The sequence below is a fragment of the Kitasatospora sp. NPDC015121 genome (assembly GCF_055562955.1).
The window spans coordinates 252,161-301,746 of record NZ_JBVHEH010000012.1 but is presented as its reverse complement, the minus strand read 5'-3'; the positions used below and the strand labels follow the sequence as shown (position 1 = coordinate 301,746).

Annotated in this window: 39 protein-coding genes and 1 rRNA gene (1 of these 40 cut by a window edge); 26 read left to right on the top strand and 14 right to left on the bottom strand. The window is 74.5% G+C overall.

Features of this window, described 5'->3' with window-relative positions:
* Positions 1 to 87 (top strand): 5S ribosomal RNA (rrf, locus tag ACZ3J7_RS20115); the annotation flags it as partial.
* A 74-nt stretch (positions 88 to 161) separates the two neighbouring features.
* Here the strand turns inward: rrf and ACZ3J7_RS20110 are convergent.
* From ACZ3J7_RS20110 to ACZ3J7_RS20085, 6 genes are all read right to left on the bottom strand, one after another.
* The gene (locus tag ACZ3J7_RS20110) at positions 162 to 566 is read right to left on the bottom strand and encodes a hypothetical protein (protein ID WP_465622789.1); all 405 of its coding nucleotides are present in this window, start codon (positions 564 to 566) and stop codon (positions 162 to 164) included.
* Between the two features lie 33 nt (positions 567 to 599).
* Positions 600 to 1,913: a DUF58 domain-containing protein gene (locus tag ACZ3J7_RS20105; protein ID WP_465622787.1), complete on the bottom strand. Its 1,314-nt coding sequence runs from the start codon at positions 1,911 to 1,913 to the stop codon at positions 600 to 602.
* 74 nt (positions 1,914 to 1,987) lie between these two features.
* A complete protein-coding gene (locus tag ACZ3J7_RS20100; RefSeq protein WP_465622785.1) occupies positions 1,988 to 2,992 on the bottom strand; it encodes an AAA family ATPase in 1,005 nt (334 codons plus the stop codon).
* Positions 2,971 to 4,212, bottom strand: a complete 1,242-nt coding sequence (locus tag ACZ3J7_RS20095) for a DUF4350 domain-containing protein (protein ID WP_465622784.1) — start codon at positions 4,210 to 4,212, stop codon at positions 2,971 to 2,973. Before ACZ3J7_RS20095 ends, ACZ3J7_RS20100 begins: the two co-directional genes overlap by 22 nt.
* A complete protein-coding gene (locus tag ACZ3J7_RS20090) occupies positions 4,209 to 4,886 on the bottom strand; it encodes a DUF4129 domain-containing protein (protein WP_465622782.1) in 678 nt (225 codons plus the stop codon). The genes ACZ3J7_RS20095 and ACZ3J7_RS20090 overlap by 4 nt, the downstream gene beginning before the upstream one ends.
* Before the next feature lie 5 nt (positions 4,887 to 4,891).
* Positions 4,892 to 5,944: a glycerophosphoryl diester phosphodiesterase membrane domain-containing protein gene (locus ACZ3J7_RS20085; protein ID WP_465622781.1), complete on the bottom strand. Its 1,053-nt coding sequence runs from the start codon at positions 5,942 to 5,944 to the stop codon at positions 4,892 to 4,894.
* A 227-nt stretch (positions 5,945 to 6,171) separates the two neighbouring features.
* On the opposite strand from ACZ3J7_RS20085, the gene mtrA reads away from it, so the two are divergent.
* Genes mtrA through ACZ3J7_RS20070 form a run of 3 tightly spaced genes read left to right on the top strand, consistent with a single transcriptional unit; the run spans position 6,172 to position 10,788 of the window.
* Positions 6,172 to 6,849: an MtrAB system response regulator MtrA gene (mtrA, locus tag ACZ3J7_RS20080; RefSeq protein ID WP_030459579.1), complete on the top strand. Its 678-nt coding sequence runs from the start codon at positions 6,172 to 6,174 to the stop codon at positions 6,847 to 6,849.
* 2 nt (positions 6,850 to 6,851) lie between these two features.
* Complete coding sequence (gene mtrB, locus ACZ3J7_RS20075; RefSeq protein WP_465622778.1) at positions 6,852 to 8,957, top strand: MtrAB system histidine kinase MtrB; 2,106 nt, start codon at positions 6,852 to 6,854, stop codon at positions 8,955 to 8,957.
* Entirely contained in the window at positions 8,932 to 10,788 is a 1,857-nt protein-coding gene (locus tag ACZ3J7_RS20070) for an LpqB family beta-propeller domain-containing protein (protein WP_465622775.1), read from the top strand. The genes mtrB and ACZ3J7_RS20070 overlap by 26 nt, the downstream gene beginning before the upstream one ends.
* Here the strand turns inward: ACZ3J7_RS20070 and ACZ3J7_RS20065 are convergent.
* Positions 10,772 to 11,551 (bottom strand): ComF family protein, encoded by a 780-nt coding sequence (locus ACZ3J7_RS20065; RefSeq protein ID WP_465622773.1) that lies wholly within the window; start codon positions 11,549 to 11,551, stop codon positions 10,772 to 10,774. The genes ACZ3J7_RS20070 and ACZ3J7_RS20065 overlap by 17 nt on opposite strands.
* A 369-nt stretch (positions 11,552 to 11,920) precedes the next feature.
* Here ACZ3J7_RS20065 and hpf point away from each other — a divergent pair, with 369 nt between their 5' ends.
* Positions 11,921 to 12,613, top strand: a complete 693-nt coding sequence (hpf, locus tag ACZ3J7_RS20060) for a ribosome hibernation-promoting factor, HPF/YfiA family (protein ID WP_465622771.1) — start codon at positions 11,921 to 11,923, stop codon at positions 12,611 to 12,613.
* A gap of 181 nt (positions 12,614 to 12,794) precedes the next feature.
* Positions 12,795 to 13,520 (top strand): response regulator, encoded by a 726-nt coding sequence (locus ACZ3J7_RS20055; protein WP_465622769.1) that lies wholly within the window; start codon positions 12,795 to 12,797, stop codon positions 13,518 to 13,520.
* 43 nt (positions 13,521 to 13,563) lie between these two features.
* Here the strand turns inward: ACZ3J7_RS20055 and ACZ3J7_RS20050 are convergent, their stop codons facing one another.
* Positions 13,564 to 14,778, bottom strand: coding sequence for a winged helix-turn-helix domain-containing protein (locus tag ACZ3J7_RS20050; protein ID WP_465622767.1), 1,215 nt, complete (start codon positions 14,776 to 14,778; stop codon positions 13,564 to 13,566).
* A 219-nt stretch (positions 14,779 to 14,997) separates the two neighbouring features.
* On the opposite strand from ACZ3J7_RS20050, the gene secA reads away from it, so the two are divergent.
* Positions 14,998 to 17,778 carry a preprotein translocase subunit SecA gene (gene secA / locus ACZ3J7_RS20045; RefSeq protein ID WP_465622765.1) on the top strand — a complete coding sequence of 927 codons (2,781 nt, stop codon included), beginning with the start codon at positions 14,998 to 15,000 and terminating at the stop codon, positions 17,776 to 17,778.
* A 71-nt stretch (positions 17,779 to 17,849) separates the two neighbouring features.
* Here the strand turns inward: secA and ACZ3J7_RS20040 are convergent, their stop codons facing one another.
* The gene (locus tag ACZ3J7_RS20040) at positions 17,850 to 18,407 is read right to left on the bottom strand and encodes an Rv3235 family protein (RefSeq protein WP_465622763.1); all 558 of its coding nucleotides are present in this window, start codon (positions 18,405 to 18,407) and stop codon (positions 17,850 to 17,852) included.
* Positions 18,408 to 18,762: 355 nt separating this feature from the next.
* On the opposite strand from ACZ3J7_RS20040, the gene ACZ3J7_RS20035 reads away from it, so the two are divergent.
* The gene (locus ACZ3J7_RS20035; protein ID WP_465622761.1) at positions 18,763 to 19,272 is read left to right on the top strand and encodes a DUF6912 family protein; all 510 of its coding nucleotides are present in this window, start codon (positions 18,763 to 18,765) and stop codon (positions 19,270 to 19,272) included.
* 55 nt (positions 19,273 to 19,327) lie between these two features.
* On the opposite strand, the gene ACZ3J7_RS20030 is transcribed toward ACZ3J7_RS20035, so the two are convergent.
* Positions 19,328 to 20,290 (bottom strand): LuxR C-terminal-related transcriptional regulator, encoded by a 963-nt coding sequence (locus ACZ3J7_RS20030; protein ID WP_465622760.1) that lies wholly within the window; start codon positions 20,288 to 20,290, stop codon positions 19,328 to 19,330.
* Between the two features lie 405 nt (positions 20,291 to 20,695).
* On the opposite strand from ACZ3J7_RS20030, the gene ACZ3J7_RS20025 reads away from it, so the two are divergent.
* From ACZ3J7_RS20025 to ACZ3J7_RS19965, 13 genes are all read left to right on the top strand, one after another.
* A complete protein-coding gene (locus tag ACZ3J7_RS20025) occupies positions 20,696 to 21,448 on the top strand; it encodes an SDR family oxidoreductase (RefSeq protein WP_465622758.1) in 753 nt (250 codons plus the stop codon).
* Positions 21,449 to 21,626: 178 nt separating this feature from the next.
* Entirely contained in the window at positions 21,627 to 23,768 is a 2,142-nt protein-coding gene (locus ACZ3J7_RS20020) for an iron-containing redox enzyme family protein (protein ID WP_465622757.1), read from the top strand.
* 33 nt (positions 23,769 to 23,801) lie between these two features.
* Entirely contained in the window at positions 23,802 to 25,643 is a 1,842-nt protein-coding gene (locus tag ACZ3J7_RS20015) for a carbamoyltransferase family protein (RefSeq protein WP_465622754.1), read from the top strand.
* Between the two features lie 36 nt (positions 25,644 to 25,679).
* Positions 25,680 to 25,823: a hypothetical protein gene (locus ACZ3J7_RS20010; RefSeq protein ID WP_465622752.1), complete on the top strand. Its 144-nt coding sequence runs from the start codon at positions 25,680 to 25,682 to the stop codon at positions 25,821 to 25,823.
* 38 nt (positions 25,824 to 25,861) lie between these two features.
* The gene (locus ACZ3J7_RS20005) at positions 25,862 to 26,857 is read left to right on the top strand and encodes a TauD/TfdA family dioxygenase (protein ID WP_465622750.1); all 996 of its coding nucleotides are present in this window, start codon (positions 25,862 to 25,864) and stop codon (positions 26,855 to 26,857) included.
* 47 nt (positions 26,858 to 26,904) lie between these two features.
* On the top strand, positions 26,905 to 28,152 hold the full coding sequence (locus ACZ3J7_RS20000) for an ATP-grasp domain-containing protein (RefSeq protein ID WP_465622747.1): 1,248 nt from the start codon (positions 26,905 to 26,907) through the stop codon (positions 28,150 to 28,152).
* Between the two features lie 109 nt (positions 28,153 to 28,261).
* Positions 28,262 to 29,542 carry an ATP-grasp domain-containing protein gene (locus tag ACZ3J7_RS19995; RefSeq protein ID WP_465622744.1) on the top strand — a complete coding sequence of 427 codons (1,281 nt, stop codon included), beginning with the start codon at positions 28,262 to 28,264 and terminating at the stop codon, positions 29,540 to 29,542.
* Between the two features lie 23 nt (positions 29,543 to 29,565).
* Positions 29,566 to 30,189: a LysE family translocator gene (locus tag ACZ3J7_RS19990; protein WP_465622742.1), complete on the top strand. Its 624-nt coding sequence runs from the start codon at positions 29,566 to 29,568 to the stop codon at positions 30,187 to 30,189.
* A 47-nt stretch (positions 30,190 to 30,236) separates the two neighbouring features.
* Positions 30,237 to 31,274 carry an Inducer of phenazine A gene (locus ACZ3J7_RS19985; RefSeq protein WP_465622741.1) on the top strand — a complete coding sequence of 346 codons (1,038 nt, stop codon included), beginning with the start codon at positions 30,237 to 30,239 and terminating at the stop codon, positions 31,272 to 31,274.
* A 49-nt stretch (positions 31,275 to 31,323) separates the two neighbouring features.
* Positions 31,324 to 32,580 carry an ATP-grasp domain-containing protein gene (locus ACZ3J7_RS19980; protein WP_465622738.1) on the top strand — a complete coding sequence of 419 codons (1,257 nt, stop codon included), beginning with the start codon at positions 31,324 to 31,326 and terminating at the stop codon, positions 32,578 to 32,580.
* A gap of 32 nt (positions 32,581 to 32,612) precedes the next feature.
* Positions 32,613 to 33,884, top strand: coding sequence for an MFS transporter (locus tag ACZ3J7_RS19975; RefSeq protein ID WP_465622734.1), 1,272 nt, complete (start codon positions 32,613 to 32,615; stop codon positions 33,882 to 33,884).
* Between the two features lie 186 nt (positions 33,885 to 34,070).
* Positions 34,071 to 35,249: an MFS transporter gene (locus ACZ3J7_RS19970; RefSeq protein WP_465622731.1), complete on the top strand. Its 1,179-nt coding sequence runs from the start codon at positions 34,071 to 34,073 to the stop codon at positions 35,247 to 35,249.
* A gap of 41 nt (positions 35,250 to 35,290) precedes the next feature.
* On the top strand, positions 35,291 to 36,118 hold the full coding sequence (locus ACZ3J7_RS19965; protein WP_465622729.1) for an aldo/keto reductase: 828 nt from the start codon (positions 35,291 to 35,293) through the stop codon (positions 36,116 to 36,118).
* A gap of 62 nt (positions 36,119 to 36,180) precedes the next feature.
* Here the strand turns inward: ACZ3J7_RS19965 and ACZ3J7_RS19960 are convergent, their stop codons facing one another.
* Positions 36,181 to 37,053 carry a LysR family transcriptional regulator gene (locus ACZ3J7_RS19960; protein ID WP_465622727.1) on the bottom strand — a complete coding sequence of 291 codons (873 nt, stop codon included), beginning with the start codon at positions 37,051 to 37,053 and terminating at the stop codon, positions 36,181 to 36,183.
* Between the two features lie 96 nt (positions 37,054 to 37,149).
* Between ACZ3J7_RS19960 and ACZ3J7_RS19955 the strand changes: the two genes are divergently transcribed.
* The 4 genes from ACZ3J7_RS19955 to ACZ3J7_RS19940 all read left to right on the top strand — a co-directional run bounded on the left by ACZ3J7_RS19955 (position 37,150) and on the right by ACZ3J7_RS19940 (position 45,467).
* Positions 37,150 to 37,887: an SDR family NAD(P)-dependent oxidoreductase gene (locus tag ACZ3J7_RS19955; protein WP_465622724.1), complete on the top strand. Its 738-nt coding sequence runs from the start codon at positions 37,150 to 37,152 to the stop codon at positions 37,885 to 37,887.
* 44 nt (positions 37,888 to 37,931) lie between these two features.
* Entirely contained in the window at positions 37,932 to 38,588 is a 657-nt protein-coding gene (locus tag ACZ3J7_RS19950; protein WP_465622721.1) for an HAD family hydrolase, read from the top strand.
* An 89-nt stretch (positions 38,589 to 38,677) separates the two neighbouring features.
* Positions 38,678 to 40,237 (top strand): aldehyde dehydrogenase family protein, encoded by a 1,560-nt coding sequence (locus ACZ3J7_RS19945; protein WP_465622719.1) that lies wholly within the window; start codon positions 38,678 to 38,680, stop codon positions 40,235 to 40,237.
* 292 nt (positions 40,238 to 40,529) lie between these two features.
* Positions 40,530 to 45,467, top strand: coding sequence for an NAD-glutamate dehydrogenase (locus tag ACZ3J7_RS19940; protein ID WP_465622717.1), 4,938 nt, complete (start codon positions 40,530 to 40,532; stop codon positions 45,465 to 45,467).
* Between the two features lie 67 nt (positions 45,468 to 45,534).
* On the opposite strand, the gene ACZ3J7_RS19935 is transcribed toward ACZ3J7_RS19940, so the two are convergent.
* Positions 45,535 to 46,644, bottom strand: a complete 1,110-nt coding sequence (locus tag ACZ3J7_RS19935; RefSeq protein ID WP_465622715.1) for a sensor histidine kinase — start codon at positions 46,642 to 46,644, stop codon at positions 45,535 to 45,537.
* A complete protein-coding gene (locus tag ACZ3J7_RS19930) occupies positions 46,641 to 47,303 on the bottom strand; it encodes a response regulator transcription factor (protein ID WP_465622712.1) in 663 nt (220 codons plus the stop codon). The genes ACZ3J7_RS19935 and ACZ3J7_RS19930 overlap by 4 nt, the downstream gene beginning before the upstream one ends.
* Before the next feature lie 141 nt (positions 47,304 to 47,444).
* Here ACZ3J7_RS19930 and ACZ3J7_RS19925 point away from each other — a divergent pair, with 141 nt between their 5' ends.
* Positions 47,445 to 47,969, top strand: a complete 525-nt coding sequence (locus ACZ3J7_RS19925) for a M15 family metallopeptidase (protein WP_465622710.1) — start codon at positions 47,445 to 47,447, stop codon at positions 47,967 to 47,969.
* Between the two features lie 9 nt (positions 47,970 to 47,978).
* Here ACZ3J7_RS19925 and ACZ3J7_RS19920 read toward each other — a convergent pair whose 3' ends face one another.
* Positions 47,979 to 49,586 carry the 3' portion of an FtsK/SpoIIIE domain-containing protein gene (locus ACZ3J7_RS19920; protein WP_465622709.1) on the bottom strand. 1,107 nt of this gene lie beyond the right edge of the window, so the window shows 1,608 of its 2,715 coding nt (coding positions 1,108-2,715); its start codon lies beyond the right edge, outside the window; its stop codon occupies positions 47,979 to 47,981.

Below are 49,586 nucleotides of genomic sequence, written 5' to 3'. Positions count from 1 at the left end.
GGTTACATTCCGAACCCGGAAGCTAAGCCTCACAGCGCCGATGGTACTGCAGGGGGGACCCTGTGGGAGAGTAGGACGCCGCCGAACAATCTTTCGGAGAAAGCCCCCTGACGGGATGTCAGGGGGCTTTCTCGCGTTCCCGGGGGAATTCCGGTCAGGGGTCAGTCCGACTCCTCGGCGTCTTCGATGAGCAAGGTGACCATCTCGTCGAGGCGTTCGTCGCTGACCTGCGGCACGGTCCAGTCGTTGCCACGGGCGTGCTCGACGAACGCCGGGTCGAGTTCCACGTGGTAGCGCTCCACGTAGTGGGCCAGGACGTAGCACCACAGCCAGTGTCCGTCCGTGACGAGGTGCGGGCCTGAGAGGAGTCCCCCGGTCTCGCTCAGCACGTCGGGTACGAGTGCGGGGGTGCCGACCAGGAGCCTGCCGGCGCGTAGGTAGCGCACCAGGTCGTCCTCGTGCGCAGCGGCGTCCGCCCGCACGGCGGGCCGGATCGACGGGCCGTCAGGGGTGCCGTACTCCAGCTCCCTGAAGCCGCCGACGAAGGGGAACCTGTCGGAGATCACCTGGCAGAGGGTAGGGCATCCGCCGGCACGGGCTCAGAGGCGGCCGGCGGCCTTCAGGGCGAGGTAGGTGTCGGCGAGGGCCGGGGCGATGGACGCGGGTGGGGCGTCCAGGACGGTGACGCCCCGGCGGGTGAGGAGGTCCGCGGTGTGGCGGCGGTCGGCGCGGGTCTGTTCGGCGGCGGCGGCGGCGTAGACGTCGCGGACGGTGGTGCGGGGGGCGTGGACGAGTTCGTCGAGGCGGGGGTCGGCGACGGAGGCGAGGACGAGTTCGTGGCGCTTGGTCAGGAGCGGGAGCTGCGGGAGCAGGCTCTCCTGGATCTGGTGGGCGTCGAGGCCGGTGAGCAGGACGATCAGGGAGCGCTGCGGGGCCATCCGCAGGGCGGTGGAGGTGAGGGCGCGCAGGTCGGTCTCGATCAGGGCGGGTTCGAGCACGGCCATCGCGTCGGTGAAGGCGGGCAGCACCTCGGCGGGGGAGCGGCCGGCGACGGCGGCGCGGCGGGTGCGGTCGTGGGCGAGCAGGTCGACCCGGTCCCCGGCCTTGGTGGCGAGGGCGGCGAGCAGCAGGGCGGCGTCGAGCGCGGAGTCCAGGCGGGGGGCGTCGCCGACGCGGCCGGCGGAGGTGCGTCCGGTGTCGAGGACGATCAGGACGTGGCGGTCGCGTTCGGGGCGCCAGGTGCGGACGGCGACGGTGCTGCGGCGGGCGCTGGCGCGCCAGTCGATGGAGCGGACGTCGTCGCCGGGGAGGTACTCGCGGAGGGAGTCGAACTCGGTGCCCTGGCCGCGGGTCAGGACGGAGGTGCGGCCGTCGAGTTCGCGCAGGCGGGCGAGGCGGGAGGGGAGGTGCTTGCGGCTGGCGAAGGGGGGCAGGGCGCGGATCCGCCAGGGGGCGTCCAGGTTGGCCTGGCGGCCGGCGAGGCCGAGCGGGCCGAGCGAGCGGACGGTGACCTTGCCGGCGTGGTGGTCGCCCCGGCGGGTGGGGGCGAGCGGGGTGGTGAGGCGGCGGCGCTCGCCGGCCGGGACGGTGACCCGGTGGCGGGAGGCGGTCGTCGCGGTGCCGGGGGCCCAGGCGGAGGGGTACCAGGCGTCGCGGATCCGGGCGCGCAGCGGCCGGCCGGAGGGGTTGGTGACGAGCAGGTCGACGCCGGTGGCCTCGCCGAGGCGGACGGTCGGGTCGCCGGCGCGTTCCAGCACCAGGCGGCGGACGGGGGCGGCGAGCAGCAGGTCGGCGGCGACGGCGGCGAGCAGGGGCAGCACGGCCACGCCGATGCCCGTCCAGGAGGGGAGGAGCAGACCGACCAGGAGGGCGCCGAGGGCGGCGATGAGGGCCGTACGGCCGGTCAGGGCCATGGGGTGGCTGGGCTCGCTTTCTGGGGGCGGGGACGGCGGCGGGCCGGGGACGGGGCCCCGGCCCGGGGGGCGTGCTACCGGGGGGCGGGCGTCTGGGCGAGGACGGCCTGGATGACGCTGTCGGCGGTGGTGCCCTCCATCTCGGCCTCGGCCCGGAGCTGGACGCGGTGCCGCAGGGTGGGCAGGGCGAGCGCCTTGACGTCGTCGGGGGTGACGTAGTCGCGGCCGGCCAGCCAGGCCCAGGCGCGGGAGGTGTTGAGCAGGGCGGTGGCGCCGCGCGGGGAGACGCCCATCGAGAGCGAGGGCGACTGCCGGGTGGCCCGGACCAGGTCGACGATGTACGCCAGGACCTCGGGGGAGACGGTCAGCCCGGCGATCTCGGCGCGGGCGGCGGCCAGGTGCGCGACGCCCGCGACCGGGCGGACGCCGGCCGAGGCGAGGTCGCGCGGGTCGAAGCCGTTCGCGTGCCGGGACAGGACCTGGAACTCCTGGTCGCGGGTCGGCAGCGGGAGGATCAGCTTCATCAGGAAGCGGTCGAGCTGGGCCTCGGGCAGCGGGTAGGTGCCCTCGTACTCGACGGGGTTCTGGGTGGCGGCGACCAGGAACGGTTCGGGGAGCTTGCGGGGTTCGCCGTCGACGGTGACCTGGCGCTCCTCCATGGCCTCCAGCAGGGAGGCCTGGGTCTTGGGCGGGGTGCGGTTGATCTCGTCGGCGAGCAGCAGGTTGGTGAAGACCGGGCCGGGCTGGAAGGAGAACTCGGCGGTGCGGCTGTCGTAGACCAGCGAGCCGGTGACGTCGCCGGGCATCAGGTCGGGGGTGAACTGGATGCGCTTGGTCTCCACGTCGAGGGCGGTGGCCAGGGTCCGCACCAGCAGGGTCTTGGCGACGCCGGGGACCCCCTCCAGCAGGACGTGGCCGCCGCAGAGCAGGGCCACGACGATGCCGGTGACGGCGGCGTCCTGGCCGACCACGGCCTTGGCGATCTCCTCGCGCAGGCCGGTGAGGGCGGCGCGGGCGTCGCCGGACCGGTCCGGGACGGTCTTGAGCAGCTGGTCGGTCACGGCTGTCGTACCTGCCATTCCATGTCGTCGAGGTCGTCGGCGAGCCGCAGCAGTGCGGCGTCGTCGGTGGGGGCCGGGCCGTACAGCAGGTGCTGGAGGTCGGCGGCGGGGCGTCCGAGCCGGGCGGCGGCGGCCTCGGTGAGGGCGGCCGGGTCGGGGTCCCCGGAGGTGTGCGGGAGGCCGAGGGCGGCGGCGGTGCGGCGGCGGGCGGCGCGGCGCAGCGTCTCGGCGGCGTGGCCGCGGGCGTTCGCGCGGTGGTAGAGCCGGGCGCGGCCCTCGGTGGTCTCGGAGGCGCGGACCACGGCGGGCAGCCGTTCGGTGAGCACCGGGCCGAGGCGGCGGGCGCGCCAGGCGACGGCGAGCAGGCCGGCCAGGGCGAGCTGCAGGGTGCCCCAGTACCAGCCGTCGGGGATGTAGTCGCCGAGGTCCTTGCGGCCCTCGGCGACCTGGTGGGTGCTGTCGTCCAGGGTCTGCCAGACCAGTCGTGGGTGGGCGCCGAGCAGGCCGAGGGCGAGGGCGGCGTTGCCGTCCCGGTCGAGGGCCCGGTTGGTGAGCGGGGTGCCGCTGCCGAGCAGGACGACCTGCTGGTCGCCCCGGGTGCGGCTGAGCAGGGTGGCGCCGCCCTGGACGGGGTAGCACTCGGTGTCGCCGGGGCGGCCCCGGTAGCTCTGGCCGCCGGCGGTGGTGCTGCCGGCGGTGACGGCCTCGGGCAGCGCGCAGTCCGGGACGGCCGGGGCGTGGCCGCCGCCGGTGTAGCCGGCGAGGGTGGCGCCGGTGGCGAAGGCGTTCAGCAGGGGCTGCTCGGGGGCGATCAGGACGAGGCGGCTGCGCGCGCCCCGGGGCAGCGCGGCGAGTTCGGCGAGCTGCTGGTAGGCGAGCTCGTCCGGGGCGGTGAGGACGACGGTGGTGTCGTCGGCGCGCAGGGCGGCGGCGAGGTCGGCGGGGCGGGAGGCGGTGCGGCTGGTGACGCCGTGCCGCTGGAGCAGCTGGTCGACGGCGCGGGTGCCGCGCGGGTCGCCGCTGCGCGGGTCGAGCGCGGAGTAGGCGGAGGTGCCGGGGATGCCGGCGACCAGGCCGCCGACCAGCAGCAGGACCAGGGCGGCCAGCAGCCACCAGCGGGCGCGCCGCCAGCGGGTGCGCAGGCCGTGGCGGGGGGCGGCGGGGCCGGCTGGGGCGGGCGCCGCGGTTGCGGGCTCGGCGGTGGCGGGCGGCGGGGCGGTGGGCGGGGCGGTGGTCATGCGGTTCCTCCGCCGGCCGGGACGGGGACGGGCCTGGTCCGTCCGAGGTTCTGGTCGAGGTCGGCGAGCAGCCGGTAGGCGCGTTCGTCCGCGGGCCGCTCGCCGAACGCGATGTCGTCGAACAGCCGTGCCGCGGAGGCGAGTTCGCGGGCGTGCTGGGGCAGGGCGCGGCCGGCCTCGGCGGCGGCCTCGTCGGCGGTGCGGCCGGGGCGGGGGGTCAGCAGGGTGCGTTCCTCCAGGGCGCGGACCAGGGCGCGCATCTGCTCGCGGACGGCGTCCTCCCAGGCGCCGGCGGCGGCGTGCGCGGCGGCGTCGGCGCGGTGCCGGGCGGCGCTGCGCGGTCCTTCGGCGCCGGTGAACAGCGTCCCGGCGGAGCGGGCGGCGCGGCGGGGTGCGCCGTAGCGCCGCCAGAGCACGAAGCCCAGGACGAGGGCGAGTACCACCAGGACGGCCAGTGCGGCGTTGCCGCCGCCGCCGAGCGGTGCGGCGACGCCGTCCAGGGCCCGGCCGACCTGCTCCTTCACCCAGTCGACGAAGCGTTCGATGGCGCCGGGTTCGTGCTGGTGGTAGACGGCTTTGCGGAGTTCCTCGTGGGCGGCCTCGCGGGCCGCTTCGCGCGGTACGTCGATGGGGGTGCCGTCCGCGAGCAGCGCCCCCTCCCCCCGGAGTCCCATCGCGGTCAGGCTCCCAGCGGCACGGCGGCGGAGGCGGCCGGGGTGGCGGGGGCGTGGCCGAACAGGCCGCCGGCCCGGGTGAGTTCGAGGTCGAGCGCCTCGCGGCGGATCCGCTGGTCGGTGTAGATCAGGGTCTGCAGGGCGCCGCCGAGCGGGAGGAGGACGGTGCGGGCGACGGCGGCGAAGACGGCGGTGACGGCGATGCCGACCGCGGCGTTCACGTCCTCGACGGCGGGGGAGGCGGGGACGGTGCCCAGGATCTCGGTGACGATCTGGCCCGGGAGGGTCAGCACGGTGGCGACCAGGGCGAGGCAGAGCTGGAAGACCAGCACCAGGCCGAAGATCCGCCACCAGGCGCCGCCGGTCAGCCGCCAGGAGCGCTTGAGCGCGCCGGTGACGGGCTGCTTCTCCATCACCAGCGCGGGCACCGCCAGGTGCAGCTTGACCCACAGCCAGGCCACCGGCAGCGCGGTGAACAGCACGAGCAGCAGCAGCGCGGGCTGGTCGGTGACGGCGGCGACCACGAACAGCGGGACGACCAGGACGCCGAGCGAGCCGAGCAGGATCGCGCCCAGCAGCAGGCACAGGCCGGTCAGGGCGCCGAGGCGGGGCCGGACCTGCTGCCAGGCCTCGCGGGGCGTGGTGTCGCGGCCGAGCAGGCCGTTGCCGACCACGGGGGCGACCAGTCCGGCGGAGAGGGTGCCGAGCAGCATGCTGAGCGGCCACAGCAGGTAGCCGGAGGCCCCGGCCAGGGCCGGGGTGCCGCTGACGTGGATCCACCAGTCGACGCCGGCCTGGAGGAGTTCGAGGGAGACGCCCAGCAGCAGGCTCAGCCCGTACGCGGCCCGCCAGTTGCGGCGGACCAAGGCGAAGGCGCCGTCCATCAGTTCGCCGAAGCCGAGCGGGCGCAGCGGGACCGGGCCGGTGCCGGGGGTGGCGTCGGGGGAGGACGGGAGCGCGGCGGCCGAGGGCGCGGAGGGGGCCGGGTGGCCGGTTCCGGTGGTGCCGGGCGGTGCTCCGGGAGAGCCGGGTGACGTCCAGCCCGGGGTCTCGGTCATCGACGCTCCTCGTCGGGGCACCCTGGCTCGGGTGCTTCGGGGTGCTTATCGTGCCATGGTGCGCACGCGTACCCCAGCGGTCTCCCGTTGCTGATCCACAACGGTCCGGACAAGGCCTCCGAACCACGACCTTTGCGATGGTATGACTGGTTCGGCGCGGGGTCGGGGGAGCGGGACGGAACCGTCGTGCGGCGCAGGTCACATTCGGGTGATGAGAAGATGGAGACATGAAGGGACGTGTCCTCGTCGTCGATGACGACACCGCACTGGCCGAGATGCTCGGCATCGTGCTGCGTGGTGAAGGTTTTGAGCCGTTTTTCGTCGCTGACGGGGACAAGGCGCTGGCCGCCTTCCGGGAGACCAAGCCGGACCTCGTACTGCTCGACCTGATGCTGCCCGGACGGGACGGCATCGACGTCTGCCGGCAGATCCGGGCCGAGTCGGGCATCCCGATCGTCATGCTGACCGCGAAGACCGACACGGTCGACATCGTGGTCGGCCTGGAGTCGGGCGCGGACGACTACGTGACGAAGCCGTTCAAGCCCAAGGAACTGGTCGCCCGGGTGCGTGCCCGGCTGCGCCGGGCCGAGGAGCCCACACCCGAGCAGCTGACCATCGGGGACCTGGTGATCGACGTCGCCGGGCACTCCGTCAAACGCGAGGGCCGCGGCATCCCGCTGACCCCGCTGGAGTTCGACCTGCTGGTCGCGCTGGCCCGCAAGCCCTGGCAGGTGTTCACCCGCGAGGTGCTGCTGGAGCAGGTCTGGGGCTACCGGCACGCGGCCGACACCCGGCTGGTCAACGTGCACGTGCAGCGCCTGCGCTCCAAGATCGAGAAGGACCCGGAGCGCCCGGAGATCGTCGTCACCGTGCGCGGTGTCGGGTACAAGGCCGGGCCCAGCTGAGGATGAGCGACACCACCAGGGCGGACCGCTCCCCGTCGGACGAGCAGTCCGGCGGGGAGCACGCCGTGCGCGGCGACGTGCTGAGCTCCACCACCGGCAGGCCGCGCCGGCGCCGGTGGTGGGCGCAGCTGCTCGCCCCGGTGGTCCGCCCGTTCCGGCACCCGGTGGGCCGGCTGCTGGCGCTGTACCGCCGCTCCATCCAGCTGCGGGTGGTGGCGATGACGCTGCTGCTCTCCTTCGTGGTGGTGCTGGTGCTCGGCGTGGTGGTGGTCGCCCAGGTGCGCACCGGCCTGCTGGAGACCAAGCAGAAGTCCGCCCACGGGCAGGCCCTGGGCGGCTTCCAGATCGAGCAGGACAAGATCAACGAGGCGATCAACCTGCAGGCCAAGGCCGGCGCGACCGCCGACCCGACCCGCGACCAGATCAACGCCTGGCTCACCAAGCAGGTCTCCGACCTGGCCTCCGGCGGCTCCGGCGTCTACTCGGTGATCGCGCTCGCCCCCGGCGGCCAGGAGGCCAGCGCCTCCAGCGCCGGCCTGCGCGGCGCCCGGTACTCCGGCTCGATCCTGCCCGACTCGATCACCCCCGAGCTGCGCGCCAAGGTCGCCGCCGACCCGTCCAACCCGCAGGAGCAGCCGGTCAAGCTGCACCGCGCCCCGGACAGCCAGGCCAAGCCGGACGACGACAAGGGCCTGGCGATCGGCAAGCAGTTCACCGGCCCGGACGGCACCTCGTACCAGCTGTACTACGTCTTCTCCTTCTACCAGGAGACCTCCACCCTCAACCTGGTGATCGGCACCCTGGCCACCGCCGGGCTGTTCCTGGTGATCCTGCTGGGCTGCATCGCCTGGCTGGTGGTCCGCCAGGTCGTCACGCCGGTGCGGATGGCCGCCGGGATCTCCGAGCGGCTCGCGGCCGGGCACTTCGACGAGCGGATGAAGGTCACCGGCACCGACGACATCGCCCGCCTCGGCGAGTCGTTCAACCGGATGGCCAACGGCCTGCAGGCGCAGATCCGCAAGCTGGAGGAACTCTCCCGGGTGCAGCGCCGGTTCGTCTCGGACGTCTCGCACGAGCTGCGCACCCCGCTGACCACCGTCCGGATGGCCGCCGACCTGATCTACGACAGCCGCGAGGACCTGGACCCGATGGCGGCCCGCTCCGCCGAACTGCTCCAGGACCAGCTGGACCGCTTCGAGTCGCTGCTCGCCGACCTGCTGGAGATCAGCCGGTTCGACGCGGGCGCGGCGATCCTGGACGCCGAACCGGTCGACCTGCGGGACATCGTGACCCGGGTGGTCGAGGCGGCCGACCCGCTGGCCCGGGCCAAGGGCAGCGCGGTGCTGATCCGCGGCGCCGAGAACCCGGTGCTGGCCGAGGTCGACGGCCGCCGGATCGAGCGGATCCTGCGCAACCTGGTGGTCAACGCGCTGGAGCACGGCGAGGGCCGGGACGTGGTGATCCGGCTCGGCTCGGCCGAGGGCGCGGTCGCCGTCGGCGTGCGCGACTACGGCATCGGCCTCAAGCCCGGCGAGGCCTCCCGGGTGTTCCACCGCTTCTGGCGGGCCGACCCGTCCCGGGTGCGGACCACCGGCGGCACCGGCCTCGGCCTGTCCATCGCGGTCGAGGACGCCCACCTGCACGGCGGCTGGCTGCAGGCCTGGGGCGAGCCCGGCGGCGGCTCGCACTTCCGGCTGACCCTGCCGCGCACCCGCGGCGGCGAGATCTCCCGGGCCCCGTTCCGGCTGGAGCCGGAGGACTCCCGCTACAACCGCGGCATGTCCTCGGCCGGCGCCCCGTACCGGCGCACCGCCCGCGGCGCGACCGCGCTGGCCGGCGGCGAGTCCACCGCCGTCCCGGAGACCCCGGACACCGAGCGGCACGCCTTCGGCTCCGGCCTCGGCGGCGTGCTCAGCATCGGCCCCGGCCTGGGCCGGCCCACCGCCGCCCCGGTCTCCGCCCCCTCGGACGTCACGGGTTACGGTGCCACGGGCGCGCAGATCGTGGTCGACCGCGGCCGCCCGACCCAGTCGGCCCCGCCCGCACCGGACGGCGCCGAGACCGACCAGGAGGGGACCGCCGGTGCGCAGGACAGACAGGACGACTGACCGGCGGGCCCTCGCGGCGGGCTGGGCCGTACTGCTGGCCACCGCCGCCACCGGCTGCGTCTCGATGCCCTCCGGCGGCGCCCCGCAGCGCCTGGAGGTGTCGCAGAACGCCGCCGACGCCCTCCAGGTGCACGTCTACCCGGTCGCCCCGCGCAAGGGCGAGAGCCCCCGCGACCTGCTCGCCGGGTTCCTCGACTCCTCCAACGCCGACCAGGCCGACTACGACACCGCCAAGCAGTACCTGACCACCGTCGCGGCCAAGACCTGGAAGCCCGACGCCGGCGTGGTGGTGCTGGCCGGCGCCCCCAGCCCGGGCGGCGGCCAGCCCCCGGACGACGCCGTGGTCTTCCGGCTGACCGTCGAGGGCAAGCAGGTCGCCGCGCTCGACGAGCAGCACACCTACCAGGCCCACCCCGGCCAGTCCTACCAGCAGGTCTTCACCTTCGTGAAGGAGTCCGACGGCCCCGACAAGGGCGAGTGGCGGATCAGCGACCTGCCCAACGGCCTGATCGTCGACCAGACCAACTTCAAGAACACCTACAAGCCGGTCCACCGCTACTTCTTCGCCGCCACCGACCGGTCCGCCACCCGCCCGCAGATCTCCCCGGTGCTGGTGCCCGACCCGATCTACCTGCGCCGCCGAATAGACCCGCTGACCGAGGCCGCCCAGGCCACCGCGGACGGCCCCTCGCGCTGGCTCGGCCCGGTGGTGAGCAGCAAGCTGGACGGCGTCCGGGTGCGGGGCGCCAGCGTCGGCGACAACCGGGTGGCCACCGTCAGGCTGGAGGGCGGCGACCCGGCCGCCTGCAAGCAGATGGCCCAGCAGCTCTTCCAGACCCTCGCCGACCAGCAGAGCAAGCTCGACCGGCTCGACCTCTCCCTCACCGGCGGCAGCTGCTCGCTCAGCGCCGGCGAGGCCGCGCTGGTCGCCCCCGGCGCGCTGGCCGGCACCGACAACGGCGTCCGGGCGTACATCCAGTCCGAGGACGGCCGGCTCAGCACCTACCAGGAGGGCCTGGACCCGGTCCCCGTGCCCGGGCCGCTCGGCCAGCCGCCGCAGGCCGGACAGTTCCGCCCCGGCACCGGCGCCGTCGCCGTCCGCCGGGACGGCAACGCCGCCGCCGCGGTCAGCGCCGACGGCCACGACCTGGTCGAGGTCGAGCTGTCCGAGAACGCCAAGTACGGCGAGCGGATCGTCTCCAGCCGCGCCCCCGCGCCCGACCAGGGCCTGGCCTCGCCCAGCTGGGACGGCCGGCAGGACCTCTGGCTGGTCGACCGCGACCCGGCCGCGCCCCGGGTGCTGCTGGTGCGCGAGCGCACCGTCGTCCCGGTGCAGGTCGACGGGCTGGACGGGCGCACCGTGCGGTCGCTGCGGATCTCCTCCGACGGCACCCGGATCGCGCTGCTGCTCAGCCGCGGCACCGGCCAGGCCAAGCTGGCGCTCGGCCTGGTGCAGCACGACGGCAGCTCGAAGAACCCGACCGCCCGGATCACCGGGCTGCGCGACGTCGCCCCCCAGCTGACCGAGGTCGCCGCCGTCTCCTGGGGCGACACCGACCAGCTGGTGGTGCTCGGCAAGGAGGTCGACCGGCTCCAGCAGCTGCACTTCCTCGGCACCGACGGCTCGCAGTCCACCGACTCCCCGCTGCAGGGCGGCGAGTCGATGACCTCGCTGTCCGCCACCGAGGCCCGGCTGCCCGCCGACCCGACCGGTCCCTCCGGGCCCGCCGTGCTCACTGTCTCCGACCACGGCCTCTACCGGCTCAAGGACAACCAGTGGCACGAGGTGCCCAGCAAGTCCGACCCCGGCGCGTTCATCTACCCGGGCTGAGCCCGGCCTCCCCCGCGACCGCCCCGCGCCGCCCCGGACCCGGCCCGCGCCGGGCGGTGGCCGCGACGGTCGCCGCCGCCCGCGGCGGGCAGCCCGCCGCGCGCAGCGCCCGGGCCGCCTCGGCCAGGCTCGCCCCGGTGGTCACCAGGTCGTCCACCAGCACCAGCCGGTGCCCGGCCAGGGCGCCCGCCAGCCGGGCCGGGACGGCCAGCGCGCCGTCCAGGTTGCGGTGCCGCTCGGCCGCGCCCAGGCCCGCCTGGTCGGCCACCGGGCGGCTGTGCCGCAGCACCGGCGCGACCAGGGTGGCGATCCCGCCCCGGCGCAGCTCGCGGGCGGCGGCCCGGGCCAGCCGCAGCGTCGGGTCGTGGCCGCGGGCCCGGGTCGCGGCCCGGGCCGAGGGCACCGGCACCAGCAGCAGCGGGGCGGCGCCCGCCCCGGTGGCGGAGCGCACGGCGGCGGCCAGCGCGCCCCCCAGCGGGGCGGCCAGCCGGAGCGCGCCGCGCTCCTTGTGGGCGAGCAGCAGGTGGCGCACCGGTCCGGCGTAGGGGGCTGCGGCGTGCACCGGCGGCAGCCCGGGCGGCGGGCGGTGCGGTCCGGCCGGGCCGGCGGCGGCGCCGTCCAGCAGCGCGCGGCAGGGCGGGCAGAGGCCGCCGAGGCCGCTCCCGCAGCCGGCGCAGCGGGCGGGGAGCAGCAGGTCGAGCAGGGCGGCGACGGCGCGGGCGGGGACGGATCCGGGCTGGTGGGCGGTGCTGCGGCTCGTCACGGGAACCCCTCCGGAACGCGCGCCGGGCGGCGGCGTCAGCCATACGGTCGGCGGTGCCGGGCGTGTTGTCCAGCCGTTCGCCGTTGTTTCACCCGTAGGTGGGTAGACAGGGGGGAACAGCCGGGCCGCCGACCGCACGCCGGTACGTTCGTTCGACTGGGGAGGCGAGATCCCCGCGTCGGGTGTTGCATGAGGCTTCCAGGGGTTTCGAACGCTCCTGGTGGGGAGGAAGTGAGTAAGAGGGCCGGTGGTCCTCGTCGGCTCTCCGGGCGGTGCCCGGCGGGCGGCGGCGGCCGACTGGTCCGGCTGGGTCTCACGCCGGTTCGGGACGCACACCGAACCGGTCAGCACGAGGGATCGGAGTTCTGCGTGGACATCGTCGTCAAGGGCCGCAAGACCGAGGTGCCCAAGAGGTTCCGCGAGCACGTGGCCGAGAAGCTGGAGAAGGTCCAGAAGTTCGACACCAAGGCGATCAGCCTGGATGTCGAGGTGTCCAAGGAGCACAATCCGCGGCAGGCCGACCGTTCCGACCGGGTGGAGATCACCCTCCGCAGCCGGGGCCCGGTGATCCGGGCCGAGGCGTCCGCCAACGACCCGTGGGCGGCGCTGGACCTGGCCTCCGCGAAGCTGGAGGCGCAGCTGCGCAAGTCCGCGGACCGCCGCCGGGTGCACAAGGGCGGGACCAACGGGCGGACGCCGCTCAGCGTCTCCGCGGCGACCGCCGCGCTGGCCGACCTGCCCGCCACCGAGGCCGCCACGGGCGCCGACGGCGCGGCCCGCAAGACCGTCGCCGGGAACCTGGAGGTGGAGGGCGACGGGCCGCTGGTGGTCCGCGAGAAGACCCACGCCGCGGCCCCGATGTCGCTGGACCAGGCGCTGTACGCGATGGAGCTGGTCGGCCACGACTTCTACCTCTTCCAGGAGAAGGACAGCGGCCTGCCGAGCGTGGTCTACCGCCGGCACGGCTACCACTACGGCGTGATCCACCTGAAGGAGGACCCGGCCGCCGCGGGCGACGCCGCCGGCGCGGGCGGCGCGATCAACGGGCCGGACGAGGACTGACGGCGGCCCCGCCCCCGGGGCGGGGAGCCGGGTGACCCCGGCGGCCGGTGCGGCCGCCGGGGTCACCCGTGCGCGCGGGGTCACCCAGCCGGGCGGTTCGGCGCCGCAGGGTGACCGGGACGGGGCCGGGCCGTGGAATGATGGGCGCGTCGGACGTGACCTGAGGGCGGGGGAGGAGCGGATGGGGGAGCTTTCGCGCGAGGGCCGGGGGCCCGGGGACGGCGGCTTCCCGCCGGGCCGCGCGGAGCCGATCCGGGTGCTGGTGGTGGACGACCACGCGCTGTTCCGCCGGGGCCTGGAGATCGTGCTGGCGGAGGAGCAGGACATCCGGGTGATCGGCGAGGCGGGCGACGGCGCGGAGGCCGTGCTGAAGGCCGCCGACCTGCTGCCGGACATCATCCTGATGGACGTCCGGATGCCCCGGCGCAGCGGCATCGAGGCGTGCACCGCGATCAAGGACGTGGTGCCCAGCGCCAAGATCATCATGCTGACGATCAGCGACGAGGAGGCCGACCTCTACGAGGCGATCAAGGCGGGGGCCACCGGCTACCTGCTGAAGGAGATCTCCACCGACGAGGTGGCCACCGCGATCCGCGCGGTGGCCGACGGGCAGTCGCAGATCAGCCCCTCGATGGCGGCCAAGCTGCTGACCGAGTTCAAGTCGATGATCCAGCGCCGCTCGGACGACCGGGAGCTGCTGCCCGCGCCCCGGCTGACCGACCGGGAGCTGGAGGTGCTCAAGCTGGTGGCCACCGGGATGAACAACCGGGAGATCGCCAAGGAGCTGTTCATCAGCGAGAACACCGTGAAGAACCACGTGCGCAACATCCTGGAGAAGCTGCAGCTGCACTCCAGGATGGAGGCCGTGGTCTACGCCATGCGTGAGAAGATCCTCGAAATAGGCTGAACGCGGGCCGGGCGCGGCCGACGGACGCCCCCGGCCGGGCGGTTCAGGCCAGCAGCCGCTCCAGCTCCGGCCGCAGCGACTCGTCCGCCAGCCGTTCCACCCGGACGGCGTCGCAGCCCGTCCACCCGGCGGCCTCGCGCAGCGCCTCGGCCAGCGCCGGGACGAACCTCGGCCCGTCCAGCGAGACCTGGCGGGCCACCAGGGTCCGGCCCTCGCGGGCCGGGTCGACCCGGCCGACCAGCCGGCCGGCGGCGAGCAGCGGCATCGCGAAGTAGCCGTGCACCCGCTTGTGCTTGGGGGTGTAGGCCTCCAGCCGGTGGGTCATGCCGAAGATCCGCTCGGTGCGGGCGCGGTCCCAGACCAGCGAGTCGAACGGGGAGAGCAGGGTGGTGCGGTGCCGGCCCCGCGGCTCGGCGGCGAGCGCCGCCGGGTCGGCCCAGGCCGGGGCGCCCCAGCCCTCGACCTCGACCGGGACCAGGCCCGAGCCGGGGAGCGCGGCGTCCAACTGGGCGCCCTTGAGGCGGTGGTAGTCCTGCAGGTCGGCCCGGGTGGCGACGCCGAGCGCGGCCCCGGCCCGGGCCACCAGCGCGGTCAGGCACTCGGCGTCGGACGGCTCGCGCCCGAACAGCTCGGCCGGGACGGCCCGTTCGGCCAGGTCGTAGACCCGCTTCCAGCCGCGCCGCTCGGTCACCACCACGTCGCCGAAGGCCAGCGCCCGCTCGACGGCGATCTTGGTGTCGGACCAGTCCCACCACTCGGCGGTCCGCTTGGCGCCGCCGAGCCCGGTGGAGGTCAGCGGGCCCTCGGCGCGCAGCCGGTCGACCACCGCGGCGTAGGCCCCGGGGGAGACCGGGTGGCCCCAGACCCGGCCCTTGTCCCGGTACGCGCGGCGGCGGAAGGCGAACAGCGGCCAGTCCTCCATCGGCAGCACGCAGGCCGCGTGCGACCAGTACTCGAAGGCGGTGCCGTGCCCCCAGTACGCCTGCTCGACCGGGCGGCGGCCGACCGCGCCGAGCCGGGCGTACGGCACCAGCTCGTGCGAGCGGGCCAGCACCGAGATGGTGTCCAACTGGACGGCGCCGAGCCGCCGCAGGACGCCCGCCGCACCGGCCCGGCGGTCGGGGGAGCCGAGCAGGCCCTGGGCGCGCAGCGCGAGCCGGCGGGCGTGGTCGGCGGTGATCCGGGCGACGGGCGCGGGGGCCGCGGCGGGGGTGCCGGCAGGCGTGCCGGTGAGGGTCTCGGCAGGGGTCTGGGCCATGGGGCGAGGCTAGGCCAGGGTACTGACAACCGGCCGTCGGCGAACCGCTTTGACCGTTTGGCCCCGGCATCGGGGGATGTGCTCCCAGGGGTGACACAGGAATAGCGTGCTGACGGACCTCCCGGCCGCTCGGAGTCCTCGCATACGATGGCCCGTACGGTGGGGTGCACTCCCCACCGGCAGTCATCCAGAGCCGAATGAGGCAAGGAGCCCGCTCACGTGTCCGTCTTCGACAAGATCCTGCGCGCAGGCGAGGGCAAGATCCTCCGCAAGCTGCAGCGGATTGCCGCCCAGGTCAACTCGATCGAAGAGGACTTCGTCAACCTCACCGACGAAGAGCTGCGCGCGCTGACCGACGAGTACAAGTCCCGCCTGGCCGACGGCGAGAGCCTCGACGACATCCTCCCCGAGGCGTTCGCGACGGTCCGCGAGGCCGCCAAGCGCGTCCTGGGCCAGCGCCACTACGACGTCCAGATCATGGGCGGCGCCGCCCTGCACCACGGCCACGTCGCCGAGATGCGCACCGGCGAGGGCAAGACCCTGGTCGGCACCCTGCCCGCGTACCTGAACGCGCTGACCGGCAAGGGCGTGCACCTGATCACCGTCAACGACTACCTCGCCGAGCGCGACTCGGAGTGGATGGGCCGGGTGCACCGCTTCCTCGGCCTGGAGGTCGGCGTGATCCTGGCGAACATGTCGCCGGCCGAGCGCAAGCGCCAGTACGGGATGGACATCACGTACGGCACCAACAACGAGTTCGGCTTCGACTACCTGCGCGACAACATGGCCTGGTCGCAGGACGAACTGGTGCAGCGCGGCCACAACTTCGCGATCGTCGACGAGGTCGACTCGATCCTGATCGACGAGGCCCGCACCCCGCTGATCATCTCCGGTCCGGCCGACCAGGCCACCAAGTGGTACAACGACTTCGCCAAGCTGGTGCAGCGCCTCAAGATCGACCGCGACTACGAGGTCGACGAGAAGAAGCGCACCGTCGGCATCCTGGAGGAGGGCGTCGGCCGGGTCGAGGACTACCTGGGCATCGACAACCTCTACGAGTCGGTGAACACCCCGCTGGTCGGCTTCCTGAACAACGCCATCAAGGCCAAGGAGCTCTACAAGGCGGACAAGGACTACGTCGTCATCAACGGCGAGGTCATGATCGTCGACGAGCACACCGGCCGCATCCTGGCCGGCCGCCGCTACAACGAGGGCATGCACCAGGCGATCGAGGCCAAGGAGGGCGTCGAGGTCCAGAACGAGAACCAGACGCTGGCCACCATCACCCTGCAGAACTTCTTCCGCCTCTACGACAAGCTGTCCGGCATGACCGGCACCGGCACCACCGAGGCGGCCGAGTTCCACCAGATCTACAAGCTCGGCGTCGTCCCGATCCCGACCAACAAGAGCCCGAAGCGGATCGACCAGCCCGACCTGATCTACAAGTCGGAGCCGGCCAAGTTCGCCGCCGTGGTCGAGGACATCGCCGAGCGGCACGAGAAGGGCCAGCCGGTCCTGGTCGGCACCGTCTCGGTCGAGAAGTCCGAGTACCTGTCGCAGGAGCTGCGCAAGCGCGGCATCCCGCACGAGGTGCTGAACGCCAAGCACCACGAGCGCGAGGCGCAGATCGTCGCGCAGGCCGGCCGCAAGGGCGCCGTCACCGTCGCCACCAACATGGCCGGCCGCGGCACCGACATCATGCTCGGCGGCAACTCCGAGCACCTGGCCGCCGCCGAGCTGGCCCAGCGCGGCATCACTCCCGAGGAGACCCCGGAGGAGTACGAGGCCCAGTTCCCGGAGGCGCTGGAGAAGGCCAAGCTCGCGGTCAAGGCGGAGCAGGAGGAGGTGCAGGAGATCGGCGGCCTGTACGTCCTGGGCACCGAGCGGCACGAGTCCCGCCGGATCGACAACCAGCTGCGCGGCCGCTCCGGCCGCCAGGGCGACCCGGGCGAGTCCCGGTTCTACCTCTCGCTGGGCGACGACCTGATGCGCCTGTTCAAGGCCGGCATGGTCGAGCGCGTGCTGTCGATGGCGAACGTCCCCGAGGACGTGCCGATCGAGTCGAAGATGGTCACCCGGGCCATCGCCTCCGCGCAGACCCAGGTCGAGCAGCAGAACTTCGAGATCCGCAAGAACGTCCTCAAGTACGACGAGGTCCTCAACCGCCAGCGCGAGGTCATCTACGGCGAGCGCCGCCGCGTCCTGGAGGGCGAGGACCTGCAGGAGCAGGTCGGCCACTTCATGGACGACACCGTCGCCGCGTACGTCAACGCCGCCACCGGCGAGGGCTTCGAGGACGACTGGGACCTCGACAAGCTGTGGACCGCGCTCAAGCAGCTCTACCCGGTCTCGATCGACCTGGACGAGCTGGAGGAGGAGGCCGCGGACAGCGGCGGCCTGACCCCCGAGTTCCTCACCAAGGCCATCCAGGAGGACATCGCCGCCGCGTACGGCCGCCGCGAGGACCAGCTCGGCGAGCAGATCATGCGCGAGCTGGAGCGCCGGGTCGTCCTGTCGGTGCTGGACCGCCGCTGGCGCGAGCACCTGTACGAGATGGACTACCTGCAGGAGGGCATCGCGCTGCGCGCCTACGCCCAGCGCGACCCGCTGGTCGAGTACCAGCGCGAGGGCTTCGACCTGTTCTCCGCGATGATGGAGGGCATCAAGGAGGAGTCCGTCGGCTACCTGTTCAACCTGGAGGTCCAGGTCGAGCAGCAGGTCGAGGAGGTCCCGGTGCCGGACGACGAGCAGGTGCTGCTCGACAAGCTGGAGAAGGACGCCGCCGTCCCGGCCGCCCGCCCGGAGATCCGCGCCAAGGGCCTGGAGGCCCCCGAGCGCAAGAAGCTCCACTACACCGCGCCGTCCGACGAGATCGGCGGCGGCGTGATCGAGGGCGACTTCGACGAGGACGGGCTGGTCGGCGAGGGCGACGGCCTGACCCGCGCCGAGCGCCGCAAGGCCGCCAAGGCGGCGAAGGGCGGTCGGCGCCGCAAGGCCTGACCGCGCTCCTGACGACGGCGGGGTGCCGCTCCCACGGGGGGCGGCGCCCCGCCGCGGCGTTCCCCGGGCGCTCATCCGGTCTCCACGGCCGCGCACTGCCACTGGCCGGTCCGGCCGTGCCGCTCCAGCCGGAACGCCAGCAGGTGGTGCCGGGGCCCCAGCTCGACCCGCACGCAGGCCTCCACCGCGCCCGGGCCCGGCGCGCAGTCGTGCACCCGGCCCAGCCTCGGCCGCAGCACCCGGCCGCGCGGGCGCAGCGAGCCCGTCCGCACCAGCGCCGCGAGCTGGTGGAAGCCCGGCAGCGTGGTGTGCCGCTGCAACTGGTGCACCGGGCGCTCCCCGCACAGCACCTCGACCAGCCGGTGCGCGAACCGGCCCGCGAGCTCGGCGTGCCCGGTGCTGCCCGGCGCGGCCGTCCGGGGCCGGTGGGCCGGCGGGCGGACGCCGTCGCAGGCCGCGCGCGGGCTGCGGGCCGGGCGCGCGGGCCGCAGCTGCGGGGGCAGCTGCCCGGCGGCCGGGCGCGCCGGCTCGGCCGGGTGCGGGTGGCGGGCCGGGCGGCGGTCGCCGGGGAGGGGCCGGACCAGCGGGTGGATCCGGGGGCCGGGCGTCCGGGTGGGCTGCTCGGTCATCAGGGCCCTTTCGACGGGGGAGGCGGGGGCGGGGGAAGAGGGGGTGGGGACGGCAGTGCTGTCGGGGCCTTTGCTACCGGGTGGGCCGGGGCCGCTCCAAGGGGGTTTCCCGGGTTCCGGCGGCCGCCGGAAGTCCACCCGTACGGGTGGCGGGCCGGTGGCCGCAACGGCGCCGCCGCCGGGGCCGGGCGCGGGAGTTGACGGCGGGGCGGTGCCGGAGGGGCCCGTAGGGGGACGCGGGCGGTGACCTGATCGGCGCACGGGCCCGGCGGCGGGGAGCGCGCGTGCGGGCGGGCCGGGCGGGCTGCGTATTCTTGAGCCGTCGCACAGTGAGTCCGTCAGAAGGGTGCCCCCGATGCGCGTGTACGTGCCCACCACGTTGAAGGACCTGGCGGTGGCGCACCCGGAGGGCGTCCTGGAGCAGAGCGTCGCCTACGCGGTGACGCCCGCGCTGCGCGAGTGGTACGTCAGCGACGACCTGGAGGAACTGGAGTACGCGGCCCTGAACCGGGCGGCGCTCTCCTCGGTCCGGCTGCTGGCCGCCGATCCGGAGGCGCCGCGCCGCCGGGTGGTGCTGGCCGTCGAGGTCGCCGACTCGGCGGTGAGCCGCTTCCCCGGTGACGAGTACCAGGACCAGGCCTCGCTCGGCCGGGTGGTGCTGGCCGGTCCGGTCCGGCTGGCCAAGGCCGCCGCGGTGCACGCCGACGACACCGACCCGGACGTGCTGGCCGACGTGGCCGCCGCGGTCGGCGCGATCGCCGCCGCCGACGGGGGTGACCAGGACGCGCAGTTCACGGTGGACGGCGCGGAGGACCACGACCTGCTGTGGTTCGCGATCCAGGAGATCCCGGGCCTGATCGCCTGACCCGGCCGGCAGGGGGACCCCGCCCCGGCGGGGTCTTCGGCGTTCCGGGCCCGGGTCAGCCGTCCGCCGCGTCCGGCAGCGCGTCGGTTCCGGCGTCCCGCACCGGGTCGACGACGCCCCGGACGGCGAGCAGGTAGCCGAGCTCGGTGCGGCTGCGGCTGCCGGTGGCGTCGGAGGCGCGCTTCACGTGGTTGGCCACCGAGCGCAGGCTGATGCCCAGCCGGCTCGCGATGGCCTTGTCGGGCACGCCGTTGACCAGCAGGCGCAGCACGGCGTGGTGGATCTTGTCGGACAGCACCTCCGCCCCGGTCTCCTGGAGCATGGTCATCGGCCGGGACCGCTCCCACTCCAGCTCGAAGGAGCGGACCAGGTAGCGCACGATGCCGGGGTGCCGGATCGCCAGGGCCTCGATGCTGCGGTCGCGCACGCTGGGGATGAACGCGATGGCGCGGTCGCAGACGATCAGCCGCTCGAACAGCTCGTCGGAGGTGCGGACCTCGGCGCCCGCCGCGCCGACCTGCTCCACGTACGCCAGGGTGGGCCCGTGGGTGCGGACGGAGTGCTGGTAGAGCGTCCGCTGGCGCACGCCGCGGGCGGCCAGTTGCAGGTCGCGGGGGAGGGCCTCGGCGAGTAGGGCGGGGGCGCGGCCGCCGCCGGGCTGCATGGTGAGCAGTTCGTCGGTGCAGGCGCTGACCGCCTGCTCCAGGGCGGTGCTGATGACGTCGGCGCCGATCAGGCGGTGGACCAGCGAGTCCTCCTGGCGGGCCTCCAGGTAGACGCCCTCCAGGTGGGAGATCGACACCCGCATGGCCGCCAGGCGGTGCTGGTGCTCCAGGATCGCGCGCTCGACGGGCTGGGTGAGGCCGAAGGCTGCGACGTCCGGCGGGACGGGGACCAGCGCGCCGGTCTCCGGGGAGCGGCGGAGCAGGCCCCACTCCAGGACGCAGCGCGGCACGTCGTCCGGGGCGGGCCGCCCGCGCAGGACCTCGCGGTAGGTGTTCAGGCCGCGTTCGCACATCTCCGGGTGTCCGTTTGGTCCTGCATTCTCGTTCTTTTCGCACATATGCGCTCCCTGCATCTTCGTGCACTGCAGGTAGATCCTGCCAGCCCCCCCTGTCTGCCGTGCGACCGGGCTGGAAAGCTCTTCCTGACGAACTCCGGAGCCCAATTTCCTGGACGGGTGCAGACATGAACGCTGTTCGCGGAAAATCCACCTCCCGGCGAAAGCCGGCGGTGCGGACGGCCGGTCTGGGAGTCATTCTCCTGGCCGTTCTCCCCGCTCTCGCCCCCGCGGGTCCCGCGGCGGCGGAAAACGTGCGCGCCCAGGCCCCGGCCCGGGTCGCCGCGAGCCCCCTCGGGGACTCCGCCTGGGGCTGACCCGGGCCGCCCCTCCCCTTCCACCCACTCCCCAGAAGGACACACGATGACCCGCACCGCGGTGGTCACTGGCGCCAGCAGCGGAATCGGAAAGGCCACCGCGCGGCGGCTGGCCGAGGACGGCTACCACGTCGTCCTGGTCGCCCGCCGGGCCGACCGGCTGGCCGAGGTCGCCCGGGAGACCGGCGGCACGGCGGTGGTCTGCGACGTCACCGACCCGGAGGCGGTCCGCGCCGCGTTCGCCGACCTGCCGGGCTGCGACCTGCTGGTCAACGTCGCGGGCGGGGCGCTGGGCGCCGAACCGGTCGCCGAGGCCACCGGGGCCGACTGGCAGCGGATGTTCGCGGTGAACGTGCTGGGCACCCTGCACGTCACCCGCACCCTGCTGCCGCTGCTGCGCGCCTCGGGCGAGGGCGCCGCCATCGTCACCGTCACCTCGACCGCCGCGTTCGTGAACTACGAGGGCGGGGCCGGCTACAGCGTCGCCAAGCACGGCGAGCACGCGCTGGCCGAGACCCTGCGGCTGGAGCTGTGCGGCACCCCGATCCGGGTGGTGGAGATCGCCCCCGGGATGGTGCACACCGAGGAGTTCGCCCTCAACCGCTTCGGCGGCGACGCGGCGAAGGCCGCCGCCGTCTACGCCGGCGTCGACCGGCCGCTCGCCGCCGAGGACGTCGCCGCCTGCGTGGCGCTCGCCGTGGCGCTGCCCCCGCACGTCAACGTCGACCACCTGGTGGTCCGGCCGGTCGCCCAGGCCGCCCAGCACAAGACCCACCGGGGTCCGATCTTCTCCGCCTGAAAAGCGCGGCGAAAAACCCACCGACGATCCAGCTGAAAGGCTCGGGTGATCAGCCATGTCCCTGTGGCGGAAATTCGTGGAGAAACTCTTCGGGCGCAAGCGCCGGAAGAAGAACGACGCCTCCATCTACCCCATGTTCTGACCGTTTCCTTCGGAGCGGCGGAAAGGAATTCCGAAGGTGCACACCACCTCCCCCACCGCACGCCTCGTGTTCGCCCGGGCGTGCGCCCCCGAGAGCCTGCTGCCCGGCGACTCGCTGCGGGACGAACTGCGGGCCGAACTGGCCCGGTCCGCGGCGCCGGCCCGGCCCGGTGCGGGCCTCGACGGCCTGCGCGCCGAGGCCGCGCGCTGGGCCGACGAGGAGCGCGGGCGCTTCACCGCGCTGCTCGACCGGGCCGCCACCGACACCGACCGGGACGCCCTGGTGCGGCGGGCCGCGCTCTCCTGCGCGCCGCTGTCCCTGCTCTCGGGGGCGTGGCTGCAGTGGCTCAGCGCGCCCGGAAACGCCGAGCGGCTGCCCGCCCTGCGGGTGCTCAACCTGTACGCGGCCGACCTCGGCGCCGGGCACCCGCACGCCTCGCGCGGCGCGGCGTACCTCGCCCTGCTGCAGCGCCTGGAGCTGGCCGAGCACGCCGTCCCCGCGGCGCGGCTCGCCCAGGACCAGCGGATCGACGAGGACGCGTTCGGCGTGCCCGCGCTGCTGCTGGCGCTGGGTCGGCGGCCGGAGGACTTCGGACCGGAGATCGTCGGCGCCGACCTGTGCCTGCGCGGCGTCGGCCTGCCGCCGGCGCTCGCCGCGGTCCGCCGGGCCCACCCGCACCTGACGGACTGGGAGGCGGTCGACCCGGCCACGGCCCGCCGGGCCGACGAGCCGACCGGCCTCCGGCTGGCGCTGGACGCCGCCGAGGCCTTCGACGGCGCGACCGACCCGCGGGTGGCCGACGGCTTCCGCTGGGCGCTGGGCGCGCTGCGGGGCTGGAGCGCGCGCCTGCACCACCTGGTGGAGGACGCCCTCGACCCGGTGCACGCGATGGCCGAACTGATGCGGCAGCGGGCCCGCGAGGGCTCCGTCTACCACCACGAGTTCGCCATGGAGGGCAGGTCGCTCTCGCTCTGGCTCACCGAGTGCCGGACCGACCCGCTGCCGTTCCTGGACGTCCTGGCCCGCAGCCGGATGGTCAAGCCGGGCCGCTCGGAGGCGAGTTCGCTGGTCAACGGGCTGGTGGGCGAGCGCGGGCCGATGTTCCGGGTCTTCTCGCCCGAGGACCTGGCGGTGGTCCGCCGCTGGATCGACTCGCTGCCGCCGCGCGCGGACCCCGCGCCCGACCGGGACGCGGAGCCGGCGCCGCGCCCGGCCGCCCCGCCGGCCGCGCCCGCCCCGGTGCTGCCGTCCTTCCCCGGCTCCCCCTCCGGCGCGGACCGGGCGCCCGCGGACCTCCGCGAGGCGTACTGGCTGCTGCTGCGCCGAGACACCACCCCGGCCGCGCACGACTGGGCGCACCGCTACGCCCGCGGCTGGCTGGCCCGCTCCGGGCACGGCCTGGACCGCGCGGAGACCCGCCTGCCGGCGGCCTGGCCGGACGAGGGCATGCGCCCGTGGCTGTCGGCCCAGCACGACCGGCACGGCGCCGAGTTCGAGGAGGGGCGCGAGATCCCCGTCCCCACCCGGGAGGAACTCGTCGACTCCACCGTGCAGTTGGCTCCGCTGACGCTGATCGACGGCGCCTGGCTGCAGGGGTTCACCGAGTACGAGGACGCCGGCTCGGAGGTCGGCTTCTCGCTCTTCGAGACCTACTGGGACGAACTCGGCAACGGCGAACCGAGGTTGAACCACCCGCTGATCTACCGCCAGGTGCTGGCGGAGATGGGCCGGCAGGTGCCGCCCACCGACTCCCGGGAGTTCTCCCGGTGGCCGGGGTTCCGGGACGAGTCCTTCGAACTGCCCGTGTACTGGCTGTCCGTCGGCCGCTTCCCGCACACGTTCCGGCCGGAGATCCTCGGCCTGAACCTGGCGATGGAGCTGTCCGGGGTCGGCGGCTCGTACCGCAGGGCCCGCATCGCGCTCAAGACGCACGGGTTCAGCACCCGCTTCGTCGACCTGCACAACACCATCGACAACGTCTCCACCGGGCACTCGGCCTGGGCGGCGGACGCCGTGGACGCCCACATGGCCACCGTGCCGGCCACCCGCCGGGCCGAGGAGTGGGCCCGGGTCCGCACCGGCTACCGGTCGCTGACCCCGCCCTCCGGTTTCCGGGCCCGCCAGGCCCAGCGGCGGGCCCGGCTCGCCGCCCCGCCCGTGGCCGTGCCCGCCCCCTGACAACGCCGTACGCGTGAAGGAGCTTCGACCCCCATGCCCGACCTGGTTCTTGGGCTCTCCGCCTACTACCACGACAGTGCCGCCGCCCTGGTCTCCGGCGGTGTCCCGCTGGCCGCCGCGCAGGAGGAGCGGTTCAGCCGCGTCCGCCACGACCCCGGCTTCCCCGCGCAGGCGGTCGCGTACTGCCTGCGGGAGGCGGGCGCCACCCTCGACGACGTCTCCGCCGTCGCCTACTACGAGGACCCCGCGCTGAAGTACCGGCGGGTGCTCTCCACCTTCGCCGCCTCCGCGCCCCGCTCCTACGGCGCCTTCAGCCGCACCCTGCCGGAGTGGCTGGGCTGGAAGCGGGACACCCTCGGCGAGGTCCGCCGCCAGTTGGAGGGGCTCGGCCTCGGCCGGGTGCCCGAGGTGGTGGCGCGCCGCCACCACGAGTCGCACGCCGCCTCGGCGTTCTTCCCCAGCCCGTACGAGTCGGCCGCGGTGCTCTGCGTCGACGGCGTCGGCGAGTGGGCCACCACCACGCTCTGGCACGGCCGCGGCAACGGCCTCGACGCGCTGGCGGAGATCCGCTTCCCGCACTCGCTCGGCCTGCTGTACTCGGCGTTCACGTACTTCTGCGGGTTCAAGGTCGACTCCGGCGAGTACAAGCTGATGGGCCTCGCCCCCTACGGCGAGCCGCGCTACGAGCAGCTGATCCGCGAGCGGCTGATCGACGTCAAGCCGGACGGCTCGTTCCGCCTCGACATGCGGTACTTCGCCTACCTGCGCGGCGAGGTGATGACCGGCCGGGGCTTCGAGCAGCTCTTCGGCGGCCCCCGGCGAATGCCCGAGAGCCCGCTGACCGAGCGGGAGTTCGACCTCGCCGCGTCCGTCCAGAAGGTCACCGAGGACGTGGTGCTGAAGCTGGCCCGGACGGCCCGGGAGCGCACCGGCGAGTCCCGGCTGTGCCTGGCCGGCGGCGTCGCGCTGAACTGCGTGGCCAACGGGAAGGTGATCCAGGACGGGATCTTCGACGAGGTGTGGATCCAGCCCGCCGCGGGGGACGCCGGCGGTGCGCTCGGCGCCGCGCTGGCCGTCGCCCACGAGCGGGGCGCGGACCGCCCGCACCTGGGCACCGGCCGCGACGCGATGAGCGGTTCGCTGCTCGGCCCGGCCTACGACGACGAGGAGATCGCCGCCTACCTGGAGCGCGAGCGGATCCCGCACGAGCGGCTCGCCCCCGAGGTGCTGGCCGCGCGGGTCGCCGAGGTGCTGGCCGAGGAGAAGATCGTCGGCTGGTTCCAGGGGCGGATGGAGTTCGGCCCCCGGGCGCTCGGCGCACGCTCGATCATCGGCGACGCGCGGTCCCCGAAGATGCAGTCCGACATGAACCTCAAGATCAAGTTCCGGGAGTCGTTCCGGCCGTTCGCGCCCTCCGTCCTGGAGTCCGACACCAAGGACTACTTCGACCTGCCGCAGGAGAGCCCATACATGCTGGTGGTCGCGCCGGTGGCGCAGGCCCGGCTCATCCCGGACGCGGACGCCGCCTCGGCCGGGGTCAGCGGCCTGGACCTGCTGAAGGTGCCGCGCTCCACCATCCCCGCGGTCACCCACGTGGACCGCTCCGCCCGGGTGCAGACCGTGTCGGCCCACAACAACGCCCCCTACCACCGGCTGCTGACCGCGTTCAAGGAGGCGACCGGCTGCCCGGTGCTCGTCAACACGTCCTTCAACGTGCGGGGCGAGCCGATCGTGAACACCCCGGCCGACGCCTACACCTGCTTCATGCGCACCGACATCGACTACCTCGCCCTGGGGTCGTTCCTGCTCGGCAAGGCCGACCAGCCGCAGTGGCAGGAGGACGTCGACTGGCGCGAGGCCATCCCGCTCGACTGAGCCCCCCACCCGCGACGCGCCACGAGAGACGGACCCGTGAAGAAACTCCTGCTGTTCCTCGCCTACTTCCTGATCGTCACGCCGGTCGGCGCCGCCCAACGGCTGCTGGGCGACCCGATGACCCGCCGCATCCGCAAGGACGCGAACTCCTACTGGGCGGTAGCTCCTGTCCGCAGGTGAGCCGTCGACACCGACTTCGACCCGACCGGAATGACACCATGACTGAATCCCTCCTCGCAGAACCGGGCGCCGAGGTCGCCGCGGACGTCCTGCGGATCACCCACCACCGTCTCGACGACGGGGTCCGCGACGTCATCGCCAAGGAGATCGCGGAGCGGACCTCCGCCTCCGTCCTCGACTCGGACGACAACCAGGCGATCCTGTCCGGCATCGGGGCGCACGTGCTCCGCCGCCACCTGCCGGGCCAGGTCCTCGACGCCCTCGACGCCTTCCGCGTCGACGGCCGCCACGTCCTCAAGCTGAGCAACCTCCCCACCCAGCACTTCCCGCCGACCCCGGTCCACGGCTACGGCGACGAGCCCGCCCTCTCGCTGGTCAACGCCCTGCACTTCGGGCTGGTCAAGCTGCTCGGGATGACCCCGTACGCGGTGGCCTACGAGAACCGGGGACGGCTCATCCGCAACGTCGTGCCGAACCCGGAGGCGGCCGGCGCGACCAGCTCCTGGGGCGCCGACTCCGAGTTCTTCTGGCACACCGACAACCCGCACCTGCCCTTCGGGGAGCCCGGGACCGACCCGCGCGGCTACGTGCCCCGCTACCTGACCTTCTACACCGTCCGCAACGAGGAGCGGGTGCCCACCGAGGTCGCCGCGGTCGACGAGGTCGTCCGGCACCTCGACCCGACCCTGCTGCGGGCCCTCGAACGCCCCGGGTTCGTGGTCGGCGCGCCCGACTCCAACGACTTCCCGGACGCGCCCGAACTCCTGGACGGCACCGCGCTGTTCGACCGCGACGAGGCCGGGCGCAACCGGGCCCGCTACGACGCGGGCACCACCCGCGGCACCGACGCGGCCACCGAGGAGCAGGTCCGCGCCTTCCACGCCGCCCTGGGCCTGGTCCACGGAGCCGCCTTCACCCTGGAGACCGGCGACTTCCTGGTCTTCGACAACTACCGGGTGGTCCACCGCCGGCGCGCCTTCGCCCCGGCCCCGGCCCCGACCGCCCGCTGGCTGCGCCGCTGCTACGCGAGCTAGCCGACCACCCCGCCCGCAGTCCCCAACCCCCTGAAGGAGAAGCAGAGATGTTCCGCATCGCAGTCGTCGGTGGTCGCCCCGCCCCCATCGCCGGAGCCAGGGAACTCGGCATCGACGTGGTCCTGGTCCACGAGGAGGGCGCCTACGACCCGGCCATCGGCGTGCACTGCGAGCGCATCGTGCACGCGCCGATCACCGACGGCCCGGCGATCCTCGACGTCCTCAAGCCGCTGCACGACGAGCGCCCGTTCGACCGGGTCATCACCACCACCGAGTTCGCCGGCGAGTCGACCGGCTTCGTGGTCGACGCGCTCGGCCTGCCCGGCGTCACCGAGGCCACCGCCCGCGCCCTGAAGGACAAGGCGCTCACCCGCGAACTGCTCGACAAGCACGACCTCAGCCCGGTCCGCTACCGGACGGTCCGCTCCGCCGAGGAGGCCGCCGCGTTCGCCGCCGAACTCGCCGACCGGATCGTGCTCAAGCCCGCCGACGGCGTCGCCAGCCTGCACATCCACCCGGCCGCCACCCCCGAGGAGGCCGCCGCCGCCTTCGACCGGCTGGCCGCCGACGGCGTCACCTCGGTGATCGCCGAGGAGTTCCTGGAGGGCCCGGTCGTCTCGGTCGACTCCTTCTCCTTCGAGGGCCGGCACGTGCCGATCGGCTACTCCGAGTACCGGATGAACGACCGGTTCGTCGAATGGGAGGTCTCCACCCCCAGCCGCTACGCCACCCCGCACCTGACCGAGCTGCGCGAGCTGACCGTCCGGCTGCTGGACGCCGTCGGCCTCACCGAGGGCCCCTCGCACAGCGAGTTCGTGCTCACCCCGAAGGGCCCCCGGGTCCTGGAGTCGCACGCCCGGCTGGCTGGCAGCGGCGCCCCCGAACTGGTCCGCCGCGCCTTCGGCTGCGACCTCAACCGGTGGTTCCTCACCGTGCCGCTCGGCATCGACACCCTGCCCGCGACCTCCCCCGACCCGATCGGCGGCGCGGCCGTGCGCTTCTTCACCCCCGAGCCCGGCACCATCGAGGCCATCGAGATCGACGCCGACCTCGACATCGAGCTGCGCCGCCAGCCGGAGGGCGAGACCCCGCAGGTCTTCCTGCCGCACCTGGACGAGTTCGCCCCGCTGGAGGTCGCCGCCTTCCTCGCGAAGAACCCCGGCGAGCGGGTCCCGCCGCTGAACACCGTCATGGACTGCGTCTCCGGCTACGTCATCGCCTCCGGCACCGACGCGGACGACGCGGTGGCCAAGTGCGACGCGGTCAACGAGCGGATCCACTTCCGCACCGTCTGACCCGGCCCCCGGCCGCGGGTGGCCGGACCCCCTCCGGCCACCCGCCCGCCCCGCCCTGCCCGTCCCGCCCTGCCCCCCGCCCCTGCGAAGGCCCCGAGATCGGAGAGCCGTGACCGCCCTCCTCCCGCACATCCTCGTCATCCACCGCTGGCGGGACCACCACGCCCGCTACGAGGACTACATCGACCACCGCACCCACCACGTCACCTACGTGACGACCGGCCTCGGGCGCGAGTCGGTCCCGGCGGCCGCCGCCGGCACCGTCACCGTCCGGGCCACCGACGACCCGGCCGAGGTGCGCACGGCCGCGGACACGCTGTCCGTCCGCTTCGGCACCCCGGACCTGGTGGTCGCGCTCAACGAGGGCGACCTGGAGACCGCGGCCCGGCTGCGCGCCGAGCTGGGCTGCCCGGGCCAGGACGCGGCCGCGCTCGCGCCGTTCCGCGACAAGCTGGTCATGGTGCGGGCCGTCGCCGCCGCCGGGCTGCGCACCCCGGAGTCCGCCGACGCCCCCGACGCGGCCGAGGTCAAGGAGTTCGCCCAGACCCACGGCTGGCCGCTGATCGTCAAGCCCCGGCGCGGCACCGCGAGCCGCGGCGTGCTCCGGCTCGACTCCGCGGACGACCTGCCCGCGCTGGAGGGCCTGGAGCCGGAGGACCGGATCGTCCAGACGTACTGCGGCGACGCCATCTACCACGTCGACGGGCTGTGGACCGGCAGCGCGCTGGGCCCGTGGCGGGCCTCCCGGTACGTCAACACCTGCGCCGGGTTCGGCGCGGGCACCGCGCTCGGCTCGGTCGAGGAGGACGACCCCGAACTGCTCGGCCCGATCGGCGAGTTCACCGCCGCCGCGGCCGAGGCCCTGGGCGGCGACCGGCCCTGGGTGTTCCACCTGGAGCTGTTCGTCGGCCCGGCGGACGGGGACGGCGCCGTCCGGGTCACCTTCCTGGAGGCCGGCTGGCGGGTGGGCGGCGCGGAGATCCCGTTCGTCTGGCGGGAGGTGCACGGCGTCGACCTGATGGCCGCGGCCGCCGCCGTCCAGCTCGGCCGCGCCCCCGAACTCCCGGAGCCCGCGCCGAGGCCGGCCGGCCGGGTCGGCGGCTGGCTGCTGGTCTCCTCGCCCGTCCCGGCGCCGTGCACGGTCACCGCCGTGCACGGCGCCGACCGGGCGCAGGAGCTGGCCTACGCCCAGGTCGTCCCGGAACCCGGCTACGCGATGCCGCGGATCGGCGGCTACGAGCACGTCGGCGCCCGGTTCCGGTTCCGCGGCGCGAGCACGGCGGAGGTCCGCGACGCGGTCGTCGCCACCGCCGCCCTGGTCCGACTGGAGTGCGTCCCCGACCGGGACGGCGAACCGAGGTCCCGGGCCGCCCGCGGCCTGGACCGCTGACGGCGACGGAAGGGAACGCACCGATGGTCAGCGCAGGCTCCGTGGCCGGCATCGCCCTGGTGGCGCTCGGACTGGTCCTCACCCCCGGCCCCAACATGGTCTACCTGGTCTCCCGGTCGATCGTGCAGGGCCGCCGGGCCGGGCTGTTCTCGCTGCTCGGCGTCGCGGCCGGCTTCTTCGTCTACCTCCTCGCCGCCGTCACCGGCATCGCGGCGCTCTTCACCCTGGTGCCGAGCGTCTACACGGCGGTCAAGTACGCGGGCGCGCTCTACCTCGCCTACCTCGCCTTCAACACCCTGCGGCCGGGCGGCACCAACGCCTTCGACCCCAAGCCGCTCCCGCCCGACCCGCCGCTGCGGCTCTTCACGATGGGCCTGGTCACCAACCTGCTCAACCCGAAGATCGCGATCCTCTACATCTCGGTGCTCCCGCAGTTCGTGGACACCGCGCGCGGCTCGGTCGCCGCGCAGAGCCTCGTCCTCGGGCTGGTCCAGATCTCCATCGCGGTCACCGTCAACGGACTGATCGCGTTCGGCGCCGGGGCGATCGCGGCCTTCCTGAAGGGCCGCCCCCGCTGGCTGCGGATCCAGCGCCTCGTGATGGGCACCACCCTGGCCGCGATCGCGGTCCGGGTCGCGACCGCCTGAACCCCGCCCCCTCCCGACACCCCGACCCACCCAAGGACCCGCATCCCATGGCACTGCACCGCGACGAACTCACCCCCCAGCTCCAGGAGTACGCCCGCTTCGACGACCGGGGCGAGGCCCGCTACCTGCCCTACCTGATGTACTTCCACCGGGCCGACTACCGCTCCGAGGTGATCAACACCGACCGGGCCGGCTTCCGGATCTCGCACGGCCCGGACGGCGCGACCGCCTCCGCCGCCGGGAACGTCCCGGCGAACGGCCCGGTGCGGATCATCACCGGCAGCTCCACCGTCATGGGCATCGGCGCCACCACCGACGCCGCCACCCTGGCCTCCCGGCTGTGGACCGAGCACGCGCCCGCCGCGCCCTGGCTGAACTTCGGCGGCCGCTGCTACAACTCCACCCAGGAACTGCTGCTCTTCACGCTCCACCGGCACCTGCTCCCCGAGATCGACGAGGTCGTGGTCTTCTCCGGCCTCAACGACCTGACGGTCGGCCGGCTGCCCGAGTGGCAGCAGGGCGACCACGGCGCGTTCTGGTTCTGCGGCGAGTACTACGAGAAGATGGAGGAGCTCCGCGCCGAGAACCGCAAGGCCAACAAGCGCGGCGGGTTCCTCTCTGGCGGCGGCCGCCGCCCCACCATCTCCACCCACGACGACGTCCGCCGCGACGTCCCGCGGGTGATCGAGTCCGCGGCCGAGCTGACGCTGCGCCACCTGGAGACCTGGAAGCTCCTCGCCCCCACCGCCCGGATCACCTACGTGCTCCAGCCGATGGCCCTGTGGATGCGCGAGCGGCACGCCCCCCAGGAGCAGCTGCTCTTCGACGAGATCGACCGGATCTCCAAGCTCGGCACCTGGGAGGCGCTGTACGGGGACATCTCCACCCCGGCCGTCGCCCGCGCCTTCGCCGAGCGGCTGGGCGAGGGCTGCGAGAAGCGCGGCATCCGCTTCCTCGACCTGAACCCGGTGGTGGCCGGGGCCGTCACCGAACAGGACTGGGTCTACGTCGACCGCGCCCACTACACCGACCACGGCTACGACCTGGTCGCGAGGATCCTGGCCGAGCAGCTCGACCTGTCCTGAGCCCCCGCCACCACCCCGCACCAGAACGAGAACGAGAACTGAGGACACCGTGACCGGAACATTCCGCGTGGCCTGGGTCGGCGGCCGGCCCGCCCCCATCGCCGGCGCCAAGGAGCTGGGCATCGACGTGGTGCTCGTCCACGAGGAGGGCCTGTACGAGCCGTCCATCGCGCAGCACTGCGAGCGGATCGTGCACGCGCCGATCACCGACGGCGCCGCGATCCTGGAGGTGCTGCGGCCGCTGCACGCCGAGCGGCCCTTCGACCGGGTGCTGACCACCTCCGAGCCGGCCGGCACCGCGGTCGGCCGGGTGGTGGACGCGCTCGGCCTCACCGGCGTCGGCGAGGCCACCGCCCGCACCCTCAAGGACAAGTCGCTGACCCGGCGGGCCCTGGACCGGCACGGCCTGAGCCCGGTCGCGCACCGGGTGGTGGCCGGCCCGGCCGAGGCCCTCGCCTTCCTGGCCGAGGTCGGCGGCCCGATCGTCCTCAAGCCGGTGGACGGGGCGGCCAGCCGCCACGTCCACCGCGCCGCCGACGCCGACGGGGTCGCGGCCGCCTGGCGGGCGATGGCCGCCGACGGGCTGACCGCCGCGCTCGCCGAGGAGTACCTGGAGGGCCCGGTCGTCTCGGTCGACTCGTTCTCCTTCGCGGGCCGGCACGTGCCGATCGGCTGCTCCGAGTACCAGGTCAACGAGCGGCACGTCGAGTGGGCGGTCTCCACGCCGAGCCGGGTCGCCGCCCCGCACTGGGACGCGCTGCGCGAGCTGACCGTCCGGCTGCTGGACGCCGTCGGCCTGGTAGAGGGCCCCTCGCACAGCGAGTTCGTGCTCACTCCGAAGGGCCCCCGGGTCCTGGAGTCGCACGCCCGGCTCGGCGGCCACGCCCTGCCGGAACTCGTCCGCCGCGCCTACGGCCCGGACCTGGCCCGGATGATGCTGACCGTGCCGCTCGGCATCGAGGAGCTGCCGCAGGCCTCGCCCGAGCCGGTCGGCGGCGCCGCCATCCGGTTCTTCACCCCCGCCCCCGGCGTGATCCGCGAGATCACCGTCGACGCCGACAACCCGGCCCTGGTCAAGCGCCTGGCCCCCGGCGAACTGGAGGGCGTCTACCTCCCGCTGCTGGCCGAGCTCTGCGCCCTGGAGGTCGGCGCGGTCGTCGCCAAGAACCCCGGCGACGTGGTGCCCCCGCTCCACACCCTCGCCGACTGCAGCTCCGGCTACGTGCTGGCCGGCGGGCGGGACGCGGCCGAGGCCGAGGCGCTCTGCCTGGAGACCGAGCAGAAGATCCACTTCCGCACCGCCTGACCCCGACCCCCCCGCAGCGAAGGACCCCCGTCATGACCACCACCGCCGCCGGCCCGGAACGGCGGGAGGGCGCCCCACCGGCCGCCTCCGCGTTCGGCGTCCGGGCGTTCCGCTACGTCTTCGCCGCCTCCGCGGCCAGCACCCTGGGCACCCAGATCAGCTACCTGGCCGTCCCGCTGCTCGCCGTGACGGAGCTCGACGCCTCGCCCGGCCAGGTCAGCGCGCTGGCCGCGCTCGGCACCGCCGCCTTCCTGCTGGTCGGCCTGCCCGCCGGGGCCTGGACCGACCGGATGCGCAAGCGGCGGCTGCAGATCACGGCGGACCTGGTCCGGGCCCTGCTGTTCGGCTCGGTGCCGGCGGCCTGGGCGCTGGACGCGCTCACCATCGGGCAGCTGTACGCGGTGGTGCTGCTCTCCGGGCTCGCCACGGTCTTCTTCGACGTCGCCAACCAGAGCTTCCTGCCGCACGTGGTCGGCCGCGACCTGCTCGGCGAGGCCAACGCCAGGCTGGTCGCCATGCAGGCGGTCAACCAGGTCGCCGGACGCAGCGCCGGCGGCTACCTGGTGCAGCTGCTCACCGCGCCGGCGGCGGTCGCCGTCAACGCGGTCACCTACCTGTGGTCGGCGCTCTGCCTGCTCCGGGTCCGGACCCCCGAGCCGAAGCCGGAGCGCCGCCCGGACACCCACCTGGGCCGCGAGATCCTGGAGGGCACCCGCTTCGTCCTCGGCCACCCCATGCTGCGCCCGCTGGCGCTCGACGGGGCGCTCACCAACATGGCCCTGCAGATGATCGTGACCGTGCTGCCGGTGCTCTTCGTCCGCGAGCTGGGCCTGTCGGAGTTCGCGTTCGGCACCTTCCTCGCGATGGCCGGGCTCGGCGTCTTCCTCGGCTCGCTGGCGGCCCGGCCGATCAGCCGGCGGCTCGGCGCCGGGCGGAGCATGTGGCTGGTCGGGCTGTGCGTCGCGCCCGCCGGGTTCGTCCTGCCGCTGCTGGACCGCGGGCCGGCGCTGTGGGCCGCGGGCGCCGCCTACCTGCTGATGACGTTCAAGGTCGGCACCGACAACGTCGTCAAGGTCACCTTCCGCCAGCAGGCCACGCCCGTCCACCTGCTCGGCCGGATGAACGCCACCTTCCGGTTCCTGCTGACCGGCTCGCTGGCGATCGGCTCGGTGCTCAGCGGCGTGCTGGGCGAGACGGTGGGGATCCGCGCGGTGCTGTGGACGGGGGCGGTCCTGCTCTCGCTGAGCTGGACGCTGGTCTTCTTCTCCCCGCACCGCCGGTCCGGCGCGCCGCTGCCGTCCTGACCGCCGGCCCCTCCGGCCGCCGACCGGCCCCTCCGGCCCGCCCGGCCGCCGACCGGCCCGACCCCCGCTCCGCAGGCCGGAGCGGGGGTCGCTGCGTCTGCAAGTTCATGCGTTTGCAAGTTCCTGCGTGTGCAACTATTGTCGAAGCACGTAAGGCGCACCGGCAATCACATGGAGGTCCGCGTCATGCCCCTCGCCCTTCTCGCCCTGGCCATCGGGGCCTTCGGGATCGGCACCACCGAGTTCGTGATCATGGGCCTGCTGCCCGAGGTCGCGACCGACTTCGGCGTGAGCATCCCGACCGCGGGCCTGCTCGTCACCGGCTACGCGGTCGGCGTGGTGATCGGAGCACCGCTGATGACCGTGCTCGGCACCCGGATCAGCCGCAAGCGGATGCTGATGCTGCTGATGGTGCTGTTCACGGCCGGCAACCTGCTCTCCGCGCTCGCCCCCGGCTTCGGCGCGATGCTCGCCGGACGGATCGTCGCCTCGCTCGCGCACGGCGCGTTCTTCGGCATCGGCTCGGTGGTCGCCGCCGAACTGGTCGCGCCGGACAAGAAGGCCGGGGCGATCGCCACCATGTTCACCGGACTGACCGTGGCCAACATCGTCGGCGTGCCGCTCGGCACCTTCGTCGGCGAGCAGGTCGGCTGGCGGGCCACCTTCGCCGCCGTCGCCGCGCTCGGCGTGGTCGGCCTGCTGGGCATCGCCCGGCTGGTGCCCGAACTGCCCCGGCCCGAGGGCGCGCACCTGCGGCGGGAGCTGGCCGCGTTCAAGAACGCCCAGGTGGTGCTGGCGATGGGCATGACCGTGCTGGGCTTCGGCGGCGTGTTCGCCGCGATCACCTACGTCAAGCCGATGATGACCGAGGTGGCCGGCTTCTCGGCCGGCGCGGTGACCTGGCTGCTGGTGCTGCTCGGCGTCGGCATGTTCCTCGGCAACCTGCTGGGCGGCCGGTTCGCCGACCGCCGGCTGATGCCGATGCTGTTCACCACGCTGGGCGGACTGACCGCCGTGCTCGCCCTGTTCACCGTCACCGCGCACAACCGGGTCACCGCCGCCGCCACCCTGCTGCTGATCGGGGCGCTCGGCTTCGCCACCGTCCCGCCGCTGCAGAAGCGGGTCCTGGACCAGGCGCACGGCGCGCCGACGCTGGCCTCGGCCGTGAACATCGGAGCATTCAACCTGGGCAACGCGCTGGCCGCGTGGCTCGGCGGCGCCGTGATCAGCGCGGGCCTCGGCTACACCGCCCCGAACTGGGTGGGCGCCCTGCTGGCCGGCTCCGCACTGCTGCTGGCCCTGGTCTCGGCCGCCCTGGAGCGCCGTGCGCCCGTGGCCGTCCGCACCCCCGCGCCCGCGCACTGAGACCACCCCAGAACCCTCAACCCCCGTACCGGAGAAACGACATGAGCACCACCGTCCCCACCGTCACCCTCAACAACGGCGTCGAGATGCCGCAGCTCGGCTTCGGCGTCTTCCAGGTCCCGGACGAGCAGACCACCCCCGCCGTCGCCGCCGCGCTGGAGGCCGGCTACCGGAGCATCGACACCGCCTCGGTCTACGGCAACGAGCGCGGCGTCGGGAAGGCGCTGGCCGCCTCCGGGCTGCCGCGCGAGGAGCTGTTCGTCACCACGAAGCTGTGGAACGCCGACCAGGGCTACGACGCGACGCTGCGGGCCTACGACGCCAGCCTCGACAAGCTCGGCCTGGAGTACGCCGACCTGTACCTGATCCACTGGCCCACCCCGGCCCGGGACCTGTACGCCGAGTCCTGGCGGGCGATCGAGAAGCTGGTCGCCGACGGGCGGCTCCGCGCCGCGGGCGTGTCCAACTTCCAGCCCGCGCACCTGACCCGGCTGATCGAGGCCGGCGGCCTCGTCCCCGCCGTCAACCAGGTCGAGCTGCACCCCGGCCTCCAGCAGGCCGAGGTGCGCGCCTTCGACGCCGCGCACGGCATCGCCACCGAGGCGTGGAGCCCGCTCGCCCAGGGCGCCGTGCTCGACGACCCGGCGATCACCGCGGCCGCCGCCCGCACCGGCAAGTCGCCCGCCCAGGTGGTGCTGCGCTGGCACCTGCAGCTGGGCAACGTGGTGATCCCCAAGTCGGTCACCCCCGCCCGGATCCGGCAGAACCTCGACGTCTTCGACTTCACCCTCACCGACGACGAGATGGCCGCCGTCGCCGCCGGCGACCGCGGCCTGCGCACCGGCCCGGACCCGGACCGGTTCAACTGACCCGGCCGCCGGGCGTCCCGGCCCCCGCGCGCCGTGCGCGAGGGGGCCGGGACACCGGCGTCTCAGCCCGCCGCCAGCCGGGTCGCGGTGCGGACCAGGGCGGCCAGGGCCGGCGAGCGGCTGTGCGGCGGCCAGGCGAGGTGGGTGACGACGGGAGGGGCGTCGACCAGCGGGACGGTGGCGTGCTCGGGCCACAGCCAGGCCCGGGCGGACTCCGGGACGACCGCCAGGGTCCGCCCGAGCGCGATCAGCTGGGCCAGCTGCGTGTGGTCGCGGACCTCGGGACCCGGACCGGGCGGGTAGCCGCCCCGCCGGGGCCAGCGGGCGGCCGGGAGGCCGGGGACGCCGTCGAGGTCGGCCAACGACAGCGCCGCGCGCGCCGCGAGCGGGTGCCCGGCCGGCAGCACGGCCATCCGCCCCTCGGTCAGCAGCTCCTCGCTGTCGAACCCGGCCACCGAGTGGAACGGCACGATGAGCAGCGCCGCGTCGGCGCGGCCGTCGCGCAGCATCTGCTCCTGCTCGTCGAAACCGCCGGCCAGCACCTCCACCTCGGCGGCGCCGGGCTCGGCCGCGTAGGCGTCCAGCAGCCGCCGCAGCAGGCCGTGCGACGCGGCGGACTTGACCGCGAGGACCAGGTGCTCGCGCGGGCCGTCCGCCCGGTCCGCGCCGCCCCGGCGGCGGGTGCGGCGCGCCGCGGCGGCGGTCGCGTCCAGGGCCGCGCGGCCCTCGTCCAGCAGCACCAGGCCGGCGCCGGTCAGCCGCACGCCGCGCCGGTCGCGCTCCAACAGCCGCACCCCCAGGCGTCGTTCGAGCCGCTGGACGGCCCGGGACAGCGGCGGCTGGGCCATCCCCAGGCGCTCGGCGGCCCGGCCGAAGTGCAGTTCCTCGGCGACCGCGACGAAGTACCTCAGCTCGCGGGTCTCCAGAGCGTCCATGACCGGCCCCTCCCCCCGGGGTGATACCTGACGGGTATCACAGGCTACCGATCCGGTCTTGGACGCCCGGCCCGCCCGGGGACGAGCATCGGCGGCATGGACGAGACGAGGATCGCGCTGGTGACCGGCGCGAACAAGGGCATCGGGTACGCGATCGCGGCCGGGCTCGGCGCCCGGGGGCACCGCGTCGGCGTGGGGGCCCGCGACGCGGCCCGGCGCGCGGCCGCCGTCCGGGAGCTGCGCGCCGCCGGGGTCGACGCGTTCGGCGTGCCGCTGGACGTGACCAGCGGGCGCAGCGTCACGGAGGCCGCCGAACTGGTCGAGCGGGAGGCCGGACGCCTCGACGTCCTGGTCAACAACGCCGGCGTCCCGGGGGAGATGGGCCCCGGCTGGTTCCAGGACCCGACCGCCCTCGACCTCGACGTGCTCCGGGCGGTGCTGGAGACCAACGTGCTGGGCGTCATCCGGGTGACCAACGCGCTGCTGCCGCTGCTGCGCCGCTCCGCCGCCCCGCGCGTCGTCAACCTCTCCAGCGGCGTCGCCTCGCTGACCCGGCAGAGCGACCCGGACACCGGGGCCGGCCCGGTCATGGCGGCGTACGCGCCCTCCAAGACCCTCCTCAACGCCGTCACCGTGCAGTACGCCCGACAGCTCGCCGGCACCGGCGTCCTGGTCAACGCCGCCTGCCCCGGCCTGGTCGCCACCGACTTCACCGGCTTCCACGGCTCCCGCACCCCCGAGCAGGGCGCGGCCACCGCGATCCGGCTCGCCACCCTGCCCGACGGCGGCCCGAGCGGCGGCTTCTTCGAGGACGACGGCCCCGTCCCGTGGTGACCCGCACCGTCCCGGCGGCGGCCTCCCGCACGTACCCTTGGCGGGTGCGCACACACATAGTCTGGGACTGGAACGGCACCCTGCTGTCGGACATGGCGGCGGTGCTCGGGGCGAGCAACGCCGCGTTCGCGACCGTCGGCATCGCGCCGATTACGCTGGAGGAGTACCGGGCGCAGTACGAGATCCCGATCCCCCGCTTCTACCAGCGGCTGCTGGGGCGGACGCCGGACGAGGCCGAGTGGCTGGCGCTGGACGACGCGTTCCACGTCAAGTACACCGAGCTGTTCCCGGGCTGCGGCCTGACCCCGGGCGTCGAGGAGCTGCTGGAGGGCTGGGCGGCGGCCGGGCGCAGCCAGTCGGTGCTGTCGATGTACGCGCACGACAAGCTCGTCCCCGCGGTGGACGCCTTCGGGCTGACCCGGCACTTCACCCGGGTCGACGGGCGGCGCGGCCACGCCGGCGGCCGCAAGGCCGCGGAGCTGGCGCTGCACCTGGCCGCCCTGGGCGACGGGATCGACCGGGGCCGCACCGTGCTGATCGGCGACGCGGCGGACGACGCCGAGGCGGCGCTCTCCGAGGGCATCAAGTCGGTGTTGTATACCGGGGGTTCGCACACCCGGGAGAAGCTGACCCACCTCGGCGTGCCGGTGGTGGACTCGCTCGCCGAGGCCGTCGCGGTGGCGGAGGAACTCGCCGCGTAGGCGTGTCACGGCGCGGCGGCGGGGGCGGGCGCGGCGAGGCTGGGGGGAGAAGCACAGGCAGTCCGACCCCACCACGGAGCACCCCGACCATGCCGATCGAAGACGAGGCCGTCCCCGCCGCCGAACCGCCCCGCGGGTACGCCCCGGGCAGTGCCGAGCGGGACCGGCTGGCGGCCCGGCTGGCGGAGCGGGCCGGGCGGCGCGACCCGCTGCCGGTGGTGATCGGCGGCGAGCGCCGGCTCGGCGCCGGCGCCCGGGTCGAGGTGGTCCGACCGGACCGGCACGCGGCCCCGCTCGGCGTGCTGGGCGAGGCGACGGCGGACGACGCCCGGGCCGCGGTGGACGCGGCGCTGGCGGCGGCGGACGGCTGGCGGCGGCTGCCGTTCGAGGAGCGGGCGGCGGTGTTCCTGCGGGCCGCGGAGCTGCTGGCCGGGCCGTGGCGGGAGGCCCTGGTGGCCGCGACCATGCTCGGGCAGTCGAAGAGCGTCCGGCAGGCCGAGGTCGACGCGGCCTGCGGCCTGGTCGACGCCTGGCGGCAGGACGCGCACGCCGCCGTGCTGCCGGCCGAGCGGCCCCGTCCGGTGCCCGGCGGCCTGGTCGGCGCCGACCACCGCCCGCTGGACGGCTTCGTCTGCGCGCTCACCCCGTTCCACTCCACGGCGGCCGCCGGGAGCCTGCCCGGCACGCCCGCGCTGCTCGGCAACACCGTGGTGTGGCGGCCCGCCCCGGCCCAGGCCCCGGCCGCGCACCTGACGCTGCTGCTGCTGGAGGAGGCCGGGCTGCCGCCCGGCGTGGTCAACCTGCTCCCCGGCGACGGCCCGGCGGCCACCGACGCGCTGCTGCGCGACCCGGCGCTGGCCGGGGTCCACTACGCCGGCCCGGCCGCCGGGCTGCGCCGGCTGTGGCGGGAGGTCGGGGGGAACATCGCCCGCTACCGCGGCTACCCGCGGCTGGCCGGCACGGCCGACGCCCCGGGCTTCCTGCTCGCCCACCCCTCGGCCGACCCGGCGGCGGTGCGCACCGCGCTGATCCGCGGCGCCTTCGAGCACCAGGGCCAGGGCCGCTCGGCGCTGTCCCGGGCGTACCTGCCGGAGGGGTTGTGGCGGCGGATCCGGGACGACCTGCTCGGCGAGGTGGACGAGCTGGCGGTCGGCGACGTCACCGATCCCGGGACCTTCCTGGGCGCGCTGGTCGACGCCCGGGCGTACGCCCGCGTCACCGGCGCGCTCGGGCGGGCCGGGCGGGACCCGGCGGTGGAGCTCGCGGCGGGCGGCCAGCACGACGACGCGATCGGCTGGTTCGTCCGGCCGACCGTGCTGCTCGGCGCCGCCGAGCGGTACGCCGGGTGCCCGGGGCCGGTGCTGGCCGTGCGGGTGTACGGGGACGGGCACTGGGAAGACGCGCTGGAGCGGGCCGGCCGGGACGCCCCCGGCGGCGGCGCGGTGTTCGCCCGGGACCGGCGGGCGATCGCGGCGGCGGTGGAGCGGCTCCGGTTCGGCGCGGGCGACCTGCGGGTCAACGGCGAACCGTCCGGCGCCCCGGCGCCGCCCCGGGACCCGGCGCACTGGACCTCGGCCCGGACGGTGCGGGAGACGTTCGTCCCGCCGACGGACTACGTCCACCCGCACATGGAGTGGTCACCCGAATGACGGACGCCCCGGTGCGGGTCCGTTGGACAAGGTGTCCAGGAAGACCCGGTCTTCCTGCGGGATTGCTCCTCCGTGTCCCCTGACACCTTCGTTTCGTCAGGCTAGGCTGACGGCGTCGCCGGTTATCGGTCAGGCAGGCCAAACGTGCTGTCGTACCCGGGCGGAACGCGACTCATGCGTGCCGTGAGCGCTTTTCACCCTTCGCGTACGGGAGGATTGCCGACGGGGCCCGGCGGTGCACCCACAGTCATCACCGAGTCACGCAACGGCGCGCGACAGGAGCCAAACAGCCATGCAGACCAAGCTGGACGCAGCCAAGGCCGACCTGCTCAGGAAAGCAGCAGCAGCCGCTGAGAACAGCCAGGTGGGGGGAGCGGCGCCGGGGGAGGGCCTGAGCAACGGTGCTCTGGCCGCCTACCTGCACCACTACTACCTCCACACCGCCCCCGAGGATCTGATCAGCCGGGACCCGGTCGACGTCTACGGGGCCGCGGCCTCCCACTACCGGCTGGGCCTGAAGCGCCCGCAGGGCACCGCCGAGGTCCGGGTGCACACCCCGACCGTGGAGGAGAACGGCTGGTCCTGCGGCCACACCGTGGTCGAGGTGGTCACCGACGACATGCCGTTCCTGGTCGACTCGGTCACCAACGAGCTGTCCCGCCTGGACCGCGCCATCCACCTGGTCGTGCACCCCCAGCTCGCCGTGCGCCGTGACATCACCGGCAAGCTGCTGGAGATCCTGGACGTCGACGCGTGCAACCGCGCGCAGGCCGCCGGCACCGAGTGGCCCGCCGACGCCGTGGTCGAGTCCTGGATGCACATCGAGATCGACCGCGAGACCGACCGGGAGGACCTGCGGACCCTGGAGGCGGGCCTGCGCCGGGTGCTGGGCGACGTCCGCGAGGTGGTCGAGGACTGGTCGAAGATGCGCGACTCCGCGCTCCGACTGGCCGACGAGCTCGCCGAGGAGCCCCCCGCGCACCTGCCCGAGCAGGAGGTCGGCGAGGCCTGGGAGCTGATGCGCTGGCTGGCCGACGACCACTTCACCTTCCTCGGCTACCGCGAGTACGACCTGGTCGAGCACGAGGGCGAGGAGGTGCTCAAGGCCGTCGCCGGCACCGGACTCGGCATCCTGCGCGCCGACCCGCTCAGCCACGACACCGACCACCACCCGGTCTCCGAGGCCTTCGGCCGGCTCTCCGCCCCCGTCCGCGCCAAGGCGCACGAGAAGAAGCTGCTGGTCCTCACCAAGGCCAACAGCCGCGCCACCGTGCACCGCACCGCGTACCTCGACTACGTCGGCGTGAAGAAGTTCAACGCGGCCGGCGAGCCGGTCGGCGAGCGCCGCTTCCTCGGCCTGTTCTCCTCCGCCGCGTACACCGAGTCGGTCACCCGGATCCCGGTGGTGCGCCGCAAGGTGCAGGAGGTCATGAACGGCGCGGGCTTCTCCGGCGACAGCCACGACGGGCGCGACCTGCTCCAGATCATGGAGACCTTCCCGCGCGACGAGATGTTCCAGACCGCCGCCGCCGAGCTCCAGTCGATCGCCACCAGCGTCCTGTACCTGCAGGAGCGCCGCCGGCTGCGGCTGTTCCTGCGCCAGGACGAGTACGGCCGCTACTACTCGGCGTACGTCTACCTGCCGCGCGACCGCTACACCACCCGGATCCGGCTCGCCCTCACCGACATCCTGAAGACCGAGCTGAGCGGCGACAGCATCGACTACACGGTGTACGCCACCGAGTCGGTCCTCACCCGCCTGCACTTCGTGGTCCGGGTCGCCCCCGGCACCGAGCTGCCGAAGCTGTCCGACTCCGACGTCGAGCGGATCGAGAACCGGCTCGCCGAGGCCGCCCGGTTCTGGATGGACGGCTTCAACGACCAGCTCGGCAGCGAGTTCGGCGAGGAGCGCGCCGCCGAGCTCTCGCACAAGTACGCCAACGCCTTCCCCGACGGCTACCGCGCCGACTTCCCGCCGCGCACCGCCGTCGCCGACCTCAAGCAGATCGAGTCGCTCAGCGGCGAGGGCGACTTCCGGCTCAACCTCTACCAGCCGGTCGGCGCCGGCGACGACGAGCGCCGCTTCAAGATCTACCGGGTCGGCGGCCCGATCTCGCTCACCGAGGTGCTGCCCGTCCTGCAGCGCCTGGGCGTCGAGGTCCTCGACGAGCACCCGTACGCGCTGCGCCGCACCGACGGCAGCACCGCCTGGGTGGTCGACTTCGGCCTCCGGCTGCGCGAGGGCACCGACCTCACCGAGGACGACCGCGAGCGCTTCCAGGACACCTTCTCCGCCGCCTGGCGCGGCGAGGCCGAGAACGACGGCTTCAACGAGCTCGTCCTCACCGCCAAGCTGACCTGGCGGCAGGCCGTCGTGCTCCGCGCGTACGCCAAGTACCTGCGGCAGGCGGGCTCCACGTTCTCCCAGGACTACATGGAGGACGCGCTCCGCAACAACACCCACACCACCCGGCTGCTGGTCAACCTGTTCGAGGCCCGGCTCTCGCCCAGCCACCGCTCCGGCAGCGAGGAACTCACCGAGGGCATCCTCGAGGAGCTCTCCGGCGCCCTCGACGAGGTCGTCTCGCTGGACGAGGACCGCATCCTGCGCTCCTTCCTGCACCTGATCAGGGCCACCCTGCGGACCAACTTCTTCCAGCACGACGCCGAGGGCCGCTGGCACTCGTACGTGTCGATGAAGTTCGACCCCAAGGCCATCCCCGACCTGCCCGCGCCGCGCCCCGCCTTCGAGATCTGGGTGTACTCGCCCAGCGTCGAGGGCGTCCACCTGCGCTTCGGCAAGGTCGCCCGCGGCGGCCTGCGCTGGTCCGACCGGCGCGAGGACTTCCGCACCGAGATCCTCGGCCTGGTCAAGGCCCAGATGGTCAAGAACACCGTCATCGTGCCGGTCGGCGCCAAGGGCGGCTTCGTCGCCAAGCAGCTGCCCGACCCGTCGGTCGACCGCGACGCCTGGCTCGCCGAGGGCATCGCCTCCTACAAGACCTTCATCTCCGCGCTGCTCGACATCACCGACAACCTGGTCGCCGGCGAGGTCGTGCACCCGCTCGACGTGGTGCGCCACGACGAGGACGACACCTACCTGGTGGTCGCCGCCGACAAGGGCACCGCGACCTTCTCCGACATCGCCAACGGCGTCGCCCAGGAGTACGGCTTCTGGCTCGGCGACGCGTTCGCCTCCGGCGGCTCGGCCGGCTACGACCACAAGGGCATGGGCATCACCGCCCGCGGCGCCTGGGAGTCGGTCAAGCGCAACTTCCGCGAGCTCGGCGTCGACACCCAGTCCGAGGACTTCACCGTCATCGGCATCGGCGACATGTCCGGCGACGTGTTCGGCAACGGCATGCTGCTCTCCGAGCACATCCGGCTGGTCGCCGCCTTCGACCACCGGCACATCTTCCTCGACCCGAACCCCGACGCGGCGACCTCCTTCGCCGAGCGCCGCCGGCTGTTCGACCTGCCGCGCAGCTCCTGGGACGACTACGACAAGTCGCTGATCTCGGCCGGCGGCGGCGTCTACCCGCGCTCCGCCAAGTCCATCCCGCTCTCCGCGCAGGTCCGCGAGCGGCTCGGCGTCGACGCCGCCAAGCTCACCCCCGCCGAGCTGATGAAGGCCGTCCTGCAGGCCCCCGTCGACCTGTTCTGGAACGGCGGCATCGGCACCTACGTCAAGGCCTCCACCGAGACCAACGCCGAGGTCGGCGACAAGGCCAACGACGCGATCCGGGTCAACGGCGGCGACGTCCGGGCCCGGGTGATCGGCGAGGGCGGCAACCTCGGCTGCACCCAGCTCGGCCGGATCGAGTTCGCCTCCCAGGGCGGGCCGCGGGGCGAAGGCGGCTGGATCGACACCGACGCCATCGACAACTCGGCCGGCGTGGACACCTCCGACCACGAGGTGAACATCAAGATCCTGCTCAACCAGGTCGTCGCCGACGGCGACATGACGGTCAAGCAGCGCAACGCCCTGCTCGCCGAGATGACCGACGAGGTCGGCCACCTGGTGCTGCGCAACAACTACGCGCAGAACGTCGTGCTCGCCAACGCCGTCGCCCAGGCCGCCAGCATGGTCGACGTGCACTCCCGCATGATCAACCGGCTGGAGTCCAACGGACAGCTCGACCGGGCCCTGGAGTACCTGCCCACCGAGAAGCAGATCCGCGACCGCCAGCAGGCCGGCCGCGGCCTCTCCCAGCCCGAGCTGTCGGTGCTGCTCGCCTACACCAAGATCACCCTGGCCGACGAGCTGCTCGCCACCGACCTGCCCGACGACCCGTACTTCCGGGACGTGCTCCAGCAGTACTTCCCCAGCGCGCTGCGGGCCCGGTTCGCCGAGCAGATCGACCACCACCCGCTGCGCCGCGAGATCATCACCACCCTGATCGTCAACGACACGATCAACCGGGGCGGCTGCACCTTCGCGTTCCGGCTCCGCGAGGAGACCGGCGCGACGATGGAGGAGATCGCCCGCACCCACGCCGCCGCCCGCGCGGTCTTCGGCCTGGAGCAGATCTGGGACCAGGTCGAGCGCCTGGACAACAAGGTCGCCGCCCGGGTCCAGACCAAGATGCGGCTGCACGCCCGCCGGCTGGTCGAGCGCGCCACCCGCTGGATGCTCAACAACCGGCAGCCGCTCGACATCGCCGACACCATCGCGTTCTTCCACGACCGGGTCAACCAGGTCTGGGACGCCCTGCCCAAGCCGCTCACCGGCGAGGACCTGGCCTGGTTCGAGTCCGTCCACCAGGAGCTGTCCGCGGCCGGCGTCCCCGACGAGCTGGCCACCCGGATCGCCGGCCTGTCCTCCGCGTTCCCGACCCTCGACATCGTCGGCGTCGCGGACCGCTCGGACACCGACGTGATGGAGGTCGCCGAGCTGTACTACGACCTCGGCGACCGGCTCCAGATCAGCCACCTGCTCGACCGGGTCATCGACCTGCCGCGCACCGACCGCTGGTCCTCGATGGCCCGCGCCGCGATCCGCGAGGACCTGTTCGCCGCGCACGCCGCCCTCACCGCCGACGTGCTCGCCGCCGGACCGGCCGGCTCCAGCCCCGAGGAGCGCTACTCGGCCTGGGCCGCCCTCAACGGCACCCTGCTCAGCCGGGCCCGCACCACGCTCGACGACATAAGGGGTTCGGACAAGTACGAGCTCTCCAGCCTGTCCGTCGCGATGCGGGTGATCCGCACCCTGCTGCGCAACGGCCGCTGACGCGGAGACGGTACGGCCGGGGGCCGGGAGCGGCGCGTCCGCTCCCGGCCCCCGGCCGTCGTGCCGCTCACTCCCGGCCCGGCAGGGCCAGCACCACCTCCAGGCCGCCCTCCGGCAGGCCCGTCAGCCGCAGCTCCCCGCCGTGCGCGCGGGCCACCGCCGCCACGATCGCCAGCCCCAGCCCGTGGCCGCGCCGCGCCGGGTCGCGCTGCGCCGTCCGCCCCCCGCCGCGCAGGAACGGCTCGGTCAGGGTGGCCACCAGCGCCCCGTCCAGCACCGGGCCGGAGTTGCGCACCACCAGCCGCACCCACCCCGGCCGCCGGTCGTCCGGACCGGTGCGCACCTCGGCCCGGCCGCCGGCGGGCAGGTTGTGCCGCAGCGCGTTCTGCACCAGGTTGACGGCCGCCTGCCGGAGCAGGACCGCGTTGCCCCGGGTCGGCGCGGGGTCCAGCTCGGCCCGCACCCCGACCCCCAGCGCCCCGGCCTCCGCCGCCGTCGCGGCCAGCGCCTCGCGGACCGCCCCCGCCAGCTCCAGCGGCGCCGACTCCGGCTCCCGGTGGGAGAGTTCGGCCAGCTGCAGGAGCGCCTCGGTGACCTCGATGCCGCGCTGGTTGGTGTCCTGCAGCCGGGCCACCAGCCGGGGCCAGTCCTGGTGCGCCGGGTCGGCCGCCGCGACCTGCAGCATCGTCCGGTTGATCGCCAGCGGGGTGCGCAGCTCGTGCGAGGCGTTCGCGGCGAACCGCTGCTGGGCGTCGAAGGACCGCTCCAGCCGGGCCAGCATCTCGTCGAACGCGTCGGCCAGTTCGGTGAACTCGTCGCGCGGCCCGGCCAGCGCGATCCGGTGCCCCAGGTCGCCGGCCGCCGCCCGCCGGGCCGCCGCCGTCACCTCCTGCAGCGGACGCAGCACCCGCCCCGCGACCAGCCAGCCGCCCGCCATCCCGACCGCCGTCAGCAGCGCCAGCGCGTAGCCCGACGCCGTCAGCAGCGACTCCAGGATCTCCTGCCGGGACGGCGCGTCCGCCCGGTCGCGCGGATTGGCCGGCATCAGCGGGTAGTTCGGCACGTACCGCATGCCCACGTACACCACGGCCAGGCAGAGCACGCCCGTGGTGACCGTGAACAGCGTGTAGCTGAGGGTCAGCCGCATCCGCGCGGTCAGCCGCCGGGGGCGGCTCACGCCGCGTCCAGCCGGTAGCCGACGCCCGGCACGGTGTGGATCACCCACGGCTCGCCGAGCCGCTTGCGCAGGCCCGAGATGGTGATCCGGACCGCGTTGGTGAACGGGTCGGCGTGCTCGTCCCAGGCCCGCTCCAGCAGGTCCTCGGCGCTCACCACGCCGCCGCCCGCCGCCATCAGCACCTCCAGCACCGCGAACTGCTTGCGGGACAGCGCCACGTAGCGGCCGTCCCGGAACACCTCCCGGCGGAACGGGTCCAGCCGCACGCCCGCGCGCTCCAGCACCGGCGGCGCCGACCCGGCCGGGCGGCGGGCCAGCGAACGCAGCCGCACCACCAGCTCCGCCAGGTCGAACGGCTTGGTCAGGTAGTCGTCCGCGCCCAGCTCGAACCCGGCGACCTTCTGGTCCAGCCGGGCCGCCGCGGTCAGCATCAGCACCCGGCAGCCCAGCCCCGCCGCGACGATCCGCCGGCACACCTCGTCGCCCGGCATCCCCGGGAGGTCCCGGTCCAGCACCACCACGTCGTACCGGTGGACGGCGAGCCGCTCCCACGCCGCCTCGCCGTCCCCCGCCACGTCGCAGGCGATCGCCGCCAGCCGCAGCCCCGCCTGCACGGCCTCGGCGAGGTACTCCTCGTCCTCCACCACCAGCACCCGCACGCACAGCTCCGTTCCTCGACGCCCCCGGCCATTGGACACCACCGGGCATGTCGAAAACGTATGCGCCGACGCAGACGCCCGCGCAACACCGCCCCGCCTGCAATGGGACCGGCAACCGAAGCGCAGGGAGAGGCGGAGACGATGAGGCACGCACGGACCACGGTCACCGGACTGGCCGCGGTGGCACTGCTCGGCGCGGTGGCCGCGTACAGCGCGTTCCCGGGCGGCCCCGGCGGCACGGCCGACGGCATCCCGGCCGGCGGCTCGGTCGCCCTCGACGCGGACGTCCCCGCCGTCCGCGGACTCGACCCGGACCTGCTCGCCGCCCTCCGCGCCGCCGCGGCCGACGCCCGGCAGCAGGGCGTCGAGCTCCGGGTCACCTCCGGCCGGCGCAGCCCCGCCGACCAGCGGCGCCTGCTCGACGAGGCCGTCGCCCGCTACGGCTCCCTCGACCTGGCCCGGCGCTACGTCAACACCCCCGAGAAGTCCACCCACGTCTCGGGCCGCGCCGTCGACATCGGCCCCACCGACGCCGACGACTGGCTGAACCGGCACGGCGCCCGCTACGGGCTCTGCCAGGTGTACGCCAACGAGATGTGGCACTTCGAGCTGCGCACCGCCCCCGGCGGCACCTGCCCGACCCAGCTGCCCGACGCGGCGGGCTGAGGGCGGGCCCTACGCGCTCTCCGTGGCCCGGCGCAGCGCGGAGGCGAGCAGGGCGAGGTCGGTGGGGCCGTTGCCGAGCTCGCGGACCGGGCGGCGGGAGGGCGCGGCGCCGTGGTCCTCCAGGCGTTGGGCGACGACGGTGGGGCGGAGCGTCGCGGTGCGGGGGATGCGGCCGCTGACCCGGGCGCCCTGGAAGGCGGTGACCGCGCCGTCCGGGCGGCGCAGGTAGCCGCGGCCCGGGGTGGTGCCGGGCAGCGCGGCGGCGTCGGGCAGGTGGACCAGCAGGTCGGAGTCGCCCGGCTGCTCGGTGCGCAGCGCGATCCGGAGCTGGGCCGCGTCGTCCAGCTCGGTGCCGGCGGTGGCCTCGGGCGCGCCGGTGGTGGCGACCACGTGCACGCCGAGCCGGGCGCCGTGCACCGCGACGGCGGCGAGCGCGCGGGCCAGCGGGCGGCCGCCGGGGGAGGCCGGGCCGAGCAGCGCGTCGTAGTCGTCGACCAGGACGACCAGCCGGGGCGGTGCCGCGTCGGCCGGCGGCGCGTCGGGGGAGCGGCGCGGCTCCACGACCCGGACCCGCTCGGCCGGGTCGGCGGCCGGGCCGCCGACCAGCGCGGGGGTCTTGGCCAGGGCCCGCCGGGTGTGCCACTCGGTGAACGTCAGGCCGTCGAACAGGGCCTCGCGGTGGGCGAGTTCGTCGGTGATCCGTTCGGCGGCGAGCAGCGCGCCGCGCGGGTCCTCGGCGGCGTTGACGTGCGCGGTGACGTGCGGGAGGTCGGCGCAGCCGGCCAGGCCGCCGTCCCCGGCGCGGTCCCCGTCGACGGTCAGCAGGGCCAGCCGGTCGGGGCGCTCGGCGACCGCGAGCGAGGCGGCCAGGCTGCGCAGCAGCTCGGACTTGCCGGAGCCGGGGCCGCCGCCGATCAGCAGGTGGTCGCCGTCCTCGGCGAGGTCGACCGCGCAGTCCTCCTCGCCGTCGGCGCCGCGGGCGGTGCCGAGCAGCCCGGCCGCGCCGCCCGCCCCGGCGGGCAGCGACTGCCAGTTCTCGGCGAGCCGGGCGGGGGAGAGCGACTCGGCGCGCAGCAGGTCGAGCAGGCGCAGTGCCTCGGGGAGCGGGCCGCGCGGCGCCGCCCCGGAGTCGGCCTCGGCGAGCGGGGCGAGGGTGCGGGCCAGGCGCTCGGCCCAGGCGGGGGAGACCGCGTCCAGGGTGACGTCGGTGAGGCGCTCGCGGGTGCCGGCGGCGGGCCGGTCGAGGGTCAGCCGGGTGGAGACCTCGCCGGTGACCTGGCCCAGCGCGCCGATGCCGGTGGGCAGTTCCTCCGGCGTCCCGGCCAGGCAGAGGGTGAAGACGCCGGCCGCCGGGCCCTGGCGGAGCAGCAGGCCCAGGGCGTGCCGGCCGGCGTCGGTGCCGGGGTCGCCGTCGACCAGGACGACGGTGGCGGGCGGGCCGGCGGTGGCGGCGGCGAGCTCGGTGAGCCGGGCCTCGGCCTGCTCGGGGCCGAGGCCGAACAGCAGGCGGCAGGCCTGGCCGTGGGCGGGCCGCAGGTGCGGCAGCCACTGGGCCCAGGCCCAGTCCTCGGCGGGGGCCTCGGCGGCGACCACGACCAGGGCCAGGCCGCTGGGCGG

Bases quoted from the DNA above. Each gene is read 5' to 3' on its own strand.
- ACZ3J7_RS20090 (WP_465622782.1), bottom strand. From the start codon at position 4,886: ATGGGACTCCGGGGGGAGGGGGCGCTGCTCGCGGACGGCACCCCCATC.
- ACZ3J7_RS19985 (WP_465622741.1), top strand. From the start codon at position 30,237: ATGGCACTGCACCGCGACGAACTCACCCCCCAGCTCCAGGAGTACGCC.
- ACZ3J7_RS20015 (WP_465622754.1), top strand. From the start codon at position 23,802: ATGCCCGACCTGGTTCTTGGGCTCTCCGCCTACTACCACGACAGTGCC.
- ACZ3J7_RS20095 (WP_465622784.1), bottom strand. From the start codon at position 4,212: ATGACCACCGCCCCGCCCACCGCCCCGCCGCCCGCCACCGCCGAGCCC.
- ACZ3J7_RS20040 (WP_465622763.1), bottom strand. From the start codon at position 18,407: ATGACCGAGCAGCCCACCCGGACGCCCGGCCCCCGGATCCACCCGCTG.
- ACZ3J7_RS19925 (WP_465622710.1), top strand. From the start codon at position 47,445: ATGAGGCACGCACGGACCACGGTCACCGGACTGGCCGCGGTGGCACTG.
- mtrA (WP_030459579.1), top strand. From the start codon at position 6,172: ATGAAGGGACGTGTCCTCGTCGTCGATGACGACACCGCACTGGCCGAG.
- ACZ3J7_RS20105 (WP_465622787.1), bottom strand. From the start codon at position 1,913: ATGGCCCTGACCGGCCGTACGGCCCTCATCGCCGCCCTCGGCGCCCTC.
- ACZ3J7_RS20000 (WP_465622747.1), top strand. From the start codon at position 26,905: ATGTTCCGCATCGCAGTCGTCGGTGGTCGCCCCGCCCCCATCGCCGGA.
- ACZ3J7_RS19960 (WP_465622727.1), bottom strand. From the start codon at position 37,053: ATGGACGCTCTGGAGACCCGCGAGCTGAGGTACTTCGTCGCGGTCGCC.
- ACZ3J7_RS19970 (WP_465622731.1), top strand. From the start codon at position 34,071: ATGCCCCTCGCCCTTCTCGCCCTGGCCATCGGGGCCTTCGGGATCGGC.
- ACZ3J7_RS20035 (WP_465622761.1), top strand. From the start codon at position 18,763: ATGCGCGTGTACGTGCCCACCACGTTGAAGGACCTGGCGGTGGCGCAC.
- ACZ3J7_RS20050 (WP_465622767.1), bottom strand. From the start codon at position 14,778: ATGGCCCAGACCCCTGCCGAGACCCTCACCGGCACGCCTGCCGGCACC.
- ACZ3J7_RS19955 (WP_465622724.1), top strand. From the start codon at position 37,150: ATGGACGAGACGAGGATCGCGCTGGTGACCGGCGCGAACAAGGGCATC.
- ACZ3J7_RS20025 (WP_465622758.1), top strand. From the start codon at position 20,696: ATGACCCGCACCGCGGTGGTCACTGGCGCCAGCAGCGGAATCGGAAAG.
- mtrB (WP_465622778.1), top strand. From the start codon at position 6,852: ATGAGCGACACCACCAGGGCGGACCGCTCCCCGTCGGACGAGCAGTCC.
- ACZ3J7_RS19965 (WP_465622729.1), top strand. From the start codon at position 35,291: ATGAGCACCACCGTCCCCACCGTCACCCTCAACAACGGCGTCGAGATG.
- ACZ3J7_RS19975 (WP_465622734.1), top strand. From the start codon at position 32,613: ATGACCACCACCGCCGCCGGCCCGGAACGGCGGGAGGGCGCCCCACCG.
- ACZ3J7_RS19945 (WP_465622719.1), top strand. From the start codon at position 38,678: ATGCCGATCGAAGACGAGGCCGTCCCCGCCGCCGAACCGCCCCGCGGG.
- ACZ3J7_RS20055 (WP_465622769.1), top strand. From the start codon at position 12,795: ATGGGGGAGCTTTCGCGCGAGGGCCGGGGGCCCGGGGACGGCGGCTTC.
- ACZ3J7_RS19990 (WP_465622742.1), top strand. From the start codon at position 29,566: ATGGTCAGCGCAGGCTCCGTGGCCGGCATCGCCCTGGTGGCGCTCGGA.
- ACZ3J7_RS20085 (WP_465622781.1), bottom strand. From the start codon at position 5,944: ATGACCGAGACCCCGGGCTGGACGTCACCCGGCTCTCCCGGAGCACCG.
- ACZ3J7_RS20005 (WP_465622750.1), top strand. From the start codon at position 25,862: ATGACTGAATCCCTCCTCGCAGAACCGGGCGCCGAGGTCGCCGCGGAC.
- ACZ3J7_RS19940 (WP_465622717.1), top strand. From the start codon at position 40,530: ATGCAGACCAAGCTGGACGCAGCCAAGGCCGACCTGCTCAGGAAAGCA.
- ACZ3J7_RS20030 (WP_465622760.1), bottom strand. From the start codon at position 20,290: ATGTGCGAACGCGGCCTGAACACCTACCGCGAGGTCCTGCGCGGGCGG.
- ACZ3J7_RS20100 (WP_465622785.1), bottom strand. From the start codon at position 2,992: ATGGCAGGTACGACAGCCGTGACCGACCAGCTGCTCAAGACCGTCCCG.